The following is a 57,671-nucleotide window of genomic DNA, read 5'->3' as shown; positions in this document are numbered from 1 at the left end:
GAAGCTTTCTCTGGTCAATGAGGTTTCACCAATGTTTACAAGACGGATTTTCTTGTTACTGTCTTTTCCAGCAAGCTTGTCGAAGGCTTCCTTTGCACCTTTCCATCGGGTCTGATCTACTCCATAATCACTGGTGGCGCAGACCAAGATATTCTGATAGCCACATTCCAGAATGTATTCAGTCATAAGAGAACCGCCGGTATAGTCGTCCAGGCCTATATTGGTTACAGGAGTATCGTCGTGGGAGATTCCATAAGCATCAATGGAAATGACTGGTTTATGAATCAGAGACCACATTTTATTACAGTCATTCCGGGAGAAGGACAGGGCAATTACACCGTCAATATTCCATGCCATAACGGTGCGAAACACTTCGTTTACATCATCTGTAGAATAGAGCATGATATAATAGCCGTTTATTCTCAGCTTTTCTTCAATAAATCCGATAATCTTGCCATAAAATGGGTCAGAGATTACGGCATCTTCATATTTCTTATGTGAGTGTATGACTAGCGCAATCATTTTGGAATTGCTATTGCTTAAAACACTCAGTCCCATCTTCTGAACATACCCCATCTCATGAATCAGATTTTCGATTAATTCAATTGTAGCAGGAGAAACCTTGCTGGTCTTTCCATGAATTACGTTGGATACGGTGGTGGTGCTTACCCCGGCACGCTTTGCAATGTCTTTGATCGTAGTCATATGGAAGCTCCCTGTAATTATTTGCGAAACGTTGTATTAAATTGATATTGGGGGTTAAAAGTCCCCTACTATGATGCCTGCGGATTGTTCCGTGCATTGCACTCCCAGAATTCCTGGTATCGTTAAATTATAACAAAGTTCCACCTGATTGTCAAAATTGTACAAAAACCGAAAATGTATATTGGGTATTAAACTGGTTATCAACATAACCTATTGACGAATATATTAAACAGTGCTATTTTAAACACATAGAGGTTACGTAAATAACCCAAAGAGAAAACGGAAAAGTTGAAAGCATGGAGGAGAAGAAAATGAAAAAAGCGATTAGTACCATACTTACAGCAGTAATGGTTGCAGGAATGATGACAGGTTGTGGAAGTGCAGGCAACGGCACAGATACTCAGGAGTCAGTAAGTAATAGTTCAGGTGATGATCAGGTTGTAATTGATGTTTTTCAGAATAAAAATGAGATCAGTGATGCATTACAGGCGGCAATTGACACTTATGAGGAAGAAAATCCAAATGTAAAGATTAATCTGGAAACAGTAGGTGGTTCTGATTATGCCTCTTCCTTAAAAGCAAAGATGCTGGGAAATGATCCTGTTGAAATCTTTACCTTAGGCGGACCTGATGATATTGCAAGCTATCAGGAATATCTGGAACCTCTGACAGATCAGGACTGGGTATCTCATGTAACGGCTGGCGGTGTGGATAATGTAACAGTTGACGGAGAAGTTTACGGACTTCCGCTGGCAATTGAAGGATATGGTTTGATTTATAACAAAAAAATATTTGAGGCTGCCGGAATTGATGCTTCCACATTAACAACGTACGATGCAATTGATAAAGCCTTTGCAGATTTACAAAAACAGATTGATGAGGGCAAGCTGGCTGAAGAATTTCCAGTTCTGGAAGCTGTAGAGGAATATGCAGCAAAGGAATCCTGGATTGTAGGCCTTCATACAAACAATGTTGCGCTGAGCCAGGAATTTAAGAGCGCAGCGAATGCGTTTAACAGTAAGACAGTAGAGTACACATACAGCGATCAGTTAAAAGATCTGATTGATCTGGAAACAAAATACACCAGCAGCAAAGATAATCTGTCTTTACTGAATTCTGTTGATTATTCCACACAAGTAGGCGGTGGACTTGCTATTGAGCGTGTTGCTGTTGTTCAGCAGGGTAACTGGATTTCTTCAGAGGTTTCCAATGTATCTGAAGACGTTCTTGATAATCTGGGGATTCTTCCGGTTCCGCTGAAAGGTGTAGTGGAAGACTGTATTGCAGTAGGAGTATCCAATTACTGGTGTGTTAATTCAAAATCCTCTGACGCAGAGAAAAAGGCAGCAAAGGATTTTTTGAACTGGTTATACCAGTCTGATGAAGGTAAAGAAATCGTAGTAAATGACCTTGGCTTCATTCTTGCATTTGATAATTATGATAATGTTTCCATCAGCGATCCGCTTTCTGCTGAAGTAAAGAGATATGTAGATGCAGGAAAAACAATTCCGTGGGTATTTTCAGGACAGCCATCTGGATGGGACAGCAAAGTTGCCGCAAATATCCAGAATTATCTTGCAGGAAGTATGACTTGGGATGAAGTGATTGCACAGAATATCAGTGATTGGGAGTCAATGAGAGAACAGTAAAAAGGGGAGAATGATTATGAAAAGAAAACAGACCGGCTTCTGGTTGTTTATCTTTCCGGCATTGTTTGCATTTGTCCTTGTAGTTCTGGTTCCGGCTGTAAAGGGGTTCTATTATTCCTTTACAAACTGGAACGGAATTGGAAAGAATGCTGCATTTGTAGGAGTTTCAAATTATATTGGATTACTGAAAGATACAGGCTTCTGGAATTCATTTTTATTTACATTTGTATTTGCCATCTGTGCAGTAATCAGTATTAACGTAGTTGGCTTTGGCCTGGCGGTACTTGTTACAAACAAAATCAAAGGTTCTAATATTGCCAGAACAGTGTTTTTTATGCCAAACCTGATCGGAGGTATTCTTCTTGGATTCACCTGGCAGTTCATTTTTGTATCTATATTTGAAGCACTGGGAAAAGTTACTGGATTTACCTGGCTTCAGGGATGGCTGTCAGATCAGAAAACAGGATTTATCGGTATGCTGATCGTACTTACCTGGCAGCTTGCCGGATATATGATGATTATTTATATCGCGCAGCTGGAGAGTATTCCGGATTCTTATATAGAAGCTGCCAAAATTGATGGGGCAACTTCCTTCCAGACATTTATAAAGATTAAGCTGCCGCTGGTAGCTCCGGCCTTTACCATTGGTCTGTTTCTTTCTATTTCGGATTCATTCAAAATGTTTGATCAGAACCTGGCATTGACAGCCGGTGGACCAGGAAGTAGTACAGAAATGATTGCCCTTAACATATATAATACCGCTTTTAAAGAGTCAAAGCTGGGAGTTGCGCAGTCAAAAGCAGTTGTATTTTTAATTGTAGTTGTTGTGATTTCTCTGACACAGCTGTATCTGAGCAAACGCAAGGAGGTAGAGATGTAATGAAGATGAAAGTGTGGAAAAAAACAATCCTCATCCTTTTACTGATCATATTGTCTTTGTTGTTTTTATCTCCCGTTTTGCTTCTGATTAACAGTTCCTTTAAAGATCTTAAAGAAATTTATTTGAATGTACTGGCACTGCCCAGTCATTTCGGATGGGACAATTATAAAGAAGCATTTGAAAAACTGGATTTTGTACGATCTTTTATGAATTCACTGGTGATTACAATTGTATCTACCATTTTGATCGTCCTGGTATCATCCATGGCAGCATGGGTTTTGGTACGATATAACACACGGACAAGCAAGATTCTTTTTATGTTATTTGCAGCATCCATGCTGATCCCATTTCAATGTGTAATGCTTCCACTGGTTGACTTCATGAGTGATCTGAATCTGATGAATCGTCCTGGCATTGTATTTATGTATGTTGGATTTGGCTGCAGTATGTCAATCGTGTTATATCATGGGTTTATTAAAAATATACCGCTGGAACTGGAAGAGGCTGCTACACTGGATGGATGCAGTATGCTGCGTATGTTCTTTTCAATTGTGTTTCCACTGTTAAAAACAATTACGGTGACAGTAGCTATTTTGAATGTAATGTGGATCTGGAATGACTTCCTTTTGCCGAACCTTATCATTAACAGAGCTGGTTGGCAGACATTACCGCTTAAGACCTATCTGTTCTTCGGTCAGTTTACGAAGAACTGGGATCTTGCGACAGCAGGCCTGATTTTGTGTATGGTGCCGATTATTATATTCTATGTTGTTTGCCAGCGTTATATTGTGAAGGGCGTAACAGACGGAGCAGTAAAAGGGTGATAAACTTTTGCTTTCAGAAAAAATAAAAAGGAATGGTAAGGATTATGGATAAAAAATGGTGGAAAGAAAGTGTTGTATACCAAATCTATCCTCGCAGTTTCTGCGATAGCAATGGAGATGGAATTGGGGATCTGGGTGGAATTATTTCAAAACTAGATTATCTGGAAGAACTGGGAGTGGATGTGCTTTGGCTGTGCCCAATCTATAAATCACCAAATGATGACAATGGTTATGATATCAGCGATTATCGTGATATTATGGATGAATTTGGAACCTTGGATGATTTTGATGAACTTCTGGCCAAAGCTCATGAACATCATCTGAAAATCATGCTGGATCTGGTAGTAAATCATACTTCTGATGAACATAAGTGGTTTATGGAGAGCAGAAGCTCTGAGGACAATTCCTATCGTAACTATTATATTTGGGAAAAAGGAAAAGATGGAAACCCTCCAAATAACTGGGACTCCAATTTCAGTGGATCTGCCTGGGAATATGATGAAAATACGGATATGTATTATCTTCATCTATTCTCAAAAAAGCAGCCTGATTTGAACTGGCGCAATGAAAAGGTGCGCGAAGAAGTTTATGATCTGATGAAATGGTGGCTGGATAAGGGCATTGATGGTTTTCGAATGGATGTTATTAACATGATTTCCAAGGTAAAAGGATATCCGGACGGCAAGCCTATTCCTGGTTCAAAATATGGTGACAGACTTCCGTTTGTAATGAATGGCCCTCATGTACACGAATATTTACAGGAAATGAATCATAGAGTACTGTCGAAATATGATGTAATGACAGTTGGTGAAGCACCCTGTACTTCTGTGGAAGATGCGAAAAAATATACAGGCTTTGAGCGTGATGAGCTTAATATGGTCTTTACCTTTGAACATATGGATGTGGACAGTGATAATGGATTCAAATGGACAGACAAGAAGCCAGATCTGCCAGAACTGAAAAAAGTGCTTAGCAAATGGCAGATCGGTCTGGATGGCGTAGGCTGGAACAGTCTGTATATGAATAACCACGATCAGCCACGAATGGTTTCCAGATTTGGCAATGATGGAAAATACTGGAAGGAATCCGCTAAAATGTTGGCAGTCTGCCTTCATATGTTGCAGGGAACCCCATATATCTATCAGGGTGAAGAAATTGGAATGAAGAACATTACATTACACAGTATTGAAGAGTGTAATGATATTGAAGAAATAAATGCTTATAAGGAGTATACCTCTGATGGAAGAATTTCTCAGGAAGATATGATGCGTTACATCAATCGCAAGGGAAGAGATAATGCCAGAACACCTATGCAGTGGGATGATACAGTGAATGCCGGTTTTACTTCAGGTACTCCCTGGTTTATCGTAAATCCAAATTATAAAGAGATTAATGTTGCAAAGCAGGAGAAAGATCCGGATTCGATTCTGAATTTTTATAAACAGCTAATCCGTCTGCGGAAAGAGTACCCAATCATTGTATATGGCTCTTATAAGCTGCTTTATCCGGAACACAAAACAGCATTTGTTTATGAAAGAGTACTGGAAAATGAGAAGCTTCTGGTAGCCTGCAATTTCAGTGAAGAAGAACTGGAATTGGAAGTACCGGCTGAATTTGTACAAAATAGTGCAAAACTTCTGATTTCAAACTATCCTGAAGCAGGTATATCTGAAAAAATGTCGCTGCGACCTTATGAAGCACGGGTTTATCGAATGGCAAAATAAGTAGTGAGAATGAAGCGCATCAGGAGATGGCATATGGAACAGTATTTATATAAAAGGCATATAAAAGGAATCCAGCATATTGGAATTCCAACAGACAAATATTCAGAAACATTAGATTTCTACAAATCTCTGGGGTTTGAGGATATAAACCAGGAAGAAATAAAAGGGAAAAAAACAGCTTTCCTTCGGATACACAATGTTATGCTTGAAGTTTACGAATGTGAAGAGCCTGCAAAGCGGACAGGGAGCATTGAGCATCTGGCACTTTCAGTAGAAGAAGTGGACAAGTTATACCAGGAGATGCTGTCAGAATATAAAGTGCTTAGTCCTGAAGTGGAATCACTGCCTTATTGGAAGAACGGAATTCGCTTTTTTAAGGTGGAAGGCCCAAATAGAGAAGTGATAGAATTTTGCGAAATACTTTGAGATGATGTAAGAATATAGGAATGCTTGTTTCTGGAAAAGGGCAGATGTTAAGAAAGTTTTCTTGATTTCTGCCCTTTTCTTTATATAATGATTTTGAAAAAAGCCCTTTTTAAACACGCTCTAAGCTGTAATTGCCTTCATAATTGCATCATACAGCTCGTCATAAGTTTCATAAGCCGGAATCTCCGGATATTCAGCCTTGATAGCATCCGTGCTCTTGAACAGGAATCCTGCTTTACTTGCCTGGATCATGCCAAGGTCGTTGTGGCTGTCACCGCTGGCAATGGTGTCGTAGCCGATGGACTGCAGGGCTTTCACAGTGGTGTATTTGGATTTTTCGCAGCGCATTTTAAAATCAGTAATTTCGCCATTTTCGCCAACTACCAGTGTATTGCAGAAGATAGTCGGGTAGCCCAGTTTTTTCATAAGAGGACCTGCAAACTGGGAAAAAGTGTCACTGAGGATGATAACCTGAGTCTGTGCTCTTAATTTATCCAGAAATTCCCTGGCGCCTGGAAGCGGGGCGATCTTGGCGATGGTCTCCTGGATTTCTTTCAGACCAAGACCATGCTCTTTCAGAATGTTCAGGCGGTATTTCATTAATTTATCGTAATCAGGCTCGTCTCTTGTGGTTCGTTTCAGCTCCGGAATGCCGGTTTCTTCGGCAAATGCGATCCAGATCTCCGGGACAAGCACACCTTCTAAGTCTAGGCAGACAATTTCCATAATCTCCTCCGTTCTGCAGCTGTAAAGATTGCTGCAATTGAATTTTATAGTGTTTTTCAAATCTCAATGTCAGATAAAGGGAAAGCAGTTAGGATGGTTGCTTTCGCACACTATCTTATTATAGCGTAAAAAAGCCGGGAACGCTATACCTAAATTGATAATGTGAGAATGGAATGTTCCCTGTGGTTACTGTTCACTCCGTGACCAGTAACTCGCTTCGCGATGCACAGAAAAACGAACCTTCTTGTGACAAGCACAAGAAGTAGCGTTTGCTGCGCAAACTTAATTCTCGGGTTTTCTGTGAACTTTGTTCACAAAAAACACCTCGCGGAATGTTACCAGTGAACAGTAACTCCCTGTGAACTGCGGCTGAAATGTATAATTGTCGGAAATTGGTGGAAAACAGAGAAAAAATGTCTGGTAGAAATTTGTCGCTTATATTGCCGTTTCGTGAAAAATGTGGTATATTATTAATATCTGTAGTAATATTAGACAAAATAGACAGAATAATAATGGCAGGAGTGGTTAAAATGTATAACGAAGAGTACAAGCGCTGGATGGCAGCGGATCTCGAGGATGCAGATCTGAAACCAGAATTATCTAAGATTGAAGGAAACGACGAAGAAATTAAAGATCGTTTTGCAGTAGCTCTGAAATTTGGTACAGCAGGACTCCGTGGAGTTCTTGGAGCAGGTACCAACCGTATGAATATCTATGTAGTGCGTCAGGCTACACAGGGGCTTGCTAACTGGGTGAAGACTCAGGGCGGCACTCAGACCGTTGCAATCAGCTACGACAGCCGTCTGAAGAGTGATATATTTGCGAAAACAGCAGCAGGAGTTCTGGCTGCCAATGACATTAAGGTCAGAATTTATGATGCATTAATGCCTGTACCGGCCCTTTCCTTTGCGACACGCTACTATGAGTGCAACGCGGGTATTATGGTTACCGCATCTCATAACCCTGCTAAATATAATGGATACAAGGCTTACGGCCCGGATGGCTGCCAGATGACAGATGATGCTGCAGCTATCGTTTATGATGAGATCCAGAAGACAGACATTCTGACAGGCGCGAAATACATGTCCTTTGCAGAGGGCGTTGAGGAAGGCCTGATTCGCTTTGTTGGTGACGATTGCAAACGTGCTCTTTACGATGCAATCGAGTCACGCCAGGTTCGTCCGGGTCTTTGTAAGACAGCAGGACTGAAGCTGGTTTACAGCCCGCTGAATGGTTCCGGACTTGTGCCGGTAACCCAGATCCTGAAGGATATCGGAATCACAGATGTAACGATTGTTCCGGAACAGGAATACCCGAACGGCTATTTTACCACATGCAGCTACCCGAACCCGGAGATTTTCGCAGCTCTGGAGCAGGGACTGAAGCTTGCCAAGGAGACAGGAGCAGATCTTATGCTTGCTACTGACCCGGATGCAGACCGTGTTGGTATTGCCATGAAATGCCCGGACGGTTCCTATGAGCTGGTAAGTGGTAATGAAGTGGGAGTTCTTCTTCTTGACTATATTGCAGCTGGTCGTATCGAGAAAGGCACAATGCCGAAGAATCCGGTTGCAGTGAAATCTATTGTTTCCACACCTCTTGCAGACGCAGTTGCAGAGCACTACGGTGTAGAGCTTAGAAGCGTACTTACCGGATTTAAGTGGATCGGCGACCAGATCGCACAGCTTGAGGCTGCTGGTGAAGTGGACCGTTTCATTTTCGGATTTGAAGAGAGCTACGGATACCTTGCAGGACCGTATGTACGTGATAAGGATGCCATTATCGGATCCATGCTGATCTGCGAGATGGCTGCATACTACAGAAGCATTGGAAGCTCCTTGAAGCAGAGACTTGAGGAGATTTACGCACAGTATGGCCGTTACCTGAACAAGGTTGACAGCTTTGAATTCCCGGGACTCAGCGGAATGGACACTATGGCAGGAATCATGCAGAAATTCCGTGACAACCCGCCGGCAGACATTGCAGGCTACAAGGTAGTGAAGGTTACCGATTATAAGAAGCCTGAGGAGACCGGTCTTCCAGCAGCAAATGTTCTCATTTACAAACTGGAGAATAACGAGACAGTAGTTGTTCGTCCATCCGGAACAGAGCCGAAGATTAAGATTTATTACACTACACTGGGTAAAGATCTTGCAGAGGCAGAAGCTGAGAAAGAGAAGCTGGCTAAGGCATTGGAGCCGATGATGGCTTAAGCGAAGTATATAATCGTATAGTGAATAATCGCCCCTTGCGGAATGATTCCGCAGGGGGCTTTTTACGCTGTTTGTAAATTTTTTCTTTATTTGAAGTGAAAATCCCCATTAAGTTGTTGATTACAGTAAAGGGCAGACCATATTGTATAATGCCTGAAAAGAAAACGAGGTGACAATTTATGCTGACGCTGTTATTTATCATTTTAATGTTTGGTATATTTGGCAAAATGATCGGACTTGCCTTCCGCGCAACCTGGGGAATTACGAAAATCTTTTTTCGTCTGATATTCCTTCCCCTTGTCCTGATCGGATTAGTTCTGGGAGGTCTGATCTACATAGCACTTCCCCTTCTTGTGATAGTTGGGATTATCATGCTGGTATTGATGTAATATATTGATAGAATAAAAAATAGATGAAAATACAATCGAAAATATGTTCACTTTGCCAGATGACAAAAAGCGACAGATATGGTAGTATAGATACATCAACGAAAGAGAAATACGAAAAACACTTAAGAAATCTGAAATACGAAAGAAAGCAATAAAGCACAAAAGAATCTGAAAATACAAAAGAACTTAGAAGTACGAAAGTTCTGTGTTTCACCAAAGATTTGTAAATTACTAAAGATTCATAAGCCGCTAAAGATCAACCAAAATACCTAAGATCAATAAGAAAACGAAAGATTTTCGAAACACATCCGATAAAATTATAACAAGACACATCAGAAAAAATGGCTGGGAACTAGTTTCCCAGCCATAAATCATAACAATATCCAACCGATTCCCATTTATAATGACATCTACTCAGAGTAAGTTAAATTGGAAATTTATAGCCCTTTTACTTGAAATAATGTATACTGAAAGAATATGAAGACAAAAACGAAATAAAAATATCGGGAATATATAATGAATACACAAGATGCAATAGAACTTCTGGGGATTGCCCCAGAAGATGATGAAAGGGAAATTAAGCGAAAATATCATAAGATGATCAGCCGTTTTCATCCGGACTCATTGAATGAAGTAGGGGAAGCTCATATTCAGCGCGCACAGGAGATAAATGAAGCGTATCGGATACTGAGCCAGAGCGATAGCCGGGAAATGCAGAACGTATATGGAACGGAAGTTTATGGAACAGAGGCTCATGGCACAGACAATCATAAATCTGGGAAGAGGGAACAGCATCAGGAATGGTTTGGTGAATGGAACGAGGCTGCTTTTATACCAAGGAATATTTATCTGCACTATAGTATGAATCTTTCTGAAGAAGAACGAAAGGAAGCCCAGGGGAAACTGTATTATCAGGCTGCCTGTGGAAAATATATGTGGGATCCGGAGGAAGAGGATTTCGCGCTTTTTCTTACCAGTATTCGTCATGCAGCCGCAGCCCTCCTTGAGAGAACGGAGAATGCCGTAAACGCAGAAGACTTATCTTCTGTACCAGATTTGAAGGAATACCGTTTTCGCATCCAGGCGAAGCTGTTTGAATATCTTTCTATGCAATATGTGAACCCATTGCTGGTTCTGGATTCCCTGATGAAACCAGAGAGCACAGATAGAAAAGGTCAGAAAATTTATCGGGTTAAAGCATTTCTGGCGGCAGAAGCCGCATCCCCGGAAGGCAGGCTTATAGCAAGTTTGCAGTCTGGCGAATATCTGTTTCCAAAAGCTTTCCATGGGAATCAGATTCAGCTTATGAATAAAGACAAACAGGTATTGGGGTATCTTCATATGGAAGATGACCGGCTGTATTTTTGCATTATTCCTCTTCTGAAGAGGCATGCAGTGCAGGTGAAATTTCTGGTGCAGGAAGAAGGCGGTGGAACAAATGAAAAAAATGAAGGAATTAATAATACGACGAATAGTAGTAACTTCAGAAATAGCGGCAGAGGAATAAAGCGTGGAAACAATAAGCTGAAAGTTAATATAGATTTCTATTTTCGTTTAGAGGATGAGAACTATACGTATAATGGTTCAGAGCTTAATTTGAAAATTGCAGAAATATTGAATGGATATGAGAAGTATTTGCGAAAATATGATCCGGAACAGGACCAGTTTTGTGATCTGTTTGCCCGCCTGTCCCGCTCGAATTTTCGCAGTCGTTTCCATCTGAAGGATAAGGATATACAGTATATCCGGGAGAAAGGAATGGATACCATCCGCAGTCATGCCTCAGATTTTGTGCGAACACGTCTGGCTCCGGCTCAGATTCCCAATGATGGCAAACAGACTCCAATGCGCGGGCACCCTGTATTCCTGGCTCAGCATGCTACTGGCTGCTGCTGTCGGGGATGCTTGTATAAGTGGCATAGAATTCCAGCAGGAGTGCGGCTCACAGAAGAGCAGCAGGAATACATAGTAGATGTGTTGATGGCATGGATTGAGAGAGAATATAACAGAAATGCATAGGGCTGTGAAGTTGGTTTTATATATACAATCGGTAATAGTAAGGTATATGAAATATATAGTTTAACTGGAATTTTGAGAAGATAAGAATGGGGAACGGTTTATGAGAATATTTCACTTATCAGATTTACACATTGGCTTGAAATTAATCAATCGTGATCTCAGAGAAGATCAGGAATATATACTGGATCAAATAATTCAGAAGGCCGCAGAGAAAGTGCCTGATGCGATCGTGATCGCAGGGGACATCTATGACAAAGCAGTTCCGTCTGCAGAAGCAGTGGAGGTGTTTGATCATTTTATCGGAAAGCTGCGAAATGCAGTTCCGGATTCTGTCATTATGATGATCAGTGGAAATCACGACAGCGCACCTCGTGTGAACTGTTTTCGGAGTGTGCTTGACCGTCAGAAAATTTATATGATCGGAATACCGCCTCAGACAGAAGAAGATCATATTGAGAAAGTGGTACTTCAGGATGAATATGGGCCGGTGAATTTTTATTTGCTTCCCTTTGTGAAGCCTTCCATGGTGAAGCTGATCACTGGTACAGATGAGAATGGAAATAATCTTTCTTACAATGATACGATTCACAGACTGATAGAACGTGAACAGGTCAACATAGACCAGAGAAACGTTCTGGTCAGCCATCAATTCTATCTGCCCATGGGGGAGAATGCAGAAGAAATTGAACGAATGGACTCTGAGATCCGGACAGTAGGAAATATTGACCAGGTGTCAGCCGATATTCTGCAGAAATTTGACTATGCGGCACTGGGACATATTCATAAGCCAATGAAAGCAGGCGGCGAGTTTTATCGCTATTGTGGAACGCCGCTGGCATGCTCTGTAAGTGAAGCAGGTCAGAATAAAGGAATTATAATGGTTGACATAAAACAAAAGGGCGAAATCACTACAGAAGTAATTCCACTGGAACCGCTGCGCCAGATAAAAGTGATCAAGGGAGATTTAGAGAGTGTTCTGGCACAGCGCTGTAAAGATTATGTGACAGTAATTCTTACGGATAAGGTGGATCTGGACGTAATTGATATGCAGGATCGTCTGCGTCTGGCTTTTCCAGGGCTTCTAGAGATACGCCGTGAGACTGTGCGGCAGGTTGATTATACCAGACATGCAGACAGTGAGCGTGAATTGAATCCATTTGAACTTTGCTGCCAGTTCCTCGGAAATGCAGATGCGGAAGAGCAGGAAATTCTTCAGGAGGTTATCAATACAGTACAGGAGGTGACGAAATGAGACCTGTGAAACTTATCATGCAGGCGTTTGGTTCCTACGGAAAACTGACACAGATCGATTTTCAGGAGCCGAATCAGAATCTGTTTCTTGTGACCGGAGACACCGGAGCAGGAAAAACAACTATATTTGATGCCCTTGTATTTGCTCTTTACGGTGAAGCCAGCTCCAGTACAAACAAGAAAGATGGTGTTGTACTGCAAAGCCAGTATGCAGAGTTGAACGTTGAACCATTTGTAGAGCTTGTTTTTTCCGAAGGGGCAGGAGAAAATAGCCTGCTGTATACTGTCCGCCGTGTTCCCAGACATCTGAAGCTTCTGACAAGAGGGGCGGGAAAAAATACAGGAAGTCGTGAAGTACCGGGGTCTGTCAGCCTGATCATGCCAGATGGTACCGAATATCCACAGAAGGAAGCTGACAGCAAGCTGGGGGAGATCCTCGGTCTTACCAAAAGCCAGTTTATGCAGGTTGCCATGATCGCTCAGGGAGAATTTATGGAGCTTCTTCGTGCAAAATCTGATGATAAGAAAGTCATCTTCCGGAAGCTGTTTAACACTGAATTATACCAGAATATTGTGGACGAGCTGATGAATCGCAAGCGTTCCCTGGAAAAAGAGATTGCCCAGATCAAAACTGCATGTCAGACTGAAGCTGCCCATGTGGTAATTCCCCAGGAATATGACCAGTGGCAGGAAATAGAAGGGCTAAAAAAGCAGGTTTTGAATGGGGAAATTGTAGTGATGGATTGCTTTCTGGATCATCTGGGCGAGTTATGCAGAACACTGGAGAAAAGTGTGAATTTTACCTCGAAAGAATTACAATCCGCATCAAAACTCCGCGATGAAAAAAGGGATATCTACAACAGTTCCATTCAGCTGACGAATTTATATGCGCAGCTGGAAAGCGCTGAGGTTCAGCTTTCTGAATGTGGGAAAGTGGAAGCACAAATAGGGGAAAAGACCATTCTGTCAGAGAAAATTAAGAAAGCATACGAAATAAAAGGCGAATACGCACGCTGTCAGGATGCCTTGCGTAATATGCAGACATGTGAGAGTGCCTTAAAGGAGCAGCAGGAACGAGCTCCTTTATTAAAAGAACAGTCACAATCTGTCATTCAGACAGCGAAGGCGGTGAAAGAAACGGCAGAGAAGGAGCTTAAGGCGTACACCACTATTTATGAGCGCGTGAATAAAGAAGTGAAGCTCCTTAAGCAGATCAAGGAAGCAGAAAAAAGTGTAAAGACCAGCCAGCAAAATCTGACCGCAGCGCAGGCCGCAGACCGCAAAGCCAGAGAAGATCTGGAGAAAATGGAGAAGCAGGAAGCAGACTGGAGGGCTCAGTCAGAGAAGCTGACCGACACTAATGAGAAAATTGCTGTCTGGAAAGGGAAAAATCAGGAACTGGAAGTACTTGGCATTGAAGTACAAGAAACGGAAGATCTTCTTAAAGGTGTAGAAACACAGAAAAAACTGGCGAAGAAAGCACGAGAGACATACCAGAAGAATAGAATCAGATATGACGCAAAGAGCCAGGAATATGAGTCTATGCGGAGAATTTTTCTGGATGAGCAGGCTGGTTTTCTGGCACGCGAGCTTCAGCCGGGGAAACCATGTCCTGTATGCGGCGCAATAGAACATCCGAATCCATGCATAGCTTCTACCCTTCATAGAGATCTCACCCGTGAGCAATTGGAACTGGCAGAAAAAGAAGTTTCTGAGCTTCGAAACAGGCAGGAACAGTCTGCCGGTGAAGCAAGGTCAGCTGTGGATATAGTTGCAGAAAAAGAACGACTTTTGGAAGAGACAGGAAGGAAGCTGTGCACGCGTATTTTAAATGATCATGAGCAGTTCCCGGAAGCAGGAATGGTGGAAGTATTTGATTCTTTGGGAGACAATATAAAAAATTTCCAGGAGAGCAGAAATTCAGAAGTCCCTGGTGTAGCCCAGGATCAGATGGCGGATAAAGAGTGTAATTGGAATGCCTTGCTGAAGCAGATACAGACACTTCTTGGAACCTGGAAAACTTTATTACAGGAAGAGGGTACAAGACTTAATACAGCCCAGAAAACATTGCGTAATCTTCAGGATGCTCTGGGACAGGTAGAAGAGCGGAAGAAATCAGGAAAAACTGCCGTAGAGGAATGCGGACAAAAGCTGACTGAGGCAGCAGCGTCAGCTAAGAGCGCAGAAGCTCTTCTGAAGCAGTTGAATGATTCCCGGGAATATCCATCAGAAGAGGCGGCTATGACAGAGTTTAACCAGGCAAAAGGAAAATGGAAAGCTGCAGAAGCTGCTTCCAAGGAAGCTGAAAAGAAAGAAAAAGCGTCTTCTGAAGAGCTGGTTAACTGTACCAGCTTGATTAAACGATTTGAAGGGGAACTTCCAGATCACCAGAAGCTTTACCAGGAGCGGCAGGCCTTTTATCAGACTTTGATGAATGAGAAGAATATGACAGAGGCAGAATGGGCGGATATAGCAGAGAACTATACCCGTGAAACAGCGGAGATTTTGCAAAAAGAAGCAGATAGCTGGCAGCGAAAAAAACTAGCCGCACAGACCACTGCAGAAACAGCTGGAAAAGCCATAGATGGCAGGAGCAAGCCGGATATGGAAGCTGCCAAGTCCCAGATGGAGGAAGCTGAGAAAGTACGGCTTCAGACTCAGACGAAACTGGAACTTTATAAAGAACAGTATAAAGCTAATAAAGAGGCATATGATATTCTTAGCCCTCAGATGGAGAAGCGAGGTAAAATCATTGAAAAGCATACCAAGCTGGAAACTCTTTATAAGCTGTTGTCTGGAAATATGTCCGGAAACCGTATGGATCTTGAAACCTATGTGCAGAGATATTACCTGGAGAAGATTCTTTATGCGGCCAATCGCCGCTTTGCGAATATGTCTGCCGGACAGTTTGAACTTCGTATGGTAGACGAGGAGAATGCGGGGAAAGGCAAGAATCGTGGTCTGGATCTTATGGTATATTCTAATGTTACCGGCAAAGAGCGTGAAGTCCGTACCCTTTCTGGAGGAGAATCCTTTATGGCAGCTCTGGCATTGGCACTTGGAATGGCAGATCAGATCCAGGAGAGCTCTGCAGCGATACATCTTGATGTAATGTTTGTGGATGAAGGCTTCGGTTCCCTTGATGAGCATTCCAGAGAACAGGCGGTAAAGGTTCTTCAGGAACTGGCGGGAGGAAGCAAGTTGATTGGAATTATTTCTCATGTGACCGAGCTGAAGCAGGAGATTGAAGATCAGCTGATCGTCAGCAAAGACGAGAAGGGAAGTCATGTGAAGTGGCAGATAAGCTAGTACATCGAATATTAAGTAACTGCCATATTGACTTGTCTGATTTTTCATCTGCTGCGTCAATATAGCAGAAACTTAATTTTCGATGTACTAGAATCTGTTTGAAAAATCATTCCCGCAATCTGTACGCTCCACTTTGCGGTATATTTTGCCCGAATTCAGTTGCCGTAGCTCGCTACGGCTCCTTCCTCCATCTTGCATATGAAGAAATCATCCTGCGTCAATGTAGTAAATACTTGGTTGAATAAAGAATATCGGGAAGCAATTAAGCTTCCCGACAAATAAAAAGTTCTATAGATTTTTTGTAAAATCAATAAACTCTTCCGGCTCACCGTAATCATGAATCCGACAGTTTGCCAGACGCTGTATTTCCGCTTGATTTTCTTCATGAGAATCGTACACAGCAGTGGTATAGAAGCCATCTTTCTTAGCTGTGGTAAGGGCATGAAGAGAATCTTCAAAGACCATGGTATTGGTTCGGTCAGTGCCAAGAAAGTTCAAGGCTTCCCGATAAATGGTTGGTTCGTCCTTTCCGGCACCCACAGAGGAGCAGGTAAAGATTTCGCTGAAATAATCAAGCACTCCGCAACGTGCCAGGGCAGCTTCCACGAGGGAGCGCTCTGTAGCAGTGGCGATACACATTTTGACTCCGGTCTCATGAAGCTGAGCCAGAAATTCTTTCAGATGAGGCTTCAGCTGAGCTTCATAGCGGTAGAAATCATCTACAATTGCTACAGCACTTTTGATCAATTCATCTCGGGTCTGTTTTACACCATAGTGCTCAATAAAATAGTCAGCTGCCTGGTGGAGACTCATAGTGGCGATTGCTTCATCCAGATCCGGTTCAGGTTCAATTCTCTGGCTTCGCAGGTAATTTTCGCCTACATGATCCCAGGCTGACATAGAATCCAGAATCGTACCATCCAGATCCCAGATGGCACCCCTTAACATGAAATTCCTTTCCTGAAAGATGCATTGTCTTTGGAAATACAAGTAGAATCTTTCATTTTGAGAGTAAGCTCTTTAAGCTCTCTGGTTGCTTTTGTAATATCTTCAGCTGCAAAGATGGCACTTACAACTGCAATTCCGCAGATACCGCTTCCAGCCAGCTCCATTACATTGTCATGTGTAATTCCACCGATAGCAATAACAGGAATATTTACAGCCTCACATATTTGTTTTATAGTTTCATGGCTGATATTGCCGGCATCTTTTTTGGTTCCGGTTTGGAATGCGGCACCTACTCCCAGATAATCTGCGCCATTTTTTTCAGCAAGAACAGCCTCTTCAACTGTATGCGCAGAAACGCCGATGATTTTGTCAGAACCGAGGATGGCTCTGGCATTACCAGCAGCCATATCCTCCTGCCCTACATGAACGCCATCGGCATTGATTTCTTTTGCAATTTCTACATTGTCATTGATCACGAATGGTACATGATAGCGCGCACATAACTCTTTGATTTCCGCAGCTTCTTTGCGAAAACTATCTGTATCCAGAGTTTTTTCGCGTAGCTGAATGAAGGTAGCCCCACCTTTTAAGGCTTCTTCGACCTGGTCATATAAAGTTCTGCCATTTAACCAGCTGCGGTCAGTAACGGCATAAAGTAAAAGCTCTTTTTTATTGCAGTTCATTGGTAAAACCTGCCTTTCACATGTAACTTGTGCGTCAAACACACTCTAATACATTATATAAAGCTGAATCTGGAAAGTAAAGGTAATTATTAAGCTAGAGCCTGTTTGAAAAATCATTCCCACAATCTGCACGCCCCACTTTGTGGGAGATTTTGCCCGAATTCGGTTGCCGTAGCCCGCTACGGCGCCCTCATCCGGACAAAATCTCCCACAAACTGTGACGCACATCTTGCAGAAAGCCTTTTTCAAACACGCTCTAGAGCCTGTTTCTGCGAAGATCGAGAATCGTAACCCATAATGTTTGTTACATGAACAGGAACCTGTACATTGAAAAACGAAAAGTGATATGTTAGACTAATATTAAAATTGTGTTTTTGTCGGTTCGCAAAAAAGAGAGGCAGGTTTGATTATGGATCAATTTGAGCAGATGAAGGTGACACGGCAGGCGATGAATGGCAAGATGTGTCTGATGTTTGGTGGTATTTTCCTGATGTTTTCAGCCATTACCTCCACGATCATGTATGGAATCAATTTCTTTATGACAGCTCTGGAAGCAGATAAAGGAACTGCAGAGTATGTAGAACTTCTTGAGAATGCCGGAGTGGGAAGTGGACTTCTGAAAGGGATTGGTATTTGTTTTATTGCAGTAGGAATCTGGGAAGCTGTAGTTGGATTTCTATCTGTAAGAAATTCCAACAGAGTAGATAAGAGCAGATTTTCTGTGAAACTGGCCATATCGCTTCTTATAACAGAGATTGTCATGCAGGTAATTCTGTTTTTTACCGGATTGATGAATCTGGGGCTTCTTTTTACAGCCATTGTGCTTCCGCTGTTTTTACTTTGGGGTGCCACCCGTTTAGGCAAAGTTGCCAAGGCTGATCCGGAACGCAAATTTGCAGTAGACCCAGCCAGGAAGAAATCCTCTCAGCAATCTCAACCGGCCGCCCCGAAGAAGAGCATTCGTGAGAGAGCCGCTATGCAGGTGCGAGAAGATGCAGTGGTACCAGAGAAACAAGATACTGTAGATGAGGAAAATATTGCAGATTCAGAAGAGTCAAATTAGAAACTCAAAGTATGAATATAAGCATTATTGGAAAATGCAGTGGGTATAAGCGTCATAGGAAAATTGTTAAAGATATATAACCTGTGAAATTGTATGAGCTGTAGTTAGTCGTTGTTGCCGATAATATGATTTGCATGTAGCTATTAAGGTATAAGAATTAGAGACTGTTTATGATTCAACACCGGATAAAGGAAAGAGAACCACAGTATATGGACATGAAAGAAATCATCACAGAAGCAGCCCGTAAGCTGGTTCTGGAGAAAAAAGTAAAGAAGCTTACAGTAAAGGATATTGTGGAAGAGTGCCAGATCACCAGGCAGGCATTTTACTACCATTTCGAAGGAATACCGGATATGATTCAGTGGAGCATAAAGCAGGGAACCAGGCGGCTGCTGGAGGCGTGCAAAGAGCAGGGTGGCGCAGAAGCAGCGCTGAAGTATCTGTTTGTTTTTGCCATCAATGCTATACCCGAAGTGCGAAAAGGAATAGAAAGTAATTATGGAAAAGAACTGGAACAAACCCTTATGCAAGGAACCTGCGAGTTGTTTGAGAGCATTGTGGAGGAAGAAAATCTGTACCAGAATTATAGCCGCCAGGAGTTGAAGCTGATCCTCCGTTACCACAGCTATGCTATCTTTGGTATTTTCCAGGACTGGACACCGGAGGATACGAAGAATCTGGATATGATCGTACACGAAGTCTATTTGATTATGATGGGAAAGAATGCTACAGAAGATGTCTTTCTGTGCTGAAAAATGCTCCTGTTTATTCGTGACAGTTTTATTCCTGTGTTTATTGACCTTGAAGCAGTTTTGAAAGTGAAATTGACGGAGGTGGAGACCGACTGGGAATAGAATCCAGAGGCCGGATGCAAATACATGGAGGGAACTAAATAAGAGATCAAACGGGCAAGGTGTATCTTTACACTTTGCCCGTTTTGTCTATACACGGTGAAATTTTTGGCTATCGACACTTTCTTCTGCTTGTACTAGAATAAAATCATCAGGATTACGGAGTGCGATTGTGACGCACGTTTTGCAGAAAGCCTTTTTCAAACATGCGCTAGAGCCTGTTTGAGAAAGAACGGAAATGATAACGTAATCCGCAAGGAGAGGAGGGAACCATATATGGCACATGAAATTTTATCCGTAAAAATGTACGAGCTGGATAAAAAACTGGAACAGACCCACAGTCGGATTCAGCTGGCGGAGAGTATGGATACGGAAAGACTCCACCAACAGATCCAGAATCTTCGACAGGAATGTCAGGAAAGCCGTATCACTTTGGAAAACAGACTTCGCCATTCCAAGACAGACTGTGTAATGAAGCTGGCAGGCGTCTACGACCAGGTGGAGGCAGCAGTTGGAAAAGTGCTGGAGGCAGAAAACATAAATTTGAAAAATAAGGAGCCAATATTTGGAAATGTGCTCCCGGGAACGGAGGAGAAAATCCTCACCGCAGAATACGCCCTTGATTTTGCAATGCAGGCAGTAAACCGGGCACTTCTGGTATCGCTGGAGGCTATTGAAGCCCAGCGTCTGGAAGAGAAGAAAGAGGCAGAAGAGTAGACACTATTAGTTTACATAAGAAAGGACTACAACTATGAAAGAAGTAAAAACCCCAAAAAAGCCGTTGATCTACTATTACGGCATTGTGCTTCTGGTACTGATCGTCTTTAACCTGGTGGTTTCCCCAATCTTAATGGAACATCAGGTAGAAGAAACCGATTACGGTACCTTCATGAGCATGATTAATGACAAAAACATCGGTAAAGTAGAAGTAGAAGATAACCAGATCGTCTTTACCGATAAAAACAACGAAAAAATTTATAAAACCGGTCTTATGAATGACCCGGATCTCACCGACCGTCTGTATGAGTGCGGTGCCACCTTTACCAAAGACATTGACCAGCAGGCCTCTCCGATTCTCAGCTTCCTGGTAACCGGACTTCTGCCACTGATCATTTTCATAGTTCTTGGAAATTATATGGCAAAGAAGCTGATGGAGCAGGCTGGAGGCAAAAACTCCATGGCATTTGGCATGGGAAAAAGCAATGCAAAGGTTTACGTTCAATCCAGTGAAGGAATCCGTTTCTCAGATGTAGCCGGAGAGGATGAAGCCAAGGAAAACCTTGCAGAGATTGTAGATTACCTTCATAACCCAAAGAAATACACAGACGTGGGAGCCTCCATGCCGAAAGGCGTTCTCCTTGTAGGCCCTCCAGGTACTGGTAAAACAATGCTTGCCAAAGCTGTTGCCGGAGAAGCGAATGTTCCATTTTTTTCCATGTCCGGCTCTGAATTCGTAGAAATGTTTGTAGGTATGGGTGCCTCCAAAGTTCGTGATCTTTTTAAGCAGGCGAAAGAGAAAGCCCCATGTATCGTATTCATTGATGAGATCGATGCCATCGGTAAAAAACGTGATGGCCAGGTAGGGGGCAACGATGAGCGTGAGCAGACACTGAACCAGCTGCTTACAGAGATGGATGGTTTCGAGGGCAACAACGGTGTTATCATTCTGGCAGCTACCAACCGCCCGGAATCCCTTGACCCGGCACTTACCCGTCCAGGACGTTTCGACCGCCGCGTACCAGTTGAGCTTCCCGATCTTGCAGGTCGTGAAGCAATTCTGAAGGTTCATGCAAGAAAAATCAAAGCATCCGATGACGTGGATTTCCACACTATCGCACGTATGGCATCTGGTGCATCCGGAGCCGAGCTGGCAAATATTGTAAACGAAGCAGCACTTCGTGCAGTCCGTGACGGACGTACAATCGTTACAGAAGCAGACCTGGAAGAGAGCATTGAAGTGGTAATCGCTGGTTACCAGAAGAAAAACGCAGTTCTCTCTGACCAGGAGAAAAAAGTGGTTTCCTATCACGAAATCGGACATGCCCTGGTGGCAGCCCTTCAGAACCATTCCGCTCCTGTTCAGAAGATTACTATTATTCCGCGTACTTCCGGTGCACTCGGCTATACCATGCAGGTAGAAACTGGTGACAAGTATCTGATGACAAAGAAAGAACTGGAAAATAAGATTGCAACCTTCACCGGCGGACGTGCTGCAGAAGAAATCGTGTTTGGCGAGATCACCACAGGCGCTTCCAACGATATCGAGCAGGCAACCAAGATTGCCAGAGCTATGATCACTCGCTACGGAATGACCGACGAGTTCGACATGGTGGCTATGGAAACCGTTACCAACCAGTACCTTGGCGGCGATGCATCCCTTTCCTGCTCTGCAGATACCCAGAAGGAAATCGATGAGAAGGTCGTAGAATTAGTAAAGCGAGAACATGAAAAAGCCAAAAAGATCCTGACAGACAACCGTAAAAAACTGGATGAACTGGCTATGTTCCTTTATGAAAAAGAAACGATAACTGGCGAAGAGTTTATGAAAATTTTAAATAACAAAGAGGAGAGTGAGGAAAAATGAGAAGACGTTCACGTTATGGCTGGCTGGAACTCATTGAGGGAATCCTGCTGATCCTTCTTGGGATTTATACGTTGTGTAATCCGGGCGGCATGCTCCGCGGAATTACCTTTGCGTATGGTTTTCTTGCTGTCATCACCGGAATTTCAGATATTGTATTTTATGCAAAAACAGAGCGCTATATCGGCTTCGGACCTACCATTGCTCTGGTGACTGGAATTTTAAGTCTCCTTGCCGGACTAATGCTTCTGATGTACCCAAATGCCGGAGAGCTGATCATGACCCTGCTTCTCCCAATCTGGTTCATCGCTCATTCTGTTTCCAGATTGACCCACATCCCTCTGGTCCGTCTGGCAGGAAAATTTTACTATTACTTTACCTTGATTGTAAATATCCTTGGAATCACCCTTGGTTGTCTGATGATCATCTGGCCGTGGGTAGCGTTGTTTTCAACGGGCTTTATTATTGGCGGTTATCTGATCCTTCTTGGAATCGACTGCGTGGTGATGGCCTGCAGTGACATGGATGCCGGGTGGATGTAGAAACAGGATGTATTTACCGGTTGACACAAGAAACTACGAGGTGATAAAATCAAGATGAAATAAAAAAACTGCAGCTCGCAATAAAGGAGATTTACATATATGGCAACACTTAAGGATGTGGCGAAGGCCTCAGGCCTAACGGTAGGAACAGTTTCCAGAGTCCTGAATAACAGAGGATATATCAGTGATAAGACCCGTGAGAAAGTATATCAGGTGATGAAAGAGCTGAATTATCAGCCTAATGAGACAGCTCGCGCACTGTCAAAGCAGAAGAGTAATACGATAGGAGTTATTTTGCCGAATATTGAACATCCTTATTTTGCCAAGGTACTAAGCCGTTTGGAGCGAGAGGCTGCGAAGCAGGGATATCGTATCATGCTTTTTGTTTCCAGGTATAAAGAAGAACGTGAGGAACAGTGTATTGAGATGTGCAAGAGCGAAAGAGTGACCGGCGTTGTTCTTTGCAGTGGAAGTTTTGAAACTGAGAAATTTGAAGATCTTGATTTCCCGTTGATCACATTGGAACGTTCTATGGATGAAGGGACATCCGGGATTGAATGTGATAACTATCAGGGCGGTGTGCTGGCAACGGAGCTTCTGATTGAGAAAGGCTGCAGGAAGCTGATGTTTATCGGCGGAGTAAGTGCAGGGGTTGACATTCATATGCCAGGAGATCTCCGCGAGGTTGCATTTCGTGATATCTGTAAGAATCGAAATGAAGAAAATGTGGTTATGGTAACGGATAACCGTCTTTTTGATTCTCTGGAATATTATGAATATGTAAGACAGGCACTGGTGGATAATCCTGATGTGGACGGTGTATTTGCCAGTTCAGATGTTATTGGTGCCTATGTACTGCAGGCATGCGCAGATCTGGGAATCAAGGTTCCGGAGCAACTGAAGATCGTAGGTTTTGATGATGTGAATATTGCCCAGTTTACAAGTCCGGGACTTACGACAATTCATCAGCCTGTGGAACAGATGGCAGAATTGGCAGTAGCAGCTATTGCGCAGATTGATGAGGGGAAAGTTGTACCTACTAAGACAGTATTTCCGGTTACACTGGTTGAGCGAGGGACGACTTGAACGCAGATAAGCATTTCCCCGCTTCAAGTGCGCGGAGCACTAAGCGGCGAGTGAGGGGGGATGCTTCTGTCAGTGGGAGCCTTCAGCTCCCACTGACAGATCGCGAAGCGACTGCGTTCATGAGCAAACAGCGAAGCGGATTGCGAATGTCCGCTTTACTGAATTGTTAATATTTTTTTATCTTCGAAAAATTTTCCAGTCAGTTGTCATATTGTGTATTCTGGGGTGTTTTTGAAACATTTCAGAATACAATATGACAGCTGATTTTTTGTATAGCAGGAAATTACTCTGTAATATTTCTGCTATACAAAAAAACGCTTCGCGCGGAATTGATCAGATGCATAAGGAATATGACATACGGTTGTGATAAAAAATGAAGCAATTTTCGTAAAAAACAAGAAAAATAAAATAAATGAACTACAGACACGAAAAAAGCATGTAAAAGTGCACAAAACATAAAGAGCTAAATAGTATAAATGTAACAAAGTGATGTGAAATGGACAAAAATATATGACAACCGCTTGACATATTTGAGACGCAATGCTATCATACAACCATAAAGAAAACGTCCGAACAAGAACGTAAAAAACAGGAGGAAGCAAAAATGAAAAAACGTATTTCAATGGCAATTGCAGTTGCAACTGCAGCAGCAACAATGGCAAGTGTATCTGTACCGGTTATGGCAGACGATGTGAACATCACAATTTTTAACTCCAAAATGGAGGTTCAGAGCCAGTTCGAAGAATTAGCTGCTCAGTATGCAGAAGAGACCGGCGTTGGCGTAGAGGTTTATTACAACAGTGATACAGTATCTGCTCATCTGGCTACCAGATATTCTGCGAATGATCCATATACAATCGCTATGGTAGACCCGAAAGATATCTATTCACTTGCAGCAGACCATGCAATTGATTTAAGCGATCAGAGCTGGGTTAATGAGACTGATTACGCAATCGGAGTTGACGGACAGATCAATGGTTTCCCGACCTGCCTTGAAGCACGCGGTGTTATTTACAATGCAGATGCAATCGAAGCAATCACAGGCGAGACCTTCAATCCGGATGATTACAAGACACTTGATTCTTTTAAAGAGCTTCTTGAGAAACTGAAAGAAGGTGGAATGGAAACACCTACCGGTATCATGAAAGAGGACTGGTCCCTTGCAGCTCACTTCCTTGCTGAGGTTTACGAGCAGCAGCCAGATGTAGAAGCATTTGTTTCCTCTCTTTATGAAGGAACAGCAGACCTTGCAAACAATGAGAAATTCAATTCTCTTATGGACTTCTTCGATGTAATGATGGAGAATAACTACGCAAAAGATTCTGCAATCGCTGCAGAGCGTGAGACAACCGAGATGATGCTTGCTGAAGGACAGATCGCATTCATGTTCGGAGGAAACTGGGACTGGTCCGTAATCAATGCATATGATTATACAGAGAATATGGGAATGATGCCGGTACCGCAGAACACAGATGACGGATCCAATGAGAAGCTTGTTGGTGGAGGTTCCAAATTCATGATGATCGATTCCTCTGATGCAACAAGTGATGAGCAGCGTCAGGCAGCTAAGGACTTCCTTACATGGCTTGCTGATTCCGATGAAGGACAGAGCTTCATTGCTGAGACATGTGCACTTGTACCTGCATTCTCTAACAATGAAAAAGAAGTATCCGATCCACTTGGAAAATCTGTTAAGAAATATGCAGATGAAGGCTCTCTGATTGATAACTACAATTACCTTCCGGATGATCATCTTTCCATTTGTGGTGCAACCTTCCAGAAATATCTCGCAGGACAGATTGACAGAGCTGAGTTTGCAGCAGAGATTGAAGACTACTGGAAGAACACAACTCCTGTAGAGCACTAAGAATTATCCTTTGGTAACAACTTATTAATTTAACAAACATACTGTAGTTTTATAGAAATTTGCCACCCCTCAAGAGGCTGCACGCCTGTGCCATGCGGCGTGCGGCCTCTTTCCCTCACAAAAAGAAAAGTACTGGATTATAGATTTTCGGAGGCAGCGGGAAAAGGGTGGAGACAAAAAAGAAAAGGGAAAGGGGATCGTGATTATGGAACAAAACACCATGAAATATAAAGTAAAACAGTACTTGATGTTCGCTGGCGTTTCCACTGTCCTGTTTAGTGCAGTTGTAATCCTTCCATTTATCTACGGATTATATCTTACATTTACAAGCTGGGACGGTGTTTCAAAAGACAAACCATTTGTTGGACTGGCAAACTACATTGCTACATTCCAGGATGCAGCTTACTGGCAGGCACTTGGACGTACCTTGATTTATTCTGTTATCGCTGTAATTTTGGTAAACGTGGTAGCATTTTTCCTTGCATACCTTCTTACCAGCGGAATTAAAGGTCAGAACTTCTTCCGTGCAGGCTTCTTTGTTCCGAACCTGATCGGTGGTATCGTACTTGGTTATGTATGGAAATTCGTATTTAACCGTGCATTTGTATCACTTGGAAAATCTCTTTCTGTAGGTGCTCTTTCCACCTCCTGGCTGGCAACCACCAACGGTGCAATGGCATGTCTGATCATCGTATCTGTGTGGCAGTACGCAGGATATATGATGCTGATCTATGTAGCCGGATTTATGAGCGTATCCAAGAGCCTTATGGAAGCAGCCCAGATCGACGGCTGCACCAAGACACAGGCAACCATTAACGTAACGATCCCACTTATGAGATCTTCTTTTGTACAGTGTCTTTTCTTAACGATCACAAGATGCTTTATGGTATATGATGTAAACCTTTCCCTGACAAAAGGTGAGCCATTTAACTCTTCTGTAATGGCAGCTATGCACGTATACAATCAGGCATTTACTTACAAAAATTACGGTACCGGCCAGGCAGAGGCATTAATTCTGTTTGTTGTCTGCGCAATCGTAGGAGTTACTCAGGTTTACATTGGTAAGAAAGGGGAGGTGGCAGCATGATGGATGAAAACAAAAAAGCAGCTCAGAAGAAAAAAGTCAGCCATTTTATTACAATAGCAGTGCTGGTTATCCTGTTTCTGGCATTTATCTTCCCGTTTATCATGGTAATTTTCAATGCGTTTAAGACAAAAGGTGATATCACGGCAGATCCGCTGGCACTGGTTGGCTCTCACGGATTTATCCTGACCAACTTCACAGATGCTATGAAAAAGATGAACTTTGCAACATCTTTTACAAACTCTCTTTTGATTACTACCGTTTCTACGATCCTTACAATTATGCTTTCTGCAATGACAGCGTTTGTAATCGTTCGTAATAAATGGAAAGCATGCGGTATTCTGTTTTCCCTGATGATCGCATCTATGGTTATTCCGTTCCAGGTACTTATGATCCCGCTGGTTTCTCTTTACGGTGGCATCTTTGGAGTACTGAACAGCCGTATTACTCTGATCCTTATGCATGTGGGATTTTCCCTTTCCATGGCAACCTTCATGTTCCATGGTGCAATTCACACCAGCGTTCCGATGGAGCTGGAAGAAGCAGCATTTATTGATGGATGTACCAGATGGCAGACATACTGGAAAATTGTATTTCCGCTTCTGAAACCAACCATCGCAACAGTTGCGATTATTGATGCAATGGCATTCTGGAATGATTACCTTCTTCCAAGCCTTGTTCTCGGACGTAAAGAACTGTATACTCTTCCGATTGCAACACAGGCATTCTATGGTACTTATTCAACAGACCTCGGACTGGTAATGGCCGCTCTCCTTCTGGCTATGCTTCCGATCCTGGTTCTGTATCTGTTCCTGCAGCGTTACATCGTTGAGGGTGTTACCTCCGGAGCAGTAAAAGGTTAAAACCAAAATGGGGTCCAATGATAGTAATATTTTTGGACCCCATAATTACTATCTTGAAATGTGTTTTGATTAATAAATAACAACAGGAGATATGATTATGATAAGTCAGACTTTAAGAGATGCCAGAAGATACGAAGATGCAATGGCTCAGAATATTACACCTTTGGAGAGACCGGAATTTCATTTATCTCCAAAAGTTGGATGGATGAATGACCCCAATGGTTTTTCTTATTACAAAGACAAATTTCATTTATTTTACCAGTATTATCCATATGATTCCCAGTGGGGACCAATGCACTGGGGACATGCGATAAGTGATGACCTTCTTCACTGGGAATACCTTCCGGCAGCCATTGCCCCGGACATGCCATATGATTATGTGGGATGTTTTTCAGGAAGTGCCATTACGCTTCCAGATGGAAAACAGCTTTTTATGTACACCAGTGTGCGAAAAGAAGCACAGCCGGATGGAGGTGTCCGCGATATACAGACACAAAGCCTTGCAGTCGGTGATGGGATGGATTATGAAAAGGATGTACGAAATCCGATTCTTACAGCAGAAGACATGCCGGAAAACAGCAGCCCCTTTGATTTCCGTGATCCGAAAATGTGGAAATGCGAGGATGGCACTTACCGCTGCGTGATCGTAAATGACAGGGCGGACGGAACAGGCGGCCGTATTCTTCTGTATAGAAGTGAAGATGGGTTTAACTGGGAGTTTGAATCCGTAATGCTTTCTAATGATGGCAGATTCGGAAAAATGTGGGAGTGCCCGGATTTCTTTACCCTGGATGGAAAAGATGTAGTACTTGTAAGCCCTCAGGATATGCTTCCAAAAGGCTTTGAGTACCACAATGGTGATGGAACTCTTTGCCTGATTGGTAAATTTGATGAGGAGACCAAAACCTTTATTCCGGAAAAAGACCAGGCAGTGGACTATGGTATCGACTATTATGCAATGCAGACAGTGGAAGCACCAGACGGAAGAAGAATTATGATCGGCTGGATGCAGAACTGGGATACATGTGCGAATAACAGAATTCCGAAGGGAAAATGGTTTGGACAGATGAGCCTTCCAAGAGAGCTTTCCATTAAAGACGGCCGCCTGATCCAGAAACCGGTTCGGGAAATTGAGAATCTTCGCACAAATAAGACAGAATATAAGAATGTTGCTTTTGAGGATGTAATTCGTCTGGATGGCGTAGATGGAAGATGTGTGGATATGGAAATCACCCTTCGCCCGGCAGATGCGCAGAATATCTATAAGAAATTTGCAGTGCGTTTTGCCCAGAATGATACGTACCATACAGCAGTAAGCTTCCGCCCTTATGAATCCGTATTGAAAATTGACCGTAAGTTTTCCGGCTCCAGACGCGCAATTATCCATCAGAGAAGAAGCCTTGTGAACAGTGAAAATGGAGAGATTAAGCTTCGCCTGATCCTGGATCGTTTCAGTGCTGAGATTTTTGTAAATGATGGAGAACATGTGATGACTGCAACGATTTATACAGATCTGGAGGCAGATGGAATTTCCTTCTTTGCAGATGGCAAAGTGGAGATGGATGTTACAAAGTACGAGCTGAAGTTTTGAGAATTGCCAGTAGATACGAGGAGGATATAAAGTGAAGCAAAGAGAGAAAACAGATAAGATCTTTCAGGATCGTATGGCAAAGAAAACAGATGAATTACGCTGGCTGTACATGGAGCTTTATGGAAATGATTCCATGTTTTTCGAGTTATGCGATCAGCTGCACCGCTTCTATGAAGAACGAAGCAGCACATTGAAGGCACTGGATCAAAAGCGTGAAGCAGATCCGGGCTGGTATAAGAAAAATGACATGCTTGGCATGATGTTTTACATAGACAATTTTGCAGGAAACATGAAAGGTGTGGAAAGCAAGCTTGACTATCTGGAAAAAAACAACGTAAATTACATTCATCTGATGCCGTTTCTGGATACGCCGAAAGGTCGTTCTGATGGCGGTTATGCAGTGGCTGATTTCCGTAAAGTACAGGAAAATCTGGGAACGATGGATGATCTGGAGGCACTGGCCGGTGCCTGCCACAAAAAAGGCATCAGCCTGTGTATGGATTTTGTTATGAACCATACTTCGGAAGACCATGAATGGGCAAAAAAAGCCCGCCAGGGCGACGGGGAATATATGAGCCGTTATTTCTTCTACGACAATCCGTATATTCCGTCCCTCTATGAGAAAACAGTGCCTCAGGTATTTCCGACCACAGCTCCGGGTAACTTTACCTGGCTGCCGGAAATCGGGCATTATGTAATGACCACCTTTTACCCCTATCAGTGGGATCTGAACTATGGAAATCCTCGGGTTTTCAATGAGATGATGTATAATTTCCTTTTCCTTGCAAACAAGGGAATTGATGTAATCCGAATTGATGCAGTTCCCTATATCTGGAAAGAGCTGAACACACCATGCCGGAATCTTCCACAGGTACACACCATTGTGCGTATGATGCGTCTGATCAGCGAGATTGTATGCCCGGGAGTGATTCTTCTTGGAGAAGTAGTTATGGAGCCTGAAAAGGTTGTGCCATACTTTGGAACTGTAGAAAAACCGGAATGCCATATGCTTTACAATGTAACTACAATGGCAACTACATGGCATACCGTTGCCACCAGGGACGTGCGTCTTCTGAAAAAACAGCTTGATATTGTAAATGGTCTGCCGAAGGATTACGTATTCCTGAATTATCTGCGCTGCCACGATGATATTGGCTGGGGACTGGACTATGCCACACTTCAGCAGGAAGGCATTGAAGAACGTTCTCATAAGAAATATCTCAATGACTATTTCCAGGGCTTTGCAGGGGAGAGCAACAGCCGCGGAGTGCTTTACAATGAGGATCCGGTAACTGGAGATGCAAGATTCTGCGGAACCACCGCTTCCATGTGCGGTATTGAGAAGGCGGGATTTGAGAAAAACAAAGCGGCAATGGAAAAAGCAATCCAGCTGGATGTTATGCTTCATGCCTATATGTTCATGCAGTCAGGAATTCCTGTGATCTACAGTGGAGATGAAATCGGACAGGTAAATGATTATTCATACAAAAATGATCCGGACAAAGCACCGGATTCCCGATACATTCACAGAGGGGCTATGAATTGGGATCGCGCAGCCATGAGCGGCAACGCCAGAACTGTGGAGGGTAAATTGAACAAACGTCTGCTCCAGCTGGAAAAAATCCGCAAAACAGAGAAGGCATTTATGACAAATGCGGATACCTGGACTGTGGATACATGGGATAACAGTATTCTCTGCATTGGCCGTTATTATGAAGGAGAGAAAATTTACGGCCTGTTTAACTTCAGTGAATATGATAAGACCGCATGGATTAATGAACGTGATGGAATTTATAAGGATCTGATCACTGGACAGGAGATGGAGGCTGCAGGTGTAAATGTGCCTGCATATGGCTTCTTCTGGCTGAAAAAAATTAACTGATGAAGAAACACCCGGGAACAGAGGATTGTCTCTGTACTCCCGGGTGTTTTTTGTGAACAAAGTTCACAGAAAACATGAGGATTAAGTTTGCGCAGCAAATGCTACTTCTTGTGCTTGTCACAAGAAGGTTCGTCTTTCTGTGCATCGCGAAGCGTGTTACTGGTCGGCGTGAACAGTAAAGCATAAACAGTAACAATCTCCACTGGTATATGGTTGACATTGCTTCATAGGACTGTTAAATTATATTTACATATCTTAATATTTTTGAACGGCTTGCTGACAAGAAAGGATAACCATATGATAAAGCGAGACTTAAAAGACAATTTTCAGATATCCATCAGCGGCCAGGACACCTGGTATGACATGAATGTGCCCGGCTCCGCCATGGAGACTTTTTGCAAAGAAGGAATTCTTCCGGATCCATATTATGGAATGAATGAGTACAAATGGACAGAATTCTGGAAAAATGATTTTGACATCAGAAGCACTTTTTCTGTAAGCGCAGAAGAGATTGCCAGTGAGGAGATTCTTCTTACCTTTTACGGAATTGATACTGTGGCAGATGTCTTTTTAAATGGAAAGAAGCTTGGACATACTGAGAACATGCACCGCACCTGGGTCTACCAGGTGAAAGAACTGGTAAAAGAAGGCGAGAACCTTCTGGAATTTCATATCGCCTCTCCGGTAAAATTCATTGAGACTTACAAGCCGGAGAAAGGAAGAGAGATTCATTTTACCAACACCGGAACTATCCCTGGAAGCCAGTACATTCGTAAAGCACACTCCATGTTCGGCTGGGACTGGGGAGTTTCCCATAGTTAAAGATACCGCATCAGACATAACAACGCCACGCTTATATAATATTAAAAGCACGCCCAAATTACTGATTAGTAAAATTGGGGCGTGCTTTCATATTTAACGAGGTGTAACCTTTACCAATGTTGACAAATGATCCTTGTTTTCCTGACGGGTTCTTTTTTTATAGCCCAATTTATCGCATATATATTCGATTTTTTGAGCAAAAATGTCTACGCTCAATTTTGACATATAAAGATTACCGTCATCATCTCTAGAACTTGAATGCCATTGCTGTTCATCGTCTAAAGGATGTTCGGGGCGAAAATCGTAAATGTTAAATATTTTATGCTCAACTTGAGTTATCCATGCTGCGCCAACTTCCATCAATGCACCCCATGAACTTTTCGTATTATGACTTGTAACGAAAATAACATAAATCTTTTGCGTAGAATAACTATCAACAAAGAAATCTCGCAAATAGTCGTATATCCCACTTTTTCCTACGTCGCCTTCTGGGATGCGTGATACTTCATCATCACAGTTTGTATAAATTATATCTTCGGGCGGTACGTTGTTAAATACCAACATATTGTAAATAATATCCGCCAAATCCTTGTCTCGATATGTCTGACTAATTAGCAATTTCTTCTTTTGAGAATCAATAATGCTTTTAATCCCCATATCCGGACTGTTGGTGTTTATTTCATCAGAAAGTATTGCCTCTACTTCATCAGCTTGCTCTGTACTAATACCTAAACGAGAAGAAATTTTTTGAGCTGCTTTCTTAGCGGTGTTTTTTCTGAAAGTATCTACCGACTTTTTAAATGAAGCTTCGTTTTGACGTTGCTGTTCTAGCTTTTTTTCTTCTTTTTTCTTTTTGCCCAAAGACACAAACAAATCTCGCATTTTCAAGATATCAGGCAATAAAGTTTTTCTAACATAATCTAGTACCGCCTGATAGCGAGGATCATCCGTTTTATATCCTTGACGATTGCTTAGAGCCATATCGGGTAACTCCGTCAGTTCAAAAATATCAACATGAAGTTGACCTACGACATAGACTTCATTCAATTTATTTTGTCCAACAACAGGAAGTATATTAAATTCGCCCATTTTTTGGTTGGCATACAGAGAAATAAAATTATCAGGAAAATCCGTTAACTCTACTTTTCTGCCGCGAGTTGATGTATAAGTTCCTATCCATCCTTTGATTTCTACGTTATATGTATGTTCAACACCAGATTTGTCATCCATACTAATGGGCATTGTTGCTAAAGGTTTATTTTTGCGGAGTTCTGCTATTTCATTTCCATATGGCGTCTGGAAAAAATCATTAAGATATGTAAATTCATCCCCTAAAGTAATTAGAGTAGAGAGTTCTGAAATCATTTCCTTATCAAAGTTCTCAATGGTTTCCGCTTCCGTTCCCCGAATTAGGTGAATTTTAAACTTCTCATTTACTAACGGGAATATCTTAAGTAAATTGCGTTTAATTGCCTTTAATGTACTATGAAGTTTGTACTGCGGATTCTGCATAACGACAGAAGTACCGTTGCCAGATACTCTTTCGAAAGAAATTTGCTCGTCAGTGAGCGGCACAAGTAAATTATTGTCGTTTATATGGCGAGATAATACAAACCCTGATTTTTCTCCATTTGAAATCGTCTTTATAAGAACGTTCTCAGAAACCGATAGGGCAGCTAGTTTTCCTACGCCTTTACGCCCCATTTTCTTCCGTTTCATAGGGGTTAGAGATTCGGCATCGGTATTTCTAGAAACCGCGGCAACATTAAGGTATTTCTGGATATCGCCGTCAGCATATGACATTCCTTTGCCGTCATCTTCAACGGTAATATCATCCTTGTTAGCAATGATATATACATTGTGGGCATCTGCATCGTAAGCATTAGCAATTAATTCAGCTAGCACATAATAAATGTTTGTATACAGGCTTGGACCTAATAATTCCAAAATACGGGGATCAATATTAAGTTTGTATTCTTTCTCTTTCATTTGCAATCGTCGCTTTCTTTTGTCTCTTTTTAGGTAAACTTCTAATTATACTTTCTCCAATCACTTCGCCCAAACGAGGCGGAACAGCATTTCCTATATGGCGTGCTATTTTCCTTATCGGAACTTCAACATTGCTAGGCGAAAATTGATAATCAGGAGGAAAAGACTGTAAAATAGCGCCTTCCCGTAAAGTAATCGCCCTGTCCTGTTCTGGATGTCCAAAACGTCCGGTTCCATAACCGATAAATTGTGTGGTGATAGTAGGAGACAAATCATCCCACTTCATTCTACCATATACTGATGCATAAGTTTTTCCGCCTTCTTTTTTATGGCAGTTTAATACTAAACGTTCAGGCCAATCACGCCATGTACCGCCGGGAACGGAATGTTGTATTCGTTCCAAATTGATAGGAGAGAGTGCTGGCGAAATATGAAGCCTATCGTTTTCATTTGCCTCTCCAGCGGAAATTCTCGGTAAGCTACCAATAGCGTCTCTAACTGTCAGATGTTTTTGATGTGTTGCATCAATAAGTTTTATTTCTTTGCGACGCGACGCAAGCAAAATCAACCTTTTTCTCCGTTGCGGTACGCCATAATTTGCGACATTTACAACTTGATAATTTACAATATAATTCAAGCCTTCTAACGTGGAAACAAAATCTTTAAAAACTTTTTCTTTTTCTAATTCTGGCACATTCTCCATTGATACTATGTGGGGACGAGTTTCTTCCACCAACCGCCCAAATTGGTATAGTAATTTCCAGTCTTTATGTTTAGAACGGTTTTGCTTATCTTTTTGATGGCTTGAAAAAGGTTGACATGGCGCACATCCGACGAGTATTTTAACGTCAGCGCCTCGCAAAAGGGCGTGTATTTCTTTTCCTGTGACATCTTCAACGCTTTTATGAATAAATGTGCAGTTGTTGTTGTGAGTATAAGCGTATTCGCAAGAATCATCAATATCAATTCCTGCTACAACTGGAATTCCCGCTTTTTGCAAACCATAGGTAAGCCCGCCTACGCCGCAAAATAAATCAACAGCTTTAATTGTCATCGTTGTGTCCTTTCAGAAGAACGACTCAATATTGACTGAATTTTTTCGACTAATATAGTTTCGTTTCTCTTTTTTAATTCGCATTCCCAAATACGCAGAACTTTCCATCCGCGTGCCTCAAACATGGCAGTCACATCTTTATCGTGCTTCATATTACGTTCGCATTTCTTTTGCCAGTATTCCTTATTTTCTGCCGGGCGTGTATTTCGGCAATCATGACCATGCCAAAAGCAACCGTCTACGAATACTGCAACTTTTTCTTTTAGAAACACAAAATCGGGATGTCCTTTGACCGGATAATTGCGCTTCCATCCAGTAATACCATTCTGTTTAAATATGTCTATCAATCGCAGTTCTGTTGATTTGTTCTTTTTTGATTTAACTTTTCGCATGATTTCAGAGCGTTTTTCATTATTAAAAATATCCGCCATGATAAATCATCTCGCCTCAAACTCAATGCGAAGGCTCGGATCAGTTTCAGCCTCAAGAACAATTTCGTTATAACGACCAATAATATCTGAAAGCGTAGAATTTCTCTTGCTTTCATCAAAAAGGCTATGTTCATATACATTGGACGAAAGGAATTGCTGAATATCCCAAACCTCAACGCGCCCGGCAAGGCCCGCATCTTCCGCAAGATTTAATGCTGTATGTACACGCTCAAAAATTGTAATGATGACAGGATGGCATCCGCCGCGCAAGTTCGCCTTGCATTTTTCAATCAGCAAAGCGCCGGGCATTGTTGTACAATGGATAATCGTGTTGTTTATAACAAAATCGCCGCTTCGTTCAGTTGGCGCGTCCGCAACAGAAGCGCCATGAATCTCAAATGCATTTTCAGGCATAATAAGACATAATTTCGCGGCTACTAAGTGCTGCAAAACCGTTCCCAAATACTGCGTTCCCGGATTTTGTTTCTGACGTTTCTTAGCCTGTTCAAATAGTTCGTCTAAGTTTGCTCCAATAGTTTTGGAAGTATCGGCGGTCAAAACAAACGGCTGATTTCTGAAATATTCTCTAACTTGTTCCGCCCAAAATTCTTCCACGATTGAAAAATCAACAGTTTCTTCTTCGTTCCATGCGTTGAGAAAATCAACGTACTTTATCATTAACCCCATACTTCCGCGACTGGTGCGCCCGCCTTCTGCGGATAATTGTTGTGTAATGCCATGCTCTTTTAATATTTTTTTGAGATTACCGCCGCCAAGTCCAGCAACCTGTCCTTTACTGCTTGTTTGAAAATCGTCTGGATTTAAGGGAAAATCCTTGTTCTGAACAAGTCGAGTAAATTGAACTACTAGCGACAGCGGCCCTTTCGTATAGATATTATTTTCCTCTTGAAATGCTTTTAATCTTTCTTCTGTACTAATCATCGTATACGGCCTCCGCAAGTTTTGTTAGGAAATTTTCTCCTATGAATTGAGCTACCGGCATTGCGACAGCATCTCCCATCGCTTTATAACCATCGTTGTAGCTACCGGGGAGAATAAAACTATCCGGCGCTCCCATCAATCGAGCGGCTTCACGAACAGTCAATAGGCGAGCATGAATCTCATCATTTTTTTTCACAACTAAATACTGTTTGCTACTTCCGCCTTCTGGCGTTCGTAAACAACCGGCAATACCATCGAAGCGCAATTCTAGCTGCTGCTCTCCATGACGTGTTCGGCGATAGCCCGTAGCATAAACCGTGTCATGCTCATTTAGCTTGATCTGGTGCCGTTCTGGAACAAGCGGCAGGACAGTATCTTTATCAAATTTTGTTTCTTCTTCAATAATATCTTTTAATGTGCTGTGGCGGCGCGGAGGTTTCTCCGCTTGCCACCAAATCCATCCGGGTAAAGACCGACCCAAATCAGAGGCAGCTTTATTATGCAGCCAGCAAGGGGCATCTCCGGTCAGATACGCCGGGATTGCATATCCATGTTGCACAGCAATAACAAAAACCCTCGGTCTTGACTGCGGAACAAAATGGGAAGCGTTTAAAACGATAGCTCCACAGTCGTAACCACGCTCCACAAGTGCCATATGGAGAACCCGATAATTATCGCCGCCATTTGTGGAAAGCAAGCCGGTTACATTCTCTAAAGTCAATATTCGTGGCTTTTCTTCCATCTCATCCAACACACGTAGCCATTCCCACACCAATCCGCTTCTGGATGCGTGAATACCGCCTAAAGAACCAGCCAAAGACAAATCCTGGCATGGAAAACTGGCCCAAGATAAATGAGCAAAAGGCAAATCCCTACCATTCACATCTTTTATGTCGCCAAGTTCAAAATGTTCGCAACCAAAATTAGCTTCATATACAGCCGCTTTCTGTTCGCTAATATCGTTAGCCCAAATTGGTGCAAACATACCTTTTAAGCCGTAGGCGACTAAACCGCTTCCGGCAAAGAATTCATGCATTGTCCAAGGCGCGGAGGACAAGTCGATATTTTGTTTTTTATACAGAGTGCGTTGCAGCAAACTTTTTTCCTCCCGTCTTATTTGAAGTTCGTTTGGTATTGGTCGGTTTTTGAGCATTCTCAGGAATAATCCAAATGCGGCTCATACGCATAGCGCCAACAATTCTGTTCTCTTTACAAAGAATTTGAACTTGACGCGGCGTTACGCCCCATTTTTCAGCAGCTTCCTGAACTGTTATATACCCATTCACTTGCGGCACCTCGAACCTGTATTTTGGATTTTGAAAACTGATATAATTATATTCGTTTGAGCGAAATAAAGCAAGGGATTTCAAGAGGATTTCTCGGCCAATTCTACAATAATACTACTCTGCTGATACAACCAGTCCGTAAATTCTTTCGGGCTGGCTGTTCTTTCTTTTACAGCCCGTTTTCTCTGCAACGCTTCTTTCTTGAACGCTTCAAAAGCGGTCAGCATTTCTTCCAGCCGGTCAGCCGGGAAGCCCGCTGTCCTTTTTGCCTTGTTGATCTTGTTGCGCCAGTTCTGGCACTCGTTTTTGTAGAGCAAATCGTAGTTGTTTTCTCTTGCCCTCTCGTCAAACTCCCTCTTGTTTTGAAGTGCCTGCTTCTTTCTGCATTTGTCGTTGCACAGTTCGTACCGCTGGCTTTTTGCGAGGAAGATATGTCCACAGACTTTGCATTTTCGGAAGCACAACCCCCAATCATTCAGCCGGTTCAGATAGTAGGTTATCAGCGGATAGAACGTGGTATAGGCCGCGACACATTCTGTCGTACGCCGGTTGTCCGGATACCAAAGGTCAAGCCGTGTTTCCGCTGCCGGTACGGAGCCGAATATCCGGCTGGAAATATGGAACGGCTGCGGCCTACCGGTATCGCTGTCAAATTGAAGCGGGCTTCTCTGCTGAAAGGTCATGGTAAAGTGACTCATTTTATCCATGAAGCGGTCACAGGCTTCCGCACGTTTCGCCGGTTCCCTTGCCAGCAGATAGCCATTCCAGATACGGAACGCAGCATACATCCGCAGCGGATCGCCGGTATCAAACTTTGTTTTCAGAAATTCCCCTGCGGCCTGCTCTAAGGCTGGCTGCTTCCAGCGGTTTGAGTGCAGGGCATCCCTCAGCGGAGCCAGGCCAAAGCGGTTCCATTCCCCGTCAGGGTCATGTTCAAACTCTGCAAGGAACGTTCCAAGCGGGCGTGTTGTATCGCACAGCACATCCGCATCCATATCCCCCTGTAATCGAAAGCGCACCTGTAATTCTTCCCCAATTAAAATCCGCTCTTTCATTTTCTTCCTGTCCAGCGTCAGGACGAACAAAATCCGGTCATAACACGGCTCATGCCGCACAAATTCCATTTCCATTCTATTTTCCTACCTTTGCTTATGGTAATTTTATAATTCTGTTATATCAGTTACACTCATAGTATCGTAAAAGTATTGTTTCGTCAAGGAGAAGTCGCTATGATAATTGCACATGGTAATTTCGTTCCATGTAGTACCTTGGCAAGTAAATGACCGTCCAAAAGGGATATGACCGGCAGGAGAAGTGACGCATCCGGCGCACCAATGCAAGGAAACGCCGCAGGAATGGGGCAGGATAACGGCTTTTGGGTAGAACGGCAACAGGAAGCAAGAGAATTGATTTTAATATGGGAGGAACTAAATGAGCGATAACAAGAGATTAAAAAATTATGCTGATCTTCCGCTGGTGCTGGACGTGGCGGACATCCGGCGCATTATGGGAATTTCCAGAGTGAGCGCCTATGAGCTGGTTCACACCCCCGGTTTTCCGGCGTTCAGAAGCGGCAGGCTGATTAAGGTCAGTAAAAAGGCGTTCTTTGACTGGATGGAAAAGGGTACGGAAACCGTACCGAAAGGCAACAAATGAGCGCATGGTATCTTTCCCTATCTGGAATACTGCCGCCATTTTCAAAGGCGCATACAGAGGGGAAAAACCTTGAAAATGACACCGAAACGCTACACCAAAACCGTCTATCTGCGTATGTCGGATAGAAACGGGGAAAGGAGCCAATTACGCCGAGAATGAGCAAGAAGCGCCGGTTGGAGTGGTCTTTCTTCTTAAATGACCGCAGCCGTGTCACTTATAACGAGCTATGCCGCAGATGCCGCCGTGACTGCAAGCAGAGCTTCCGGGCAGTCGTGATCGAATGTCCGAAGTATCTTTCCAAGCGTTCCCGCAAAGGAGCGGAAAAAAAGAGGGAAAACGGAGCAGAGCCGGAAACGGCAGAAATCCCTTTGGAACAAAGGGCGCACTTCTATACATAGTCTGACGACCATGTATCGTGCGTCCTGCGGAGCCGCCCCCTGACCGCTGACAGCATCAGCAATCCGGGGGCCTGCGTCACTTCGTTCCGTACAAGGGGCTGCACCCCTTGCGCCGCTAAAGCGGCTATCCCTGCGCACCCGATGAAAAGATACACCCGCTTTGCGTCTGCATCTTTTCATCGGGTTTGATAGACGAATACCGACACCCTGACCGTTATCCATACGGTCATTTTTATTTCAGAGCAAAGGAGTGAGAACATGAGCAAATCTTTGGAAGAATTGCAGAGAGAGTACGAGAAAAACACCGTCAAACTGGAACAGGAAAAACGAAAGTTGCGCCGACTGGAAAACCGAAAATCCTATCTGGACAGCGGTTCCCGCAAACAGCGCAGCCATCGGCTGATTACCCGTGGGGCGGCGATTGAGAGCGTCATGCCGGAAGTGAAGATACTGACCGAGCAGGAATTTTATTCCCTGATGGAGCGCATTGCCGAATGGCAGCCGGTTCAGAACATGGTACGGCTTGCGGTTGAAAATCACAGCCAGCCGCAGGATGGTAACTGACGATGGCGCTTTATCATTTAACGGTCAGCCAGATCAGACGCAGCGCCGGACAGAGCGCCATTGCCGCCGCAGCTTACCGGGCCGGGGAGTGTCTTTACAGTGATTACTACGGCGAGTACAGTGACTACACCCGCAAGGGCGGCGTGATCTGTTCCGAAATTTTGTTGCCGCCCCATGCCCCGCTGGAATACCAGGACCGGGCGACCTTGTGGAATACGGTGGAACAAGTAGAGAAACACAAGAAAGCGCAGCTTGCTTACAGCTTTGATATTGCTTTGCAGAATGAACTTTCGATGGAAGAAAACATTGCGCTGGCGAGGGAGTTTGTGCAGCGCTGTCTGGTGGACAAAGGAATGGTTGCCGATTTTGCCGTCCATGCCCCGGACAAGGAGGACGGAGGCATCCCCAACCCGCACTTCCATGTGATGACGACCATGCGCCCCATCAATCCAGACGGCACATGGGGACAGAAGCAGCGCCGGGAATATGTGCTGGATGATGAGGGAAACCGGGTGCTGGATAGGAACGGCAAGCCCATGTTCAACGCCGTACCCACTACCGACTGGGGCAGCCCGGAAACGCTGGAAGAATGGCGGGAAGCATGGTGCCGGATGGTCAATGAAAAGTTTGCGAAAAAGGGGCTGGATGTTCGTATTGACCACCGCTCCTATGTGCGGCAGGGGATTGACTTGATCCCCACCGTCCATGAGGGGCCGACTGTCCGGCAGATGGAAGCAAAGGGCATCCGTACCGACAAGGGCGAACTGAACCGCTGGATTAAGGCGACTAACCGGCTGATGCTGGACATAAAAAAGAAAATTAAATCCCTGTTCGGCTGGATTTCAGAAGTCAAAGAGGAACTTTCCAAGCCTAAGACACCGAGCCTTGCCGACCTGCTGATCTCCTATTATCAGGACAGAAACGCCGGGGCATGGAGCCAGAAAGCTAAGGGCAAGAACCTGAAAGAATTTGCGGAAGCGGTCAACTACCTGATGGAAAACAAGCTGCTGACGCTGGAAGCGTTGGAATCCCGCCTGTCTGCTGTCAGCACAGAGTTTGACACATTGAGCGACACCATGAAAGCGAAGTCAGCCCGGATGAAAGAATTGCAGGAGTTGATACGGCAGGCCGAGAACTACAAGCGGCTGAAGCCGGTGTATGACGAGCTGAACGGTATCAAGTGGAAAAAACAGCGGGAGAAATTTGAAACCGCCCATGACGCTGATCTGCGGCTGTTTTATACGGCCCGCCGGATTTTGAAAGAGAAGCTGGACAGGAAGCCCATCACCCTGGCCGCATGGAAACAGGAATATGACCGGCTGCAAGCGGAGTATGCCAAGCTGTCCCCGCAGTATAAGCCGCTTCGGGAGGATTTAATGAAAATGCGCCGAGTACAGTACTGCGTTGACCGGGTATTGCAGCGGCGGCAGCCAGAACAGGAAGCGCCGAAAAAGAAACAGGATATAGAACTATGACATTTACGGGAGGAAGCATTTGAATGTGTTTGAAGCGGTGAAGCAGTCCGTCACTACCCGGCAGGCTGCTTCTTACTATGGAATACGGGTAGGGAGAAATGGCATGGCCTGCTGTCCATTTCACAATGACAGAACGCCCAGCATGAAAGTGGACAGCCGCTACTATTGCTTCGGCTGCGGCGCTTCCGGGGATGTGATCGACTTTGCCGCTTCCCTGCATGGTTTGGGAAAACGGGATGCGGCGGTCAGACTGGCAGAGGATTTTTCAATCCCCTATGACGGAGCCATCCGCACACCGGCAGCAAAGAGAACGCCGCCCAAGCCTACGCCGGAGCAGAGGTTACAGCAGGCGGAACAGCATTGCTTCAAAGTGCTATGTGACTATCTGCATCTATTGGAACGCTGGAAAATCGAATATGCTCCACAGCCACAGGATGCCGCCTGGCATCCTCTTTTCGTGGAAGCATTGCAAAAAAACAGCTATGTAGAATATCTGCTGGATATTTTGTTGTTTGGAGAAATGGAAGAAAAAGCGGCGCTGATTGCCGAACAGGGAAAGGAGGTGGTGCGGCTTGAGCAGCGAATTTCAGAACTTACCGCCAGCAGCGCAGGAAGCAGTTATGCGGACGATGGACGCAATGGAACCGGCGCAGACGCAGGAAGAAATCCGGGAAATGCTGGAGGGGACGCAGAAAGGCGGCGTGAAGAACAGCATCAAGAACTGTCTGACAGTGTTCCAGCGTGACCCGCTGCTGCGTGGAGCAGTCAGCTACAACATTCTTTCCGAAAGGGTGGATATTGTGAAGCCGCTGGGATGGGAACGGACCAGCGCCACTCTGACCGATATGGATATGAAATATTTGCTTTTGTATCTGGAAGAACACTACGGACTGACCAGCGAAAAGAAAGTAGAAAATGCAATCCAGATCGTAGCCAATGAAAACCGCTACCATCCTGTCAGGGATTATCTGAACAGTCTGCAATGGGACGGAACCGAGCGCATCCGCTATGCTCTGCATCACTTTCTGGGAGCAGACACGGACGAGTACACCTTTGAAGCCCTGAAACTGTTTATGATGGGAGCCATCCGGCGGGTATTTCAGCCGGGGAGCAAGTTTGAAGTCATGCTCTGTCTGGTAGGCGGTCAGGGAGCCGGAAAATCCACCTTTTTCCGACTGCTTGCAGTTAAGGACGAGTGGTTTTCAGACGATTTGAAAAAGCTGGACGATGAAAACGTGTATCGGAAGCTGCAAGGGCATTGGATTATGGAGATGTCGGAGATGATCGCCACCGCCAACGCCAGAAGTATTGAGGAAATCAAGTCGTTTCTAAGCCGCCAGAAAGAAACCTATAAAGTGCCGTATGAAACCCATCCGGCAGACCGGCTCCGTCAATGCGTGTTTGGAGGAACCACCAACCGGCAGGACTTTCTTCCCCGTGACCGCACCGGCAACCGGCGCTTTATTCCCGTGACCGTGTACCCGGAACGGGCGGAGGTTCACATACTGGACGATGAAGCGGCGGCGAGGACATATATCAGCCAAATGTGGGCGGAAGCCATGACAATCTACCGCAGCGGGAAGTATAAGCTGTCATTCAGCGCGGAAATGAACGCTTACCTGAAAGCCCACCAGCAGGGTTTTATGTAGGAGGACACGCAGGCCGGTATGATTTACGCCTATTTGGAGGACTACACCGGCGACAGGGTATGTTCCAAGCAGCTTTATGAGGAAGCGCTGGGAAACTGCAATCCCCCGGCAGAGTGGGAAACACGGGCAATCTGCGAGATTATGAATACCGGCATTGCAAACGGCAGCATACAGGGCTGGACAGCCTACAAAAGCCCTAAGAGATATAAGAAGTACGGTTCACAAAAAGGCTGGGAGCGTGTCAACCAGCCCCCAGCAGACAAGGATGGTTTTCGGGAAATCACAGAGGAAGAAGCCCGGCAGATGGAGCTTCCATTCTGAAAAAGCCCCCGGTTGACAGTTTGGTTGACGTTTCAGTTGACAGGAAAAAGTCTGATATTTCAGGCACTTCTCCTCTTTGTCAACCATGTCAACCAAGAAATCAAAGAAAAAGTAAAATAGAATAATAGAGCGCCTGAGGATTGTTTTCAAAGTCTTTTGTGCCGGTTGACACGGTTTGGTTGACATTGGAGCAGTCTACGCCACACATAGCCTGACATTGCCTTGTCGGGCATATTTCATTTATGGAGGTAAATGCCTATGGTAAAAGCCAAGAGCGAAAATAACACCAACAACAGCGGCACTATGCTTACCGCTGCGGACGGCACCCAGTATTTTGTCATGGGGAAAATTCGTATCAAGGTATCGGAGCATTTTGCAGAGAACGGGAAGCCGCTGAACAGCCTGCTGGAAGATGTAATCCAGCACGCCGCCGCTGCTTCCTGAAAAAAGATAGATTTGTGACTGTCAATCATCCCACGCTTATGATATACTTGTACCAGCGAGTATTGTATAAGCGTGGGTTGTTTCTTTTTAAGGAGGATTTTTGATGAAACAACCATACAATACAACGGTTTATAACACCGCACTTTATTTGAGATTGAGCCGTGACGATGAGCTGCAAGGCGAAAGCGGCAGCATCCAGACACAGCGCATGATGCTTCGGCAGTACGCCGCCGAGCATGGATTGACCGTAGTAGACGAGTATATTGACGATGGATGGAGCGGCACGAACTTCGACAGGCCGAGCTTCCAGAGGATGATCGACGACATCGAGGACGGGAAAATCAACTGCGTTGTGACAAAGGACTTATCCCGCTTAGGCAGAAACTACATTCTGACCGGCCAATACACAGAAATCTACTTCCCAAGCAAAGGCGTCCGCTACATTGCGATCAACGACAATGTGGACACCCTCAACGGAGAAAGCGAGCTTGCCCCATTCCTGAATATCCTGAACGAGATGCACGCCCGCCAGACCAGCAAAAAGGTCAAGGCCGCCATGCGGACACGGTTTGCAAACGGCGCACACTACGGAGCCTACGCCCCGCTGGGTTATATCAAAGACCCGGATAAGACCGGGCATCTTCTGGTTGACACGGAAACAAGGTGGATTATCGAAAAGATCTTTGACCTTGCCGTTCATGGCAGAGGGGCGGCCAGCATCACACGGATTTTGGTGGAAGCAAAAGTACCCACCCCCGGATGGCTGAACTTCCAGAGGTACGGCACTTTCGCCAATATCTATGCCGGAGCGCCGGAGGAAAAAGCCTATGCGTGGACGATAGCGCAGGTCAAAAGCATCTTGAAAGAGGAAACCTACATCGGTCACAGCGTACACAATAAGCAGAGCAACATTTCATTCAAGAACAAGAAAAAGGTACGCAAGCCGAAAGAGGAATGGTATCGTGTGGAGAATACCCACGAAGCGATTATCTCCGAAGATGTGTTCCGACAGGTGCAGGAGCAGATTGCCAGCAGACGCAGACGGCAAAAGGACGGCACAACGCAGATTTTTTCAGGGCTGGTAAAGTGTGCGGACTGCGGCTGGTCGCTGGCATACGGCGAGAATAAGCAGAACAAAACCCCGTATGGCTACTATCATTGCAGCAAGAACGGACAGGGACTGCGCCAATGCTCCATGCACTACATCCGCTATGATGTGCTTTACGCCTATGTCCTCTCCCGCCTGCAATACTGGTCACAGCAGGCCCAGCAGGACGAGGACAAACTTCTGAAAAGGCTGCTCAACGCCAGCGATAAGGAACGCAGCTCTGCGAGGGAGAAACAGGCATCCGAACTGAAAAAAGCCGAGAAGCGAAAAGCAGAGGTTGACGGGCTGTTTGCCAAGATGTACGAGGACTGGGCTGCCGGACGCATTACAGAGTACAACTTCAATATGTTGTCCGAGAAGTATCAGGGCGAACAAAAGGAGCTGGACGAGAAAATCCAGCAGCTTCACGAAGCGATGGAAGCCGTTGCGCAGACCGCCGTTGACGCTGAAAAGTGGGTAGGGCTGATGAGGCAGTATGTCAACCCTACGGAGCTGACCGCCGAACTGCTGAATACGCTGATTGAAAAAATCTTTGTGCATGAAGCGGTTAAGGGCGAGGACGGCAGCCGGGAGCAGGAAGTAGAGATTTTCTATCGCTTTATAGGCAAAATCGACTGACACATCTTTTTTTACCCAACAATATCTTTAACTAAGGGAAAATGGCCCAAAGCTTCCAGATGCGGGACTTTTCCGCGGTGTGGAGCTTTGCTGCTTTGATACTGCAAGACTGGGCGAATCCCTGATCCGCCAGGAGCATGTGGACGGAGCAGTGACACTTCATATTGGAAGTGAAATTGAGAAAGCAGATGGACAGGTTGTAAAAGCTGGAAATACTGCTATGCAGTCAAATGAAAATTCAGCAGAAAATATTGCCGCAGAGGTGAAAGAAAATACAGTAGAAAGTGTTGACAGACAGGTTCGGAAAAATGCAGCTGAAATCTCTGCAGCACAGCCCGGAATCAGCGGCTTACAGCTTTTCTACGAACTTCGTGACCCATCCGGCGCACTCCTCTACACCGGTACCAACTCTGATATAAACGTAACAAACCCTGTTTTGTGGTGGCCAAACGGCTACGGCAAACAGCCTTTATACACCCTGACGATCCAGCTGAAAGCCGGCGAGACCGTTCTTGATACCAGGGAGTACCGCATCGGTCTCCGCACCGTCACGGTATCCCGTGAGGATGACCAGTGGGGCCAGGAATTTGCTATCATGGTAAACGGCGTAAAGATTTTTGCCCGGGGCGCAGATTACATTCCAGATGACTGCTTCTACCCAAGAATCACCAGAGAAATCCTGGAGCGCGATGTAAAAGCCTGCGTATTTGCAAACTTTAACTGTCTTCGCGTATGGGGCGGCGGATATTACCCATCCGACGAATTCTACGCTCTCTGCGATGAATACGGAATTCTCCTTTGGGAAGATCTGATGTACGCCTGCAACATTTACGACGTAACACCGGAGTTTGCAGAGAATATTGCAATTGAAGCAAAAGACAATATCCTCCGTTTCCGCAATCATGCCTGCCTTGGCCTGATCTGTGGAAACAATGAGCTGGAATGTGCATGGACAGACTGGAAGGATGTCCAGGGACATGCACCGTCTCTTAAGAGAGACTACCTGTATCAGTTCGAATTCCTCCTTGCAGATGTGGTAAAAGAAAACGCACCAGATGCATTCTACTGGCCGTCTTCCCCGTCATCAGGAGGAAGCTTTGATAATCCATGTGATGAGAACCGCGGCGATTGCCATTACTGGGATGTATGGCATGGTCAGAAACCATTCAGTGAGTACATGAAGCACTATTTCCGTTTCTGCTCCGAGTTCGGCTTCCAGTCTCTTCCATCTATCAAGACAGTAGAGACCTTTACCGGGGAGAAAGACCGCAACCTTTTCTCCAGAGTTATGGAGAGCCATCAGAAAAATCCGGCGGCAAACGGTAAGATTCTATATTATTTATCTGAGACCTTCCGTTATCCGAAAGACCTGGAAAGCCTGATCTTTCTAAGCCAGATTCTTCAGGGATACGCCATGAAGGAAGCAACGGAGCATTGGAGAAGAAACCGCGGCAGATGTATGGGAAGTATTTACTGGCAGTTCAATGATAACTGGCCGGTTGCGTCCTGGTCCAGTATGGACTATTACGGAAGATACAAGGCCCTCCATTATATGGCAAAAGGCTTCTGCGACAATGTGGCAGGAAGCATTGAGAAAAAAGAGACTCACATAGGCTTCTGGATTTCAAACGAGACACTTGACCCGGTAACGGTAAAAGCGAAAATCGCGGTGAAAACACTGGACTTCCAGGTGATCGAGGAGCAGGAAGTATCCAAAGAAGTACCTACACTCAGTGCGGAATGCCTGTTTGAGAAAGAATACAAGGAATTGATCGCAGGTCGTGATGACAGCGTATTCTTTGTTGCCGAATATGAGTATGAACAGAACGGACAGAAGGTTTCCAAGAAAGAATTCGAGACATTTGTCCCAGTCAAATATTTGGAACTGAAAGATCCTGCATTTAAGGTTACTGAGAATGCAGACGGAAGCGTTTCCATTCAGACAGATACTTTTGTTCCATATTGCATGCTGGAGGGAATCAGCGCGGATACCATCTGGAACGAGAATGTGGTTGCATTTACAGACAAGGAAGCAGTCACACTTGTGCCGGTAGAAAACCAGAAGATTTCCAGAGACGGCGTCCGGATTTACGATATTTATCATACATATCATTAATAAAATGATATGGGTGTCAAACGGTCTTTTGCCACTCATTTGATACCCGGATTGCTACGCAGCTACGCTGCTCCCGCAATCCTCCAAATATTCGAAATCCGCAACAAAACGTCAGATACGTAATTTTTGCTGGTAGACAGAGGTTTGTAGAATTAAGCAAAAGTAAAAATAGAGCGATCACATAAAATGTTACGATACATAGATCAACCAATCAGGAGAATCGAAACACGCATTTAAAAAATTCTCCCCTACATAATAGAGAAAGGAATTACACCATGGGATTTAATAAAGATTTTATCTGGGGCGGTGCAACCGCTTCCTACCAGGTAGAAGGCGCAGCTTATGAAGACGGAAAAGGCCTGAATATCTGGGATATTTTCTGCAAAGACGGCGGACACATTTATGAGAACCAGACAGGTGATGTAGCCTGCGACCAGTATCACCGCTACAAAGAAGACGTTCAGATCATGAAAGAAATGGGCATGAAAGCATACCGCTTTTCTCTTTCCTGGGCGCGCATCATGCCGGAAGGCACAGGCGCAGTCAATGAAAAAGGTCTGGAATACTACGACAACCTGATCAATGAACTTCTGGACAACGGAATTGAGCCATTTGTTACCTTATATCACTGGGATCTTCCGTACGACCTTCATTTACAGGGGGGCTGGATGAATCCAAATTCTCCATCCTGGTTTTACGAGTATGCAAAAGTAGTGGCAGAGCATTTCTCAGACAGAGTAAAGAATTTCTTCACCATCAATGAGCCGCAGTGCATAGTTGGCCTTGGATATCAGATCGGTGAGCATGCACCAGGCCTGAAGGTTGGCCCATCCGATTATTTCCGTATCTGGCACAACGTACTGAAAGCCCATGGACGTGCAGTAGAAGCGCTTCGTGAGTTCAGCAAACAGCCTGTAAAGATCAGTATGGCACCATGTGGAGCCCTTTATGTTCCGGAAACAAACAAGCCGGAAGATATTGAAGCCGCAAGAAAAGCAAACTTCAGTCTCCCGGAGAACTCCATCGGAGCCTGCAGCTGGGACGTTGCTCTTTGCTGTGATCCGGTTTATCTGGGACAGTATCCAGAGGATATTCTGAAAGAATTTGGACAGTTTTTCCCGAAAGTAACAGATGCCGATATGAAGCTGATTTCACAGCCACTTGATTTTTTTGGACAGAACATTTACAATGCCGTAACCGTTCGTGCCGGTGAGGATGGAAAAGCAGTCCGCGTAGCACGTTACGATGGTTTCCCACAGACTGCAATTGGCTGGCCGGTAACTCCAGAGGTTCTGTACTGGGCGCCCAAATTTATGCAGGAGCGTTATAAGAAGCCGTTTATGATCACAGAGAATGGCATGGCTTCCCATGACTGGGTAGGTGTGGACGGAAAGGTTCACGACCAGGCCCGCGTAGATTTTATGGCTCGTTATCTTGGCGCTTACAAGCGTGCAGCTGAGGACGGTGTGGATCTGGCAGGATATTTCGCATGGTCCGTAATGGACAATTTCGAGTGGGCATACGGATATTCCCAGAGATTCGGACTTGTTTATACAGACTACAATACACAGAAGCGGATCTGGAAGGATTCCGCATATTTCTACAAAAATATTATCGAAACAAACGGAGAGAATCTGTAATTCAGGAGGTTGACCATGGCAAATCAGAGGGGCAGAAAGAAAAGTGTAGCAGCAGTTTTTACTGGTTGAAAAAGCAGTAGAAAACGTATATAGAAACAACTAAAAACCTTAAGAGTTTGAGAGGATACATATATGTTTGAGAATAATTTATGGACGATGGAACCAGTTGGCAGACCGGAGAACACCATCCAGGGTGATAAATACCGCTTCACCCTGCTGACTCCCTGCCTGATCCGAATGGAATACAGGGAAGACGGCAAATTCGAAGACCGTCCTACCCAGGTCGTATGGAACCGTAAATTTGATCCGGTAGACTTCCGTGTGGAAAAGAAGGACGAGGGCTTCGAGCTTTTCACCGACAGAATGCACGTCACCTACACTGGCGGACCTTTTACCAAAAACAGTCTGAACTTAAACGCAGTAGGCGGTCAGAACGCCTATGGTGCAGTATGGTATTATGGGGAAAAAGGTGACAATCTTGGCGGAACTGCAAGAACTTTGGACGAGGTAGATGGGGAATGCCCGCTCCAGGAGGGAATTATGTCCAGAAGTGGCTGCTCTCAGATTGATGACAGCCATTCTCTGGTGCTGGATGAAAACGGATGGACTCAGGTGCGCACAGGAGATGGGGTGGACATTTATGTTTTCGCTTATGGAAATGATTACAAAGAAGCTTTGAATGATTTTTACCGTCTCACCGGAAAAACTCCTATGCTCCCAAGATATGCCCTTGGAAACTGGTGGAGCCGTTATTACGCTTACACAGAAGACAGCTACAAGGCGCTTGTAACCCGCTTTGAGAAAGAAAAGATCCCATTTTCTGTTGGCGTTCTGGATATGGACTGGCACCTGGTAGAGGAAGTGGATCCAAAATATGGCAGCGGCTGGACCGGATATACCTGGAACAAAAAGTACTATCCGGATCCGGAGCGTTTTATGAACTGGCTTCATGACCATGGAATGAAAATCTCTGTAAACCTTCATCCGGCTGGTGGAATCCGCGCCTTCGAGGAAGCATATCCGGCTATGGCGAAGGAGCTGGGAGATGTAGATACCGAACACGAAGCCCCCATCGATTTTGACATCACAAGCCGCAAATTCCTGGAAGCATATTTCAAATGTGTGCTTCATCCAGAAGAAAATAAAGGCGTTGATTTCTGGTGGATCGACTGGCAGCAGGGCAATATCACGAAGGTCCCCGGGCTGGATCCTTTGTGGATGCTGAACCACTATCATTACCTGGACAATGCCCGCGATGGAAAACGTTCTCTTACTTTTTCCAGATATGCAGGACCTGGTTCACACAGATATCCGGTAGGCTTCTCCGGTGACAGTATCGTAACCTGGGAATCCCTGAATTTCCAGCCTTATTTTACCAGCACAGCTTCCAATATTGGATATGGCTGGTGGAGTCACGATATCGGCGGACATATGTTTGGCTATCGTGACAATGAGTTGGCACTTCGCTGGGTACAGCTTGGCGTATTTTCCCCAATTAACCGTCTGCACAGCAGCAAGAATGAGTTTATGGGAAAAGAACCGTGGCAGTTCCCTATGGAGATCGGTGAGGTCATGAAGGAGTTCTTAAGACTCCGTCACCAGATGCTTCCGTATCTGTATACCATGAACCACAGAGCATATAAAGAGAACACGCCTCTGATCCTGCCAATGTACTACACATATCCGGCAGAGCAGGTGGCTTACACAGTGAAGAATGAATATGAGTATGGAACCGCATTTATTGTAGCACCTGTTACGGAGAAATCTGTCCAGGGCGTTGGAAGAGCCAGGACTCATGTATGGCTGCCAGAGGGTACTTACATTGATTTCTTCACAGGTCTGGTATATTCCGGCGACAGAGAGATGGATATGTACCGTGACCTTCATTCCATACCGGTTCTGGCAAAAGCAGGTGCCATTGTGCCGATGACTGAGGAAATCTTTGGACAGGAAGCAGCCAGAAATCCGGAAACTATGACCATCCGTGTATACGGCGGTGCAGACGGCAGCTTCCAGCTTTACGAAGACGACAACGAGTCCAACGCTTACCTGAAAGACGAGTGCGTTCTCACAGACATGGATCTGAAGTGGAGTACTGGCCGCTTCGTCATCCAAAAGGCAGTAGGCAGGCTGGAACTGATCCCGCAGAAGAGAACCTGGACTGTAGAGTTCTGGGGTGTGAAGGACACCGAGGTTACCGTAGAGGTGGAAGGTACAGAGGTAGAAGCTTTTAAAGAGTACGATGAAGCACTTGGCTGCCTGAAGATAAGTGTTCCGGAAACCTCTGCAACCTCTGAAATCATCATTACTCTGGGAGCTCCGGAGCTTCGTGAGAATGATGTGAAAACCCAGGTATTCACTCTTCTCAACCAGGCTGAAATCCCATACATGGAGAAAACAGCCATCATGGAAATTCTGGATAAGAAGATTTCCAATGCTGCCAAACTCACCCAGCTTACCGCAATGCATCCGGAAGAAGGAATTGTGGGAGCAGTAGGAGAGATTCTGACTGCGATAGAGTAAGATATAAACAGAATATGAAAGACAGTAAAAAGCCCGGGAGTATTTGCTCCCGGGTGTTTTAATTGTTATTTAAGGGGGAAAACAGTCCGCATACAGCATTGAAGTGTTTTTTTATCTGTTAAGCATTTAAAATCAGCAGTAAATCTCTGGAGGAATCTGTGCAAAGGGAATCACATCAGGCTGTCTGTCGGGGTGATCGGCGATGATCTTCTCCATCCAGACCATATTGTACCAACGCCCGAACTTGTAAGCACATTTGTGAAATTCCCCTACCATGGAATACCCCAGATGCTGATGAAACTGAATGCTGTTATGATTCAGATATTCGTCCTCCACTACAGGACTGGCGATGCAGGCATTCAGGTTGGTCATATTCTGGGCGGCAAGCGCTTTTTCCAGAGAAGCGTAAAGCGCCTTTCCGATTCCGGACTTCCTTTCGGATTCTCTTACATAGATGGAAGTTTCCACAGACCAGGCATAGGCAGCCCGGGCGTGGAGCGGTCCTGCGTAGGCGTAGCCTGCGATTTCGGTACATGCACTGCATTTCCCTTCATCCTTGCTGCCTGGTGCGGAGCTGTTTATTTCCCGTTCGGCTACAAGATAAGGATAATGCTGTAGTGTGTGTGCAATCCGCTTCCGGAATTCTTCTACAGAGGGAACTTCATATTCGAAGGTAATTGCAGTGTGCTTTACATAAGGTGCATAAATGGAAAGGAGCGCCTCTGCATCCTCTGGGGCTGCCGGGCGGATAGTAACTGGTAATGACATGGCAGGATTCCTCCTTTGTAGTTGCAAACGAAAATTTTAGCTGTATTATAGCACATATGATGAAGTGCAGTCTTATTTTCGTAAATTTCGTTTTAACAGATTTTCAGCATGTTTTCCAGAGCAAACAGCTTATCAGCAGCAAGTAAATCTTCAAACGCATTCAGGTTCAGATCTGAATGCTCCAGCTCTCTGGAGAAACGGTAACAAATATCTATCTGGTCTTCCAGACAGAACACCCGTCCATTTTTCAGGTAAGCGCCCATATCCAGCTCATGAATCAGCAGGGTACAGACCACAGCCATTTTTACCTTGGCGAAAATTTCGCCGTCGTAAACAGCACCGCAGAAATATGTATAAATCCAATACACAAGCAGCTGCTCTTCCTGAATATTCCAGTCCGGGTAAGCCTTTTCGAAATCAGCCCGGTTCTGAGAGTAAACAGAAGCGGGGGAGATACCGGAAGACTCTGCACTGCTATAAAGCGCCTGTAAATTTTTCTTCAGAAATTCCTGCCAGCCCGGTCTGAGAACCTCCATTTGGGGAACAACCGCCTTCCACATGGTCTTCAGAAGTTCATCTGGCGCAGCCTTTTTATTCATATGCTTCTGCACCCTGGAAGTAAAGGCTTCGCCATATCCGGAGGCTTTATGGCGCTCCCGGATCTCTTCCCATTTGAAAAGCTGGTTCCGGTCTACACAGCGCTGGAAATCACTGGCTGCAGCCAGTATTTTCCACATACGAAGCCGCATGGGAATCTGCCGGTTCTGCAGCACCTCAAGAAAGTATTCCCTGGTATCTTCAAGGGCAGTGAAAAGCATATAGTCAAAATCATCATAAGTTTCTTCCGGGGAGGGAACCTCCGCTGTCTGGAAGGTTACCTTTTCCCTTCTGCCAAGCAGAATCCTGGCTGCCTCCGGACAGGAAAGAGACAGGGAATATTCCCGCAGACCCTCAAATTCTTCAATGTGCCGCGGATATTTCCGACAGGTGTCGCAAAGCATTCGTTTTCCAACCTCGCTGTAGATGTCGCAAAGGCTGTCCTCATTTAAAAATGCACACCGCTTCTCATACTGACGGAAAACCTTCTCCTTCCAGTCAATATCATTATGAAGGCGATTCCGGAAAGTACCCTTCACACGCTTATATTTTTTCAGGCTTTTGTCGTCAATGACGATCTGCCAGCCGGCACAGCAGGTGTCGGGACAGGCACCTGCAATACAGGAAAACTCTTTATAATAATCAGGTCTTGTAATCTCCATAAAAAACCTCCTGGTAACAGTGATCAGTATATTTCAAATACAACTATTGTAACGGTATTTCAAAGCTGTGTAAATCCTCTGGACAAAAAAAGTTATAGATGGTTGACATTCATGCGGCGGACTGTTAAACTCATATAGGTAAAGTTAGGATCGGAAAGAACTTAGGCAGCTATTGACCAGTCCGCGAACGATAGCTTTCTGATACCTGCACTGCGATAATTAAATCTTGACAGTTCTGTTGAAATTTCCAAAACAAATTTTAAGAATTTTAGACCGAAGAAAAATTCACATGAAACGACAGAAATATCAGGACATGATAGCACCCATATTATAAAAGCTGTCAGCTTAACAGTAAAACGGAAACTGGCGTGGGGGGGGGGGGGGTACCTGCACCAGCGAGGGAAATTATAAAATGAGTGAAGTTATAACTAAACAAAAGATTCTTATAGCGGATGATTCAGAAATGAACCGCGAACTTTTAGCTGCAATTCTGGAAGAGGAATATGATATCATACAGGTGAACGACGGTGTGCAGGCAGTTGACTGCCTTCAGAGGCAGGCCGAGGAGATTTCCCTGCTTCTTCTGGATATTGTTATGCCCCACATGGATGGTTTCGAGGTTCTTTCTTATATGAATAAAGAACACTGGATTGATGCTATTCCGGTTGTGATTATTTCGTCAGAAAATTCACCTATTTACATAAAACGTGGGTATGATCTGGGCGCCACTGATTTTATCGGAAAGCCCTTTGATGCAAATATGGTATTACGCCGTTCGGCCAATGCCATACTTCTTGGAGCCAAGCAGCGCCGAATGACCAGTATTGTTTCCAATCAGATTTACGAGAGAGAAAAAAGCAGCAAGCTGATGATCAATATCCTCTCTCATATAGTGGAGTTCCGCAATGGGGAGAGCGGACTTCATGTGCTGCACATTCAGACAATCACAGAAATGCTCCTTCGCCAGCTGGTTCAGAAGGAAAATAACAGATATGCCCTGAGCAAGGAGCAGATCCGGATGATTACCACAGCCTCTGCGCTTCATGACATTGGCAAGATCAGTATTCCGGATGAAATCCTGAATAAGCCAGGCAGACTTACAGCCGAAGAATTTGCAGTAATAAAGGGACATTCCATGGCAGGAGCCAATATGCTGTCAGAACTGCCGCTTGACCAGAAGGAGGAGCCTCTTGTCAAGACTGCATACGAGATCTGCCGCTGGCATCATGAACGCTACGATGGAGGCGGATATCCGGATGGATTAAAAGGGGAAGAAATCCCTGTTTCAGCACAGGTTGTGGCATTAGCTGACGTATATGACGCATTGACCAGTGAGAGATGCTATAAAGATGCTTATTCCCATGAGAAGGCCATCGAGATGATACTGGCAGGACAGTGCGGTGCATTTAATCCGTTGATGCTGGAGTGCCTTCTGGATATTTCTTCTTCCCTGAAGAAAAAAATGGGCTATAAATCCAAGGAAAGGTATGAACAGACAGACCTTTCTGATATTGCCAGCAGATTTCACGATTTTGAGATGGATTCCTCAGAGAAAATTGTGCAGCAGCTGGAATTTGAGAGAATGCGCTATAATTTCCTGGCGGAGGGCAGCAGAAATATTGTTTTTACTTATACCATTTCACCGCCGCTGCTCACCTTTAACCAGGCTGGCTGTAAACGAAGCGGGATTACAGAACCTTCATTTTCCCCATTGCAGAGCGGAGTGCTGAAAGATCTTGTGGAGGAGCAATCCCTGAAACGGCTTATCCGGAAGATTACCCAGGCCACCCGGGAAACACCGGACGTGACAAGCAATCTTTTGCTCACAGATGGAAAAAATCCCTGCCACTACCGGTGCGAATGCAGGGTGATCTGGACTGATGGTGCTGAAAAAGGCTATACAGGCGTTGTTGGAAAGCTGACAGATATTACGGATGATTATATGGTTATGGAAAACGTCCGGGAGGAAGGTTTGAAAGTCCTGGAAAAAGACCGCAGCGCAGAATTTTCCGGTTTTTATGACCGGTTTAAGAAATGCGGCTTCTCTACAGATGGAACGGAAGCGTGGCTTCTGCTTCAGTACCTGCAGATACCCTATGATCTGGTCCGATATGTAGATCCTATAACGAATAAGGTTATCCATATAGAAAAAGACGGAAAAATGTGGGAGAGTGAAACTGCCTGCTCAGACATATGGAATTGCCTGGAAAAATGCAGCAACTGTATTTCCAGACTCAGCATGCAGACCGGGAAGCGCATGACAAAGCTTGAGGTTGCAGGGGAGGATCCGTATCAGGTGGTATCCATGTATGTGGAGATTGACAGGAAGCCCTGCTGTCTGGAGATGGCATCCAGGATAGATGGTGATTTTATGCCCGATGGGTATTCCAGGGATGAGATCTTGTCATCTGTAAGGATTCATAAGGAGAAGGTTTATATAGACCCGGTAACCGGAGTTTATAATAAACGCTATTATGTGGAGAAGCTGAGCAAAATGGACAATGCAGCAGCTCTTATGTTTGCGGATATTAAGAACTTTAAAAGGATCAATGAGAATTTCGGACATCAGGCTGGAGATGATGTGCTGCGCCAGGTTGCAGGTGTGCTTCGGGATGTTGCGGCTGGTAAAGGCGATGTGCTCAGATATTCCGGCGATGATTTTGTGACAGTATTTTTTAAGGCTACGGAAGAGGAGCTTTCCGAAATCCAGAAGGAAATGTGCAGAAGAGTAGAGGCCCTGAGATTTCCGGAGCTGCCTGGAGTGCAGCTGAAGCTTGTTACTGCCGGTACCAGTATACCAGGCAGGGTAGAGGAAATGCTGGAGCAGGTAAGAATATAAGAAGAAAGTCCCGGCGGGCAAAACCGCTCGGGACTTTTGCTTTTCCTAAGTGTGTTTGATTTTTCAAACAGGTTCTGGAATGCAATATTTACAGAATATCTCTTCTCTTAATGTATCCAGGAAGTGCCGGATCTGAGACAACCTCCTTCACATGAAGGATTTTGACCATCTTGTCTACTACCTGATTCTCTACATGTACGCCCTCACCAATTTCAGCACCGGAAAGAACTACACTGTTTTTGATCACGGCATTCTTGTGAATAATGCAGCCACGGCCGAGAATGGAATTCTCAATGGTTCCCTCCACCTGACAGCCGTTGGAAACGACAGAGTTGCGGATCTGGGCGGTTTCATAATAGTGAGTCGGACAGGAATCATTGGTACGGGTATAAATTGGCCATTCCGGATCGAAAAGTGTCTGTGCAGCCTTGATATCGATCAGATCCATATTGGCGTTGTAATAGCTCTGGAAATCTGTGATGGAAGCGAAGAAGCCGCGGTGGGAAACTCCTCTTACATCCAGCTCATTATGCAGCTCATTGATAATGTCTGCAAGAGTAAAGGCTGAAGAAATTGCCTTTGCCTTGCGGATCAGCTCGATAAACAGATCCTT

At 44.5% G+C, this 57,671-nt stretch carries 49 protein-coding genes and 2 pseudogenes (2 of these 51 only partly in view); 35 read left to right on the top strand and 16 right to left on the bottom strand.

Going from position 1 to position 57,671, the window contains the following annotated elements; all coding sequences use genetic code 11:
• Positions 1-705: the 5' portion of a LacI family DNA-binding transcriptional regulator gene (locus tag ABHC48_RS01375; protein WP_195698889.1), read on the bottom strand. The gene continues 318 nt to the left of window position 1, outside the view; 705 of the gene's 1,023 nt are visible here — the first part of the coding sequence; it begins with the start codon at positions 703-705; its stop codon lies beyond the left edge, outside the window.
• Positions 706-1,016: 311 nt separating this feature from the next.
• On the opposite strand from ABHC48_RS01375, the gene ABHC48_RS01370 reads away from it, so the two are divergent.
• From ABHC48_RS01370 to ABHC48_RS01350, 5 genes are read left to right on the top strand one after another with little or no spacing between them, the layout of a single operon-like run.
• Positions 1,017-2,354 carry an ABC transporter substrate-binding protein gene (locus ABHC48_RS01370; RefSeq protein ID WP_195698890.1) on the top strand — a complete coding sequence of 446 codons (1,338 nt, stop codon included), beginning with the start codon at positions 1,017-1,019 and terminating at the stop codon, positions 2,352-2,354.
• Positions 2,355-2,370: 16 nt separating this feature from the next.
• The gene (locus ABHC48_RS01365) at positions 2,371-3,234 is read left to right on the top strand and encodes a sugar ABC transporter permease (RefSeq protein WP_195698891.1); all 864 of its coding nucleotides are present in this window, start codon (positions 2,371-2,373) and stop codon (positions 3,232-3,234) included.
• Positions 3,234-4,058 carry a carbohydrate ABC transporter permease gene (locus tag ABHC48_RS01360; protein WP_195698892.1) on the top strand — a complete coding sequence of 275 codons (825 nt, stop codon included), beginning with the start codon at positions 3,234-3,236 and terminating at the stop codon, positions 4,056-4,058. The genes ABHC48_RS01365 and ABHC48_RS01360 overlap by 1 nt, the downstream gene beginning before the upstream one ends.
• A 44-nt stretch (positions 4,059-4,102) precedes the next feature.
• Entirely contained in the window at positions 4,103-5,782 is a 1,680-nt protein-coding gene (locus tag ABHC48_RS01355; RefSeq protein WP_195698893.1) for an alpha-glucosidase, read from the top strand.
• A gap of 33 nt (positions 5,783-5,815) precedes the next feature.
• The gene (locus ABHC48_RS01350) at positions 5,816-6,208 is read left to right on the top strand and encodes a VOC family protein (RefSeq protein ID WP_195698894.1); all 393 of its coding nucleotides are present in this window, start codon (positions 5,816-5,818) and stop codon (positions 6,206-6,208) included.
• Between the two features lie 120 nt (positions 6,209-6,328).
• Here the strand turns inward: ABHC48_RS01350 and thrH are convergent, their stop codons facing one another.
• Entirely contained in the window at positions 6,329-6,934 is a 606-nt protein-coding gene (gene thrH, locus ABHC48_RS01345; RefSeq protein WP_195698895.1) for a bifunctional phosphoserine phosphatase/homoserine phosphotransferase ThrH, read from the bottom strand.
• 530 nt (positions 6,935-7,464) lie between these two features.
• Here thrH and ABHC48_RS01340 point away from each other — a divergent pair.
• The 5 genes from ABHC48_RS01340 (at position 7,465) to ABHC48_RS01320 (ending at position 16,115) form a co-directional block, all read left to right on the top strand.
• Positions 7,465-9,147, top strand: coding sequence for a phospho-sugar mutase (locus tag ABHC48_RS01340; RefSeq protein ID WP_118582000.1), 1,683 nt, complete (start codon positions 7,465-7,467; stop codon positions 9,145-9,147).
• 179 nt (positions 9,148-9,326) lie between these two features.
• Positions 9,327-9,536 carry a hypothetical protein gene (locus tag ABHC48_RS01335; protein ID WP_118581997.1) on the top strand — a complete coding sequence of 70 codons (210 nt, stop codon included), beginning with the start codon at positions 9,327-9,329 and terminating at the stop codon, positions 9,534-9,536.
• 516 nt (positions 9,537-10,052) lie between these two features.
• On the top strand, positions 10,053-11,555 hold the full coding sequence (locus tag ABHC48_RS01330) for a DUF4186 family protein (protein ID WP_195698896.1): 1,503 nt from the start codon (positions 10,053-10,055) through the stop codon (positions 11,553-11,555).
• A gap of 100 nt (positions 11,556-11,655) precedes the next feature.
• Entirely contained in the window at positions 11,656-12,807 is a 1,152-nt protein-coding gene (locus tag ABHC48_RS01325; RefSeq protein WP_173718363.1) for an exonuclease SbcCD subunit D, read from the top strand.
• A complete protein-coding gene (locus ABHC48_RS01320; RefSeq protein ID WP_195698897.1) occupies positions 12,804-16,115 on the top strand; it encodes an AAA family ATPase in 3,312 nt (1,103 codons plus the stop codon). The genes ABHC48_RS01325 and ABHC48_RS01320 overlap by 4 nt, the downstream gene beginning before the upstream one ends.
• A gap of 56 nt (positions 16,116-16,171) precedes the next feature.
• Here ABHC48_RS01320 and ABHC48_RS01315 read toward each other — a convergent pair whose 3' ends face one another.
• The 4 genes and pseudogenes from ABHC48_RS01315 to ABHC48_RS01300 form a co-directional block, all read right to left on the bottom strand.
• Positions 16,172-16,270, bottom strand: coding sequence for a DUF6783 domain-containing protein (locus ABHC48_RS01315; protein WP_334285441.1), 99 nt, complete (start codon positions 16,268-16,270; stop codon positions 16,172-16,174).
• Positions 16,271-16,403: 133 nt separating this feature from the next.
• A complete protein-coding gene (locus ABHC48_RS01310; RefSeq protein ID WP_195698898.1) occupies positions 16,404-17,063 on the bottom strand; it encodes an HAD family phosphatase in 660 nt (219 codons plus the stop codon).
• Positions 17,057-17,746 (bottom strand): thiamine phosphate synthase, encoded by a 690-nt coding sequence (gene thiE / locus ABHC48_RS01305; protein ID WP_195698899.1) that lies wholly within the window; start codon positions 17,744-17,746, stop codon positions 17,057-17,059. The genes ABHC48_RS01310 and thiE overlap by 7 nt, the downstream gene beginning before the upstream one ends.
• Positions 17,747-17,791: 45 nt before the next feature.
• A pseudogene (locus tag ABHC48_RS01300) lies at positions 17,792-17,935 on the bottom strand (DUF6783 domain-containing protein); the annotation flags it as partial.
• On the opposite strand from ABHC48_RS01300, the gene ABHC48_RS01295 reads away from it, so the two are divergent.
• The 13 genes from ABHC48_RS01295 (at position 17,873) to ABHC48_RS01235 (ending at position 31,978) form a co-directional block, all read left to right on the top strand.
• On the top strand, positions 17,873-18,037 hold the full coding sequence (locus tag ABHC48_RS01295; RefSeq protein WP_319017146.1) for a DUF6783 domain-containing protein: 165 nt from the start codon (positions 17,873-17,875) through the stop codon (positions 18,035-18,037). The pseudogene ABHC48_RS01300 and the gene ABHC48_RS01295 sit on opposite strands and share 63 nt — an antisense overlap.
• 118 nt (positions 18,038-18,155) lie before the next feature.
• A complete protein-coding gene (locus ABHC48_RS01290; RefSeq protein WP_118581976.1) occupies positions 18,156-18,809 on the top strand; it encodes a hypothetical protein in 654 nt (217 codons plus the stop codon).
• A gap of 209 nt (positions 18,810-19,018) precedes the next feature.
• Positions 19,019-19,561, top strand: a complete 543-nt coding sequence (locus ABHC48_RS01285) for a TetR/AcrR family transcriptional regulator (RefSeq protein WP_195698900.1) — start codon at positions 19,019-19,021, stop codon at positions 19,559-19,561.
• Between the two features lie 375 nt (positions 19,562-19,936).
• Positions 19,937-20,377, top strand: coding sequence for a hypothetical protein (locus ABHC48_RS01280; RefSeq protein WP_195698901.1), 441 nt, complete (start codon positions 19,937-19,939; stop codon positions 20,375-20,377).
• Between the two features lie 34 nt (positions 20,378-20,411).
• A complete protein-coding gene (gene ftsH / locus ABHC48_RS01275; protein ID WP_195698902.1) occupies positions 20,412-22,244 on the top strand; it encodes an ATP-dependent zinc metalloprotease FtsH in 1,833 nt (610 codons plus the stop codon).
• On the top strand, positions 22,241-22,783 hold the full coding sequence (locus tag ABHC48_RS01270; RefSeq protein ID WP_187565804.1) for a DUF308 domain-containing protein: 543 nt from the start codon (positions 22,241-22,243) through the stop codon (positions 22,781-22,783). Before ftsH ends, ABHC48_RS01270 begins: the two co-directional genes overlap by 4 nt.
• Before the next feature lie 99 nt (positions 22,784-22,882).
• The gene (locus ABHC48_RS01265; RefSeq protein WP_118581958.1) at positions 22,883-23,869 is read left to right on the top strand and encodes a LacI family DNA-binding transcriptional regulator; all 987 of its coding nucleotides are present in this window, start codon (positions 22,883-22,885) and stop codon (positions 23,867-23,869) included.
• Between the two features lie 604 nt (positions 23,870-24,473).
• Positions 24,474-25,736, top strand: a complete 1,263-nt coding sequence (locus ABHC48_RS01260) for an ABC transporter substrate-binding protein (RefSeq protein WP_173716089.1) — start codon at positions 24,474-24,476, stop codon at positions 25,734-25,736.
• Between the two features lie 205 nt (positions 25,737-25,941).
• Positions 25,942-26,823: a sugar ABC transporter permease gene (locus ABHC48_RS01255; protein WP_118581952.1), complete on the top strand. Its 882-nt coding sequence runs from the start codon at positions 25,942-25,944 to the stop codon at positions 26,821-26,823.
• On the top strand, positions 26,820-27,683 hold the full coding sequence (locus tag ABHC48_RS01250) for a carbohydrate ABC transporter permease (protein ID WP_330382723.1): 864 nt from the start codon (positions 26,820-26,822) through the stop codon (positions 27,681-27,683). Before ABHC48_RS01255 ends, ABHC48_RS01250 begins: the two co-directional genes overlap by 4 nt.
• 97 nt (positions 27,684-27,780) lie before the next feature.
• On the top strand, positions 27,781-29,274 hold the full coding sequence (locus ABHC48_RS01245) for a glycoside hydrolase family 32 protein (RefSeq protein WP_195698903.1): 1,494 nt from the start codon (positions 27,781-27,783) through the stop codon (positions 29,272-29,274).
• 73 nt (positions 29,275-29,347) lie between these two features.
• Entirely contained in the window at positions 29,348-31,156 is a 1,809-nt protein-coding gene (locus ABHC48_RS01240; RefSeq protein WP_118582054.1) for an amylosucrase, read from the top strand.
• A 297-nt stretch (positions 31,157-31,453) separates the two neighbouring features.
• On the top strand, positions 31,454-31,978 hold the full coding sequence (locus ABHC48_RS01235; RefSeq protein ID WP_195698904.1) for a hypothetical protein: 525 nt from the start codon (positions 31,454-31,456) through the stop codon (positions 31,976-31,978).
• A gap of 93 nt (positions 31,979-32,071) precedes the next feature.
• Here the strand turns inward: ABHC48_RS01235 and ABHC48_RS01230 are convergent, their stop codons facing one another.
• Genes ABHC48_RS01230 through ABHC48_RS01200 form a run of 7 tightly spaced genes read right to left on the bottom strand, consistent with a single transcriptional unit; the run spans position 32,072 to position 38,810 of the window.
• The gene (locus ABHC48_RS01230) at positions 32,072-33,967 is read right to left on the bottom strand and encodes an ATP-binding protein (protein ID WP_009322374.1); all 1,896 of its coding nucleotides are present in this window, start codon (positions 33,965-33,967) and stop codon (positions 32,072-32,074) included.
• Positions 33,942-35,021 carry a DNA (cytosine-5-)-methyltransferase gene (gene dcm / locus ABHC48_RS01225; protein ID WP_118505434.1) on the bottom strand — a complete coding sequence of 360 codons (1,080 nt, stop codon included), beginning with the start codon at positions 35,019-35,021 and terminating at the stop codon, positions 33,942-33,944. The genes ABHC48_RS01230 and dcm overlap by 26 nt, the downstream gene beginning before the upstream one ends.
• Positions 35,018-35,452 (bottom strand): very short patch repair endonuclease, encoded by a 435-nt coding sequence (locus ABHC48_RS01220; RefSeq protein WP_083833743.1) that lies wholly within the window; start codon positions 35,450-35,452, stop codon positions 35,018-35,020. The genes dcm and ABHC48_RS01220 overlap by 4 nt, the downstream gene beginning before the upstream one ends.
• 6 nt (positions 35,453-35,458) lie before the next feature.
• Entirely contained in the window at positions 35,459-36,394 is a 936-nt protein-coding gene (locus ABHC48_RS01215) for a DUF4928 family protein (protein ID WP_009322372.1), read from the bottom strand.
• On the bottom strand, positions 36,387-37,490 hold the full coding sequence (locus ABHC48_RS01210; RefSeq protein ID WP_009322371.1) for a DNA cytosine methyltransferase: 1,104 nt from the start codon (positions 37,488-37,490) through the stop codon (positions 36,387-36,389). Before ABHC48_RS01210 ends, ABHC48_RS01215 begins: the two co-directional genes overlap by 8 nt.
• Positions 37,468-37,764, bottom strand: a complete 297-nt coding sequence (locus ABHC48_RS01205; RefSeq protein ID WP_226840934.1) for a helix-turn-helix domain-containing protein — start codon at positions 37,762-37,764, stop codon at positions 37,468-37,470. Before ABHC48_RS01205 ends, ABHC48_RS01210 begins: the two co-directional genes overlap by 23 nt.
• The gene (locus ABHC48_RS01200) at positions 37,761-38,810 is read right to left on the bottom strand and encodes a hypothetical protein (protein ID WP_118285520.1); all 1,050 of its coding nucleotides are present in this window, start codon (positions 38,808-38,810) and stop codon (positions 37,761-37,763) included. Before ABHC48_RS01200 ends, ABHC48_RS01205 begins: the two co-directional genes overlap by 4 nt.
• 301 nt (positions 38,811-39,111) lie before the next feature.
• On the opposite strand from ABHC48_RS01200, the gene ABHC48_RS01195 reads away from it, so the two are divergent.
• From ABHC48_RS01195 to ABHC48_RS01145, 11 genes and pseudogenes are all read left to right on the top strand, one after another.
• The gene (locus tag ABHC48_RS01195; RefSeq protein ID WP_118505432.1) at positions 39,112-39,336 is read left to right on the top strand and encodes a helix-turn-helix domain-containing protein; all 225 of its coding nucleotides are present in this window, start codon (positions 39,112-39,114) and stop codon (positions 39,334-39,336) included.
• A gap of 155 nt (positions 39,337-39,491) precedes the next feature.
• A complete protein-coding gene (locus ABHC48_RS01190; protein WP_009322368.1) occupies positions 39,492-39,734 on the top strand; it encodes a hypothetical protein in 243 nt (80 codons plus the stop codon).
• A 258-nt stretch (positions 39,735-39,992) separates the two neighbouring features.
• Entirely contained in the window at positions 39,993-40,298 is a 306-nt protein-coding gene (locus ABHC48_RS01185; protein ID WP_009322367.1) for a DUF3847 domain-containing protein, read from the top strand.
• Between the two features lie 2 nt (positions 40,299-40,300).
• Complete coding sequence (gene mobQ / locus ABHC48_RS01180) at positions 40,301-41,773, top strand: MobQ family relaxase (protein WP_117804497.1); 1,473 nt, start codon at positions 40,301-40,303, stop codon at positions 41,771-41,773.
• A gap of 19 nt (positions 41,774-41,792) precedes the next feature.
• Complete coding sequence (locus ABHC48_RS01175) at positions 41,793-42,518, top strand: CHC2 zinc finger domain-containing protein (protein ID WP_118505430.1); 726 nt, start codon at positions 41,793-41,795, stop codon at positions 42,516-42,518.
• Positions 42,403-43,743, top strand: a pseudogene (locus ABHC48_RS01170) (virulence-associated E family protein). The gene ABHC48_RS01175 and the pseudogene ABHC48_RS01170 overlap by 116 nt, the downstream one beginning before the upstream one ends.
• 258 nt (positions 43,744-44,001) lie before the next feature.
• Complete coding sequence (locus ABHC48_RS01165) at positions 44,002-44,187, top strand: hypothetical protein (RefSeq protein WP_009322363.1); 186 nt, start codon at positions 44,002-44,004, stop codon at positions 44,185-44,187.
• A 103-nt stretch (positions 44,188-44,290) separates the two neighbouring features.
• Positions 44,291-45,913, top strand: a complete 1,623-nt coding sequence (locus ABHC48_RS01160; protein WP_117804494.1) for a recombinase family protein — start codon at positions 44,291-44,293, stop codon at positions 45,911-45,913.
• A gap of 79 nt (positions 45,914-45,992) precedes the next feature.
• Positions 45,993-48,029 (top strand): glycoside hydrolase family 2 protein, encoded by a 2,037-nt coding sequence (locus tag ABHC48_RS01155; RefSeq protein ID WP_195698905.1) that lies wholly within the window; start codon positions 45,993-45,995, stop codon positions 48,027-48,029.
• Between the two features lie 275 nt (positions 48,030-48,304).
• Positions 48,305-49,669, top strand: coding sequence for a GH1 family beta-glucosidase (locus tag ABHC48_RS01150; RefSeq protein ID WP_195698906.1), 1,365 nt, complete (start codon positions 48,305-48,307; stop codon positions 49,667-49,669).
• A 132-nt stretch (positions 49,670-49,801) separates the two neighbouring features.
• Positions 49,802-52,192, top strand: a complete 2,391-nt coding sequence (locus ABHC48_RS01145) for a glycoside hydrolase family 31 protein (protein ID WP_195698907.1) — start codon at positions 49,802-49,804, stop codon at positions 52,190-52,192.
• A 132-nt stretch (positions 52,193-52,324) separates the two neighbouring features.
• Here the strand turns inward: ABHC48_RS01145 and ABHC48_RS01140 are convergent, their stop codons facing one another.
• Both ABHC48_RS01140 and fliB read right to left on the bottom strand, forming a co-directional pair.
• Positions 52,325-52,960, bottom strand: a complete 636-nt coding sequence (locus ABHC48_RS01140) for a GNAT family N-acetyltransferase (protein ID WP_195698908.1) — start codon at positions 52,958-52,960, stop codon at positions 52,325-52,327.
• Positions 52,961-53,052: 92 nt separating this feature from the next.
• Positions 53,053-54,219 carry a flagellin lysine-N-methylase gene (fliB, locus tag ABHC48_RS01135; protein WP_195698909.1) on the bottom strand — a complete coding sequence of 389 codons (1,167 nt, stop codon included), beginning with the start codon at positions 54,217-54,219 and terminating at the stop codon, positions 53,053-53,055.
• A gap of 412 nt (positions 54,220-54,631) precedes the next feature.
• Here fliB and ABHC48_RS01130 point away from each other — a divergent pair, with 412 nt between their 5' ends.
• Positions 54,632-57,058, top strand: coding sequence for a diguanylate cyclase (locus ABHC48_RS01130; protein ID WP_195698910.1), 2,427 nt, complete (start codon positions 54,632-54,634; stop codon positions 57,056-57,058).
• Positions 57,059-57,146: 88 nt separating this feature from the next.
• Here the strand turns inward: ABHC48_RS01130 and glgD are convergent, their stop codons facing one another.
• Positions 57,147-57,671 carry the 3' end of a glucose-1-phosphate adenylyltransferase subunit GlgD gene (gene glgD / locus ABHC48_RS01125; RefSeq protein WP_118581927.1) on the bottom strand. It continues 591 nt past the right edge of the window, so the window shows 525 of its 1,116 coding nt (coding positions 592-1,116); its start codon lies beyond the right edge, outside the window; the stop codon is at positions 57,147-57,149.

The sequence above is a fragment of the Ruminococcus sp. 1001136sp1 genome, from assembly GCF_039841815.1.
Lineage (GTDB): Bacteria > Bacillota > Clostridia > Lachnospirales > Lachnospiraceae > Blautia_A > Blautia_A faecis.
This window is presented reverse-complemented; position numbering and strand designations above follow the sequence as displayed.

Excerpts from the sequence above, each read along its gene's own strand:
- ABHC48_RS01350 (WP_195698894.1), top strand. The coding sequence starts at position 5,816 with ATGGAACAGTATTTATATAAAAGGCATATAAAAGGAATCCAGCATATT.
- mobQ (WP_117804497.1), top strand. The coding sequence starts at position 40,301 with ATGGCGCTTTATCATTTAACGGTCAGCCAGATCAGACGCAGCGCCGGA.
- dcm (WP_118505434.1), bottom strand. The coding sequence starts at position 35,021 with ATGACAATTAAAGCTGTTGATTTATTTTGCGGCGTAGGCGGGCTTACC.
- thiE (WP_195698899.1), bottom strand. The coding sequence starts at position 17,746 with ATGAACTGCAATAAAAAAGAGCTTTTACTTTATGCCGTTACTGACCGC.
- ABHC48_RS01310 (WP_195698898.1), bottom strand. The coding sequence starts at position 17,063 with ATGTTAAGGGGTGCCATCTGGGATCTGGATGGTACGATTCTGGATTCT.
- ABHC48_RS01145 (WP_195698907.1), top strand. The coding sequence starts at position 49,802 with ATGTTTGAGAATAATTTATGGACGATGGAACCAGTTGGCAGACCGGAG.
- ABHC48_RS01335 (WP_118581997.1), top strand. The coding sequence starts at position 9,327 with ATGCTGACGCTGTTATTTATCATTTTAATGTTTGGTATATTTGGCAAA.
- ABHC48_RS01325 (WP_173718363.1), top strand. The coding sequence starts at position 11,656 with ATGAGAATATTTCACTTATCAGATTTACACATTGGCTTGAAATTAATC.
- ABHC48_RS01280 (WP_195698901.1), top strand. The coding sequence starts at position 19,937 with ATGGCACATGAAATTTTATCCGTAAAAATGTACGAGCTGGATAAAAAA.
- ABHC48_RS01140 (WP_195698908.1), bottom strand. The coding sequence starts at position 52,960 with ATGTCATTACCAGTTACTATCCGCCCGGCAGCCCCAGAGGATGCAGAG.
- ABHC48_RS01270 (WP_187565804.1), top strand. The coding sequence starts at position 22,241 with ATGAGAAGACGTTCACGTTATGGCTGGCTGGAACTCATTGAGGGAATC.
- ABHC48_RS01220 (WP_083833743.1), bottom strand. The coding sequence starts at position 35,452 with ATGGCGGATATTTTTAATAATGAAAAACGCTCTGAAATCATGCGAAAA.
- ABHC48_RS01185 (WP_009322367.1), top strand. The coding sequence starts at position 39,993 with ATGAGCAAATCTTTGGAAGAATTGCAGAGAGAGTACGAGAAAAACACC.
- ABHC48_RS01370 (WP_195698890.1), top strand. The coding sequence starts at position 1,017 with ATGAAAAAAGCGATTAGTACCATACTTACAGCAGTAATGGTTGCAGGA.
- ABHC48_RS01235 (WP_195698904.1), top strand. The coding sequence starts at position 31,454 with ATGATAAAGCGAGACTTAAAAGACAATTTTCAGATATCCATCAGCGGC.
- ABHC48_RS01265 (WP_118581958.1), top strand. The coding sequence starts at position 22,883 with ATGGCAACACTTAAGGATGTGGCGAAGGCCTCAGGCCTAACGGTAGGA.
- ABHC48_RS01250 (WP_330382723.1), top strand. The coding sequence starts at position 26,820 with ATGATGGATGAAAACAAAAAAGCAGCTCAGAAGAAAAAAGTCAGCCAT.
- ABHC48_RS01245 (WP_195698903.1), top strand. The coding sequence starts at position 27,781 with ATGATAAGTCAGACTTTAAGAGATGCCAGAAGATACGAAGATGCAATG.
- ABHC48_RS01150 (WP_195698906.1), top strand. The coding sequence starts at position 48,305 with ATGGGATTTAATAAAGATTTTATCTGGGGCGGTGCAACCGCTTCCTAC.
- ABHC48_RS01130 (WP_195698910.1), top strand. The coding sequence starts at position 54,632 with ATGAGTGAAGTTATAACTAAACAAAAGATTCTTATAGCGGATGATTCA.
- ABHC48_RS01190 (WP_009322368.1), top strand. The coding sequence starts at position 39,492 with ATGAGCAAGAAGCGCCGGTTGGAGTGGTCTTTCTTCTTAAATGACCGC.
- ABHC48_RS01360 (WP_195698892.1), top strand. The coding sequence starts at position 3,234 with ATGAAGATGAAAGTGTGGAAAAAAACAATCCTCATCCTTTTACTGATC.
- thrH (WP_195698895.1), bottom strand. The coding sequence starts at position 6,934 with ATGGAAATTGTCTGCCTAGACTTAGAAGGTGTGCTTGTCCCGGAGATC.
- ABHC48_RS01255 (WP_118581952.1), top strand. The coding sequence starts at position 25,942 with ATGGAACAAAACACCATGAAATATAAAGTAAAACAGTACTTGATGTTC.
- ABHC48_RS01160 (WP_117804494.1), top strand. The coding sequence starts at position 44,291 with ATGAAACAACCATACAATACAACGGTTTATAACACCGCACTTTATTTG.
- ABHC48_RS01165 (WP_009322363.1), top strand. The coding sequence starts at position 44,002 with ATGGTAAAAGCCAAGAGCGAAAATAACACCAACAACAGCGGCACTATG.
- ABHC48_RS01240 (WP_118582054.1), top strand. The coding sequence starts at position 29,348 with ATGGCAAAGAAAACAGATGAATTACGCTGGCTGTACATGGAGCTTTAT.
- ABHC48_RS01260 (WP_173716089.1), top strand. The coding sequence starts at position 24,474 with ATGAAAAAACGTATTTCAATGGCAATTGCAGTTGCAACTGCAGCAGCA.
- ABHC48_RS01365 (WP_195698891.1), top strand. The coding sequence starts at position 2,371 with ATGAAAAGAAAACAGACCGGCTTCTGGTTGTTTATCTTTCCGGCATTG.
- ABHC48_RS01340 (WP_118582000.1), top strand. The coding sequence starts at position 7,465 with ATGTATAACGAAGAGTACAAGCGCTGGATGGCAGCGGATCTCGAGGAT.
- ABHC48_RS01320 (WP_195698897.1), top strand. The coding sequence starts at position 12,804 with ATGAGACCTGTGAAACTTATCATGCAGGCGTTTGGTTCCTACGGAAAA.
- ABHC48_RS01200 (WP_118285520.1), bottom strand. The coding sequence starts at position 38,810 with ATGGAAATGGAATTTGTGCGGCATGAGCCGTGTTATGACCGGATTTTG.
- ABHC48_RS01230 (WP_009322374.1), bottom strand. The coding sequence starts at position 33,967 with ATGAAAGAGAAAGAATACAAACTTAATATTGATCCCCGTATTTTGGAA.
- fliB (WP_195698909.1), bottom strand. The coding sequence starts at position 54,219 with ATGGAGATTACAAGACCTGATTATTATAAAGAGTTTTCCTGTATTGCA.
- ABHC48_RS01195 (WP_118505432.1), top strand. The coding sequence starts at position 39,112 with ATGAGCGATAACAAGAGATTAAAAAATTATGCTGATCTTCCGCTGGTG.
- ABHC48_RS01285 (WP_195698900.1), top strand. The coding sequence starts at position 19,019 with ATGGACATGAAAGAAATCATCACAGAAGCAGCCCGTAAGCTGGTTCTG.
- ftsH (WP_195698902.1), top strand. The coding sequence starts at position 20,412 with ATGAAAGAAGTAAAAACCCCAAAAAAGCCGTTGATCTACTATTACGGC.
- ABHC48_RS01330 (WP_195698896.1), top strand. The coding sequence starts at position 10,053 with ATGAATACACAAGATGCAATAGAACTTCTGGGGATTGCCCCAGAAGAT.
- ABHC48_RS01215 (WP_009322372.1), bottom strand. The coding sequence starts at position 36,394 with ATGATTAGTACAGAAGAAAGATTAAAAGCATTTCAAGAGGAAAATAAT.
- ABHC48_RS01290 (WP_118581976.1), top strand. The coding sequence starts at position 18,156 with ATGGATCAATTTGAGCAGATGAAGGTGACACGGCAGGCGATGAATGGC.
- ABHC48_RS01355 (WP_195698893.1), top strand. The coding sequence starts at position 4,103 with ATGGATAAAAAATGGTGGAAAGAAAGTGTTGTATACCAAATCTATCCT.